This is a genomic window from Vibrio sp. D173a (assembly GCF_030248475.1).
Window position 1 is genome coordinate 1 of sequence record NZ_JAHGAH010000065.1, and the last position, 57,671, is coordinate 57,671.

Genomic DNA, 57,671 nt, shown 5'->3' on the forward strand with positions numbered 1-57,671 from the left:
TGTGATCAAGAGACAGGCTAAGTCGCGGGGCTGGTATTTGGTGATTTGCGTTAGCTCGTAAGGAGTCTTTGCATCTTATCGCGCTGTGCCTCTATGTAAGCGCGTTCTGGGCTTTGTTCTTTACAGTGCTCCAGAATGAACTCAATTGAGCTTAGTACTGTCCTCCAGCGCGGTGTCTTAGGCAAAGTCTCAATACGCATGTATTTATCTAGCGTACGTGTTTGCAATGTACTGCGGTCGAGGTAGACGCGCCATAAACCACTTTGTTCAGCAAAGGCAAACTTGGTTTCTCCAGTCACCGATTCCCAATATTCCAATGCATGAGTCATCGTATCGACTAATACTTCGCGCATCAGCTCTTGTTTGTCCTTCTTGTTACCCAATGCTTTATCAGCAAGGCGAGTAAACTCACCGCCAAGTTCTTTCAGCTTCTGCAGCTGGTCTTTATCACCATCAAATGCGTAACTTGAAAGTACTTCAACTGCCGTCTCTAGGTTATGGATACGAGCTGCATTCGCTCCGCCTCCTACATTGAAGATATACATGACATCTAAACCAGAGCCTTCAGGCAGCTTGAGGATGTCTGCTTCAATGTTTTGACGAATATCTTCGATGTAGATATCAATCTTGCCACAGTAGTGCGGCTGCTTAACCGTAAGGAACTTAGGTGCAATTAGCTCATCAGCGGAAGAACGTTTTAGCTGTTCTAGGCTACGTTTAAATAGCTTACATGCTGCTTCGTTAGCAAAGCGAATACGTTGATCTTCACGAAGGCAAATAATCGCCTCAGGTGCCGATTCTAGCTGTTCTAGCAGTCTACCTTGTGTCTCGAGCAGACTGGCTTCGACTTTAGCACGCTGGCGTAGCTCCGATTCCAGTAACTTGTTCTCGATGTGGCGCATTTCAGCCTGACTTGCCGTCAAGTGGGCCTGAATACGTGCCGCGAGCTCTTGCTTATTAAATGGTTTGGTTAGGTAATCGTTCGCTCCCGCTTCAAAGCCCCTAACGCGGTCTTCGGTTTGGCTTAGCGCTGTGAGCATAATGATTGGCAGCTCTGCATGATCGTAAGTTTCACGCAGTTCACTACAAACCTGATAGCCACTCATGCCTGGCATCATAATATCCAGTAGCAGCAACTCAGGCTTCTCTTGTTCAATTAAAGCGAGTGTCTCAGGGCCGTCTGAAATGGTACGAACTCGGTAGCCTTCAAGTCTTAAGAAGCTTTCAAGAACGCGCAGGTTGACGGGCTCATCATCAGCAACGTACAGCAATGGACCATCTGGGTTTTCAGGTAGAGACAAGTCGTCATTGTTGTCAAAGTTCGCTTCTGGAATTTGGAAATGCCCGCGAGCGGCAAGGCTTTCAGTCGCTTTGATTTCTTCTTCACTAGCGAGTGGCAAGGTGAAGCTGAATGTCGTTCCGACCATAGGTTGGCTGCTGACATACAATGAACCGCCCATCAACTCGATAAGTTGACGGCTGATTGATAGACCTAGACCTGCACCTTGACGGTAGCGACTAGCATCTTGACCTGCTTGGATAAGAGGTTCGAAGATATGCTCTAGGTGTTCAGCTGGAATACCCTGACCAGTATCGACCACTTGTACTCGGACTTGATCGTCTACAACGGTCGCTGAGATAACGATTTTGCCTTCTGAAGTGTACTTAATAGCGTTGCCAATCAAGTTATACAGCACTTGTTCCAAACGCTGAGGATCTGCTGAGACTGCTTTCAGATCCGCTGGCACTTGATTAATGATGCGGATGGTTTTGTTACCCAATAGGTGACCAGAAAGCTCCAGCACCAAGCGTGTTGCACTGGCTAGGCTCACTGCAGACTTTTGGATATCCATGCTGCCGTAGCGCATCTTGTGGTAATCCAATAGATCATCAACGAGGTTTGCTAGGCGCTGACCACTCTTGATGATGATGTCCAATTGGTACTTCTGGCTCGCAGGTATCGCGCCATTTGCACCAGACACCAGTGTCTCTGCAATGCCAACCATACCGTGCAATGGTGTGCGTAACTCGTGAGAGGTTGTCGCTAGGAATTCATCTTTCAGCTTATCTGCCAACTGCAATTCTTCGTTTTGCTTTTGGATCAGTTTGATGTTGCTCTCTAGCTCTTCGTTTTGTTGCTTGATGGTTTGGATCTTTTCACGAATTGAACGCTGCATACGCTCAAAGCTGATTGCGAGTCGACCGATTTCATCTTTACGCTCGGTATTAAAAGTGGTTTCGTCCAGATCGCCGGCAGATACTTTCTCTGCTGCCCAAGTCAGCTTAAGCAGCGGAGATGTGATGAAATTAGATAAGTAATGTGAAGCAATCACAACCAAGATGATCGCTATTAGCATCGCAATGACAAACAGTTTCTCGAGCTGATGGACACGTGTAAAGGCCTCTTTCTCAGGAAGCTGTACAACGAGAGCCCAAGTGAGACCGCGAGTCTCAATAGGTGCAAATGCCGCAATCATCTCTTCGCCTAAACGGTTGCTGTAAGTGCCCACTTCCGTTTCGCCAGCTAAAGCTTTGTCGACGATCTCTAAACTGTTTTGGATGTCCTCTTGCTTGGTGTTGATGGTACGAGGTTTGTGGTCACTGCCAACTAATAAAGTATCAATTGAAGAGTCACGATTGATTTCTGCAATCAGCTTTGTGATGCCATTGTTCGGCAGGCGGAACATTGCATAGCTGTGCAGATAGCCTTGCTGAACAATAGGCGCACCTAACCAAGCGACTTGCTTACCGTTTTCAATGTCAAAGTCGGATACCACGACAGGCGTGTAATCTTCATTGACTTTTCGGCGCGCGCTTACATCCTCGGAAAGGCGTTTAAATGTTTTTCCCAAAGCGGTGTCTTTGTAACGGCCGCTGAGAAGGTTGGTGCCGAAGTTATCATCTTTATTGATCGAATAAGTAACGTTACCGTCGATATCAACTAATAAAATATCGTTGAAATCAGAGCGCTTTAATAGCTCTAGGTAAGCCCAGTGATAACGTTTATGCAGAAGACGATAACGCTCACTGCCAACGTAGTTGGAAGATTCCGGTAAAATCGACGTTTTGATTTGATCGCCGCTGCCTTTGATATAGCGTTGCTGTGCATTCTCTCTTGCTTCGTCGATGTCGTGGCCTAATCGGCTAAAGGCATTGACCAAACCGTAGAAGCGTCCGCCACTGGCATAAGCCAATTCTGAGCGAACAAAGCCCATAACTTCGGTTTCTTGAGCTGCAAAGTAGTCGATGATCTGTTGTTGTTTGGTATCACGGACTGAGAGCAAGTGGGATGTGCTCTGTTCTTCCAAATCTTTACTGTGGGATTGGAGGAAGAAAATAGCAGTGATCGTCAGTGGCGTAATACTAAGAACCAAAAACGCGGTCATTAGCGTGCTTTGCAGGCGCTTAAATTTCTGCTTTTTGTAGAATTTAAACATGGATAAGATTACAACTCATTAAAGGGCAGCGACCAATTTACTGGGGCTTACCGAGGTTCTCGTTAAAACGGACAAGAAGTTAAATGCGATAGAATTAACAAAATTAACGAGTTTTTTTTCTTTGACAAGAAAGTTGATTGCAAAGCGTGGGGAGCGACGCAGTTTTTCGTTGAGTTGGGCGGTTTTTGGCAAAGAGTTGCACAGGATTTCACCTGCGCAACCAAGGGTTAGGATTTTTTCGCGTAGTAGATAGAGAATTTGTTGGTCTTATTTAACGTCTCGCAATTATTGAAGGCTTTTTCAATAATTGGCGGATACTGCAAGAAACTGTTCGCTACAATGATCATTTCACCGTTGGCCGTCATGTACTTTGGTGCTTGACCTAACAGAGTTTCTGCTGCGTTGTAGTTGGTGTCTAAGCCACTGTGGAATGGTGGGTTACTGACAATAAAACGGTAATCTTTAGCCGTGTCTGAGTAGATATCTGAGGCAAAAACACGACCTGATAACCCATTCGCCTCGAGTGTTGCTTGGCTAGAGGTAATGGCATAAGCGTTAATATCACACATCTCAATCGCGATCTCTGGGTTTGCTTTAGCCATAAATGCACCCAGCACACCAGCACCACAGCCAAAGTCGAGTACCTTGCCTGAAAGCTTAGGTAAGGTTTCAAGCAGAAGACGACTGCCTAGGTCAAACTCACCATGGCTAAATACACCAGGTAGACTCTTAACGGTAAGAGATTGTTCACCGAGTGTAATTTCGTAAGATTTAAACCAGTCGGCTTGATTGAACGGTTTTGGTTGGTTAAGGCAAGTGCCCCAGTAAAATGAACAGCGACGAGCAGAGTCGTATTTTTTAACCGGGCCGTATTCTTTGAACATCTTCTCAATGCTCTTGATGCCTGAGCGGTTCTCACCAACGACGACGATTTCTGTATTGATGCCTAACTTAGCCATCAACATTGCCAGTAAGTATTCTGCTTCCGCCTTGGCTTTTGGCCAGTATAAAAGCACCATGTCTGCTTGAGTCTCAATATCAAACTCTGAACCAAAGTGACTCTTCACTTTGTCCGATGTGCGAATTTGACGGTAGTAGCTGTAGTTAGAAGTAAATACTTCAACAGACTCACAATGAGCTACTAACTCAAGAGGGAACAGGTCTTCAACTTCTCCAGCAACTAAAACGTGTTTGCCGTTGAAGTATTCAAGTTGGCGCTGAGCTATTTGGCTAGGAGCGATATAAGCAGACATAAATTTGGTTCATCAGAAATAATTAGGGCCAGATTTTCGCATAATCTGGCCCAAGCTTGAAGTGAATAAGCGGTCGTTAGCTATTGTCTTGTTGATTGAGGAAGTCTTTAAACTCCTCTTCGTAGATATTGAATAGCACCATTGTCACGGCAAAGATCAGTGGGCCGTAAATAAGACCAATCAAACCAAATAGATGCAGACCACCTAACAGCGAGAAGAAGATCATGAGCGTATTCATGCCTGCACTACCTTGCATCAGCAATGGGCGCAGCAGGTTATCGATTGAGCCAACTACGAGAACACTCCACACTGTTAGGAATATAGCCCAAGTTGTGTCGCCAGTTAGGAACAAGTAAGCGGCAGCTGGAATCCAAATTAGCGCCGTGCCAACTACAGGGATAAATGACGCAAAGCCCATCATAGTGCCCCAGAACAAGCCAGGGAAACCTGCAAGCCACATACCGATACCACCAGCAAAGCCTTGAGCAATCGCGGTTAAGAATGACCCCATTACAGCTGATTTCGAGACCTGTTCAATCTCGGTCAGGATCTTATCTTCTTGGCTGCGAGAGAGCGGCAGAATATGGCGCATCGCTGAGATGATCTTGTCGTGGTCACGCAATAGGAAGAACAACACGAACAACATCAGGAAGAAGTCCATCAGGAAGTTGGTTGCATCCCCTAGGATTTTGGCACTGATAGCAACAAGGTTTGAGCCAAATGATGTGGCGAATTGGCCAATTTTCTCAGCGATGGCTTGTGGTTCGATTTTGTCGAAAGGTAAGTACTCATTAACCAGTGCTAACCCTTTGACAACCCAAGGGTGTTGGAAGATATCTTGGATACCACCATTGCTTACCCACTTGTAGGTGTTTTGCGAAAATACCGACCCTTGCTGCACGATAGCAGCAAATACAAACAATAATGGAATCACAATAATAAAGGTGAGAACCACACAAGAGAGCAGTGAAACCAAGTTTTTGTGGTTTGGCAGTTTTCGTTCAAACCACTCATGTATTGGGAACATGAGTAGAGAAATAATAAACGCCATTACGATCGAGTTGATGTAAGGCTCGACCAATAAATAGCAGGCAAAAGCAGCGGCGAGCAGCGCAACAACTAGCACTCGATGACTCGACGTGATTTTTACATTATTCGGCATGTGATTAATCCAACTTACGGATGATTTATGTTTTACGCCTTATACCACAGCGCAAAATCTTTATTACTTTGCACCTACGATTCTTTCAAGCTTATGACATAGCTGAATTGGGAAGGGGCAATTGACCTTGTTATAATGACCACAAATCAGACGGTTATCAATCAAGAGATAGAAAAATGGGTTGTTGTAGCGGCGATAAGAAGTGCAAAAGTGAAAAGAAAGCCAAACGTATACCGTGGTTTGGTATTGTTCTTGGCGTGTTAGCTATCCTCGTGATTGTGAATTGGCAAGCCTAATCCAGATAATAAAAAAGGACCTTGAAGGTCCTTTTTTGAGATTGCTGTTCTGGTAGAGAGCGCTTATTTTGCTTCTTCAGCCAGAATTGCGAAACAGCGATCAGCAGCTTCTAGTGTTGCATCGATTTCTTTTGAACCGTGAGCAAGAGAGGTAAAGCTTGCTTCGAATGCTGATGGTGCAAGGTATACACCGTGTTTTAGCATTAGGTGGAAGAAACGCTTGAAGCGCTCGACATCGCACTTCGTCACGTCTTCGTAGCACGTTACGGTTTCTTGGTCAGTGAAGAAGAAACCAAACATGCCGCCCACTTGGTTTACTACCATTGGGATACCGTGCTTTTCTGCCAGTACTTTGAAGCCTTCAGCAAGTTGTTTGGTTTTTGCTGCAAGACGTTTCTCGTTGCCTTCTTCTTTTAGTAGGTTCAAACATGCAAAGCCCGCAGCCATTGCTACTGGGTTACCTGAAAGTGTGCCAGCTTGGTAAACTGGACCTGTTGGCGCAACGTATTGCATGACTTCTTTACGACCACCGAAAGCACCTACTGGCATACCGCCACCGATTACTTTACCTAGCGTCGTTAGATCAGGCTTGATGTTGTAGTGTGCTTGTGCGCCGCCTAGTGCTACGCGGAAGCCTGTCATTACTTCATCAAAAATCAGTAGTGCACCTTCTTGGTCACAGATTTCACGTAGACCTTCGTGGAAACCTTCTACTGGTGGGATACAGTTCATGTTGCCCGCTACTGGTTCAACGATGATACATGCGATCTCGCCTTTGTTTGCTGCGAACAACTCACGTACTGAATCTAGATCGTTGAATGTTGCGGTTAGTGTGTGCTTAGCAAAGTCAGCAGGAACGCCAGGAGAGCTTGGTTGGCCAAGAGTTAGTGCACCAGAGCCAGCTTTTACTAGCAAGCTGTCTGCGTGACCGTGGTAACAGCCTTCAAACTTCATGATTTTGTCACGGCCAGTAAAGCCACGAGCAAGACGGATAGCACTCATGGTCGCTTCTGTACCAGAGCTCACCATGCGGATTTGTTCCATTGATGGCACTAGCTCAGACACTAGCTCAGCCATGGCAATTTCCATTTCAGTTGGCGCACCAAAACTCAGGCCACGTTGTGCAGCATCGATAACAGCTTCACGGATAACCGCGTGGTTATGACCTAGAATCATTGGACCCCAAGAGCCAACGTAATCAATGTACGCTTTACCATCGGCATCAAAAATCAGTGCACCGTCTGCTCGTTCGATAAATAGCGGAGAACCGCCAACGCCGTTGAATGCACGAACTGGTGAGTTCACACCGCCAGGAATGGTTTGCTGAGCCTTTTGATATAGCTCTGATGATTTGGTCATGGGGTTATCCTCTTTTGATTGCTCGGACCAAGTGGAGCGCATTGTACCTAGCTAATCTCAAGTTAGAAACGTTTTGGGTAATTTATGTGGGCACGGGCGATGTAAACTTACATATCAGCATCTGTTCTAAAGAATCAGCGGTGAATACTTGAACGAGTTTGTCAGGTATTGGATAATCGCTCTAATTAGCAAAAATTTGACGTCTCGCTTCAGGCTTGACGCATTACACGAGTGAGAGAGGTCTTCGTGAGCGAAGTAAACGTACCATTGTCTTTTTCTGATGCAGCAGCATCACGCGTTAAGGCGCTGATTGCAGAAGAAGAAAATCCAGCATTGAAATTGCGCGTATACATTACTGGTGGTGGCTGTAGTGGTTTCCAATACGGCTTTACATTTGATGAGAGCGTAAATGAAGGCGACACAACCATCGTAAACAGTGGCGTAACACTGGTTGTAGACCCAATGAGCCTGCAATACCTAATCGGTGGCGTGGTTGATTACACGGAAGGTTTAGAAGGAGCACGCTTCTTCGTTAATAACCCAAATGCGACGACAACTTGTGGTTGTGGTGCATCATTCAGTGTTTAATTAACACGACAACAGGCAGCCAATTGGCTGCCTGAGTTTTACGTAGCAGGGAGTCACGTAAACGCACTCCAGTTCCACAGAGGGCTGTGAGCTAAAAATAAAAAGGACTTTGTATGTCTGAAGTTTCTCTCGGACGACGCCTTGTCGAACGTCCATGGCTAGTTTCTTTAACACTGATTCTCGTACTTGCTGCATGGCTTGCAATAGGCCAACTTAAGGCGCAAGACGAAGCGAGCTTATCATCCTCCCCTCAATCTGATGACACGCCTGTTGCTAAGGTGATGTTCAACTCTTTTACCGCCCAGCCAACCAGTAAAACCATAGAGTTATATGGACGAACTGCGTCAAATAGACAAGCTCGTTTAGGGGCAGAAGTTGCGGGTAAGATCATTCGCTTGGACGTTCAGAAAGGGCAACGTGTTAAACAAGGGCAGGTGATTGCCAACATCGACGAGCGCGATCTCGATATTCAACTTAAGCGCGCTAAAGCGATGTTGCGTGTCAAAGAGAAAGAATTTAAAGCGGCAGAATCTTTGAAAAACCGAGGTTTGCAAGGTGAAGTTGCCTTTGCCACTGCACAAGCTGCATTGGTTGATGCTCGCGCAAACCTGAGTAATGTTGAAACCGCACTTAAAAACACCAAAGTCAGAGCGCCTTTTGACGGCATTCTTGACCATCGATTCGTTGAAGTGGGGGATTTTGTTGGTGTTGGCGATCCTATTGCGACCGTTATTGACTTAGAGAAGTTAGTCATTGAAGCGGATGTGAGTGAGCGTCATATCCAATATTTAAAACAAGGCCAGCAAGCTGATGTCAGAACCATTGATAACACCCACCATCAAGGTGTTATCCGTTATATCGGGCGCGTATCTTCTACTTCGACCAACACTTTCCCGATTGAGATTGAAATCAGTAACGATGAAAGTGCAATGCCTGCGGGTGTTAGCGCTGAGGTGGTATTGTCGCTAAGTGAAGTGATGGCAGTGAAAGTAACCGCTGCAATGCTCGCGCTCGATGAAGAAGGCAACCTTGGCATCAAAACACTGCGTGATCAGCATGTCCACTTTGTTCCTATTCAACTTGTGAAAGCCGAAAAAGATGGCGTTTGGCTCTCAGGACTGGGCGACCAAGTGGACATCATCGTACTCGGGCAGGGCTTTGCTCGTGATGGTGATTTAGTGATGGCGACCAAAGTGGATGACGCCATTGAAGCTGCGAACCAGCAATAAGGAGGCAATATGTTTGCTTTGATTGATGCTGCGTTATCGCGTGCACGTACGATGCTCACCTTGTTGGTGATGATTTTGATTGCTGGTGTGATCACCTACATTACGATTCCTAAAGAATCGAGTCCAGACATCACCATCCCTATTATCTATGTTTCGGTAGGTCACCAAGGCATTTCGCCAACTGATGCGGAGCGCTTATTAGTTCGCCCAATAGAGCAAGAGCTGCGTTCGATTGAAGGCGTAAAAGAAATGACCGCGGTTGCTTCAGAAGGCCATGCCTCGGTTACGCTTGAATTTAGTGTCGGTGTTGATCTGGCGGAAGCGATGGCGGATGTGCGTGACGCCGTCGATCTAGCCAAACCTAAATTGCCTGAAGACAGTGATGAGCCAACAGTTAATGAGGTGACGTTCGCATCAGAAGAGCCTGTCCTTACTTTGGTTCTGTATGGCACCGTCCCTGAGCGCACAACAGTACAAATTGCTCGTGCACTGCGTGACAAGCTAGAAAGCTACCGTCAGGTGCTTGAAGTTGATATTGCCGGTGATCGTGAAGACATTGTTGAGATCATCGTCGATCCGCTGTTGATGGAAAGCTATGGTCTGGATCAAGCAGACATCTACAACTTGATTGCTCTCAATAACCGAGTTGTGGCAGCGGGTTTCGTGGATACTGGCTATGGCCGTTTTTCAGTCAAAGTTCCTTCCGTATTTGATTCTCTCAAAGATGTATTAGAGTTACCGATTAAGGTGAACGGCAAAGAAGTGATTACTTTTGGCGATGTGGCGACCGTGCGCCGGGCCTTCCGTGATCCTGAAAGTTTTGCTCGTTTGGATGGTGACCCTGCTGTCGTATTGAATGTGAAAAAGCGTGCTGGCGAGAACATTATTGAAACGGTGGAACTCGTTAAACAGGTTCTGACTGAAGCGCAAAAGCGAGCGGATTGGCCAAACAACTTGCAGGTCAAATATACGTGGGATCAGTCTGATGACGTCAAACTGATGCTCAACGATCTGCAAAACAACATTCTCTCTGCCATCATTCTTGTCGTCATTGTTATCATCGCGATACTTGGTGTGCGAACCGCTCTCTTGGTGGGGATCTCTATTCCTGGCTCATTCCTTACCGGCTTATTAGTGCTTTCGGTGTTTGGCTTAACAGTCAACATTGTGGTGCTATTCGCGCTGATCATGGCCGTAGGTATGCTGGTGGATGGCGCTATCGTGGTGACCGAATTTGCTGATAGGCGGATGCAAGAGGGTACGCCACGTAAAGAAGCATATCGGGACGCGGCAAAACGAATGGCGTGGCCTATCACCGCTTCGACGGCAACGACCCTTGCTGCGTTTGCTCCGCTATTGTTCTGGCCGGATATTACCGGCGAGTTCATGAAGTATCTGCCGCTAACATTGATCGCAACGCTTACCGCTTCGTTGATGATGGCGCTGCTTTTTGTTCCGGTTATTGGTGGGATTATTGGTAAGCCACAAGTGGTTAATCCTAAAAGCCAGCAAGAGATGATTGATCTTCATAATGGCGAGTTTGATAAGGCTACTGGTATTACCAAGCTCTACTATCAAACGCTCTCGGTCGCTATCAAGCATCCACTTAAAGTTCTGTTCAGTGCCATACTACTCGCTGGTGGTGTCGGCTTTACTTATAACAAAGCAGGACTAGGGGCAGAGTTCTTCCCAGAGGTGGACCCCGCTTTCTTTACCGTCAAGGTGCGTTCTTACGGCGATTTATCCATCAACGAAAAAGATGTCGTGATGAAAGAGATTGAAAAAGTCATGTTAGGGCATGATGAATTTGAGAGTGTCTATACGCGCACCGGAACGGATTCAAATGATGGTGATGAGATTGGTCAGATTCAAATAACGCCCGTCGATTGGCAATATCGTCGCAAAGTGAAAGACATCATTGAAGAACTCAAACAAACCACTAACCAATTCTCGGGTGTTGAGCTGGAGTACAAGTTTCCCGATGCAGGGCCACCGGTTGAACACGATCTTGTGATTGAAATGTCGGCGCAAAACTCAAGCATTGACCAGTTAGACAGTGCAGCCAAAATGGTTCGTTACTGGGCTGATCGTAATCCTGCTTTAACTAACCTAAGTGATACAACCAATAAAGAAGGGATTGATTGGCAGATTGATATCCGCAGAGACGATGCCTCTCGCTTTGCTGCTGATGCAACTCTGGTTGGTAATACTGTCCAGTTCGTGACTAACGGTTTGAAGATAGGTGATTATCTACCCGATGATGCTGATGAAGAAGTCGATATCTTAGTGCGCTACCCACAAGATAAGCGGGATATCGGACGTTTTGACCAGTTACGTGTAAAAACGGCGGCAGGTTTAGTGCCGATCACAAACTTTGCGCAGATTAAACCAGATCATAAGCAAGATACGATTCGCCGTGTTGATGGTCGTCGTGTAGTGAACATAAAAGCCGATATGGTTGAGGGTTATAACCTTGCCCTTGAATTGCCCAAGATAACTGCAGAAGTTGAGCAGTTGGGCTTGCCTGTTGGTATTGAGTTTAAAATTCGCGGGCAAAACGAGGAGCAAGAAAACTCTTCTGCGTTTTTACAAAGTGCTTTCATGGTTGCACTTGGCGTGATGGCTTTGATCCTGATTACTCAATTCAACAGCTTCTACCAAGCATTTTTGATTTTAAGCGCAGTGCTGTTTTCTACCGTTGGCGTGTTTGCTGGCTTGCTTATTTTCCAGAAGCCTTTCGGTATTATTATGTCGGGTATTGGGGTGATCGCATTAGCTGGTATTGTGGTGAACAACAATATCGTATTAATTGATACCTATAACCAAATGCGCAAGCGTGGGTTAGAAAAATCAGACGCAATTCTACGTACGGGCGTACAGCGCCTGCGTCCAGTGTTACTGACCACTGTCACGACTATCCTTGGCTTACTGCCAATGGTGCTAGAGATGAACATCGACTTAGTTAACCAGAAGATTGAATTTGGTGCGCCAAGCACGCAGTGGTGGTCTCAATTGGCTACGGCCGTCGCGGGTGGTTTAGCTTTTGCGACGGTGCTGACCTTGGTGCTGACACCGTGCCTGTTGATGCTTGGCCGTGAACACAATATTGATGAACCAGACCCCGAAACAAAAGAGGCAGCTTAGGCTGCCTCTTTGTCATTGTTCAATTTAAATCGTTTTAGCTACTTCATCGCGAGTAATTTACTGTAGCGATCCAGCTTAGCCATACTGATCTTTGCGTTTGCCAAGAAGGTTTGTTTTGCTTTACCGGTCAGAGATTTCGACTGCGGTAAGTTTACCGTTCTTGGGTTTTTATGAACGCCGTTAACCAAGAATTCGTAGTGCAAGTGTGGACCAGTTACACGGCCAGTACCACCCAGCGTACCGATGGTTTGACCTTGCTTAACGCGTTGCCCCGTTTTTACTGTTCGCTTAGTTAAGTGTAAGTATTTAGTAATGTAGGTATTGCTGTGTTTAATAAACACGTAGTTACCATTGAATTTGTTGTACGCTGATTTTTGCACAACACCATTACCCGCAGCCCAAATTGGTGTGCCTACAGGCGCGGCATAATCGGTACCTCTGTGAGGGCGAACTCTCCCGGTAACTGGGTGTAAGCGACGAGGATTAAAGTTAGAGGTAACACGACGGAAATCCAAAGGTGCTCGTAAGAAGGCTTTCTTCATCGCTCGGCCATTTTCATCGTAGTACTTACCGCTCTTCTCATCTAAGATTGCGGTAAAGGTGTCACCTTGGTTGTTAAAGATTGCAGCAATGATTTTTCCGCGTCCAATCACTTCGCCTTCAACCACTTCCTCTTGGTAAAGCACGCGGAAGGTATCGTTTTTACGAATGTCCAAAGCAAAGTCGATATCCCAACCAAAAATTCCCGCCAGTTCCATAATTTGGTTTGCATTCAAACCGGATGAAATCCCCGCATTCCAGAAGTTGGATTTGATTGTTGCTTCAGAGTAGTTGTATTGGTAATCGACTTCTTTTTTGTCCACCTCAGAAACGTATTTGCCACCTTGCAGTTTAATGCGGAACGTTTCGAATGCATTGAGTGTGCGTTTTAGTTGAATAAAGTCGTTATTTTCATCAAAGCCAAATTGCAGCCTGTTACCAGGACGCAGTCGAGTGAGTTGCTCTTTGATTTCTTTATCTGAAGTAATCAGTTCATGCAGAAGGCGAGGAGATAAACCGACGCGGTTAAAAAGTACAGCGGCACTTTCACCATTTTTGACTTTGTATGTTTCCCAGCGCAAAACAGAAGGAAGAGTAGAAGAAGTGCTGCGCTCGGGGGATTCCACAGAAATCGGTACCGAATAATGCTCACCGACTTTGAGTCGGCTTTGCTGCGGATCGAGGTCTTGCGGATCGGGTAAGAAAAACAGCGCGACGATGATCAGCGCACTAAAAAAACCGATCAGTACTTTGTGCAAGAGCGGTAGTCGGACAAAAATCGAATGCATGAGGTACTTGATTACTAAATTAAACGTAAAAATTGACAACTACCTAGTCTAACGTGTTTCAAAATGCATCGCTATTCAAGTAAGATGTTCAGCTATTATATTTTTGCCAAATCTGTGGGAGTGAACAAGAATGGCGAGCATTGAAGCTGCATTAGCCGAGATTAAGCGCGGTGTTGAAGAGCTGATTCCAGAAGAAGAGCTGATCGCAAAACTAAAAGAAGGTCGTCCTCTACGTATTAAATTGGGCGCCGACCCAACAGCACCTGACATTCACCTAGGCCATACGGTTATTTTCAATAAGCTTCGCTTGTTCCAAGAACTAGGTCATGAAGTGACGTTCCTAATCGGTGACTTCACTGCAATGGTTGGTGACCCAACAGGTAAGAACTCAACTCGTCCACCGCTAAGCCGTGAAGATGTTCTGCGTAACGCAGAAACGTACAAAGAGCAGGTGTTCAAAATCCTAGATCCAGCTAAGACAAAAATTCAGTTCAACTCTGAGTGGCTATCTGAGCTTGGCGCAGAAGGTATGATTCGCCTTGCAGCGAACCAAACCGTTGCTCGTATGCTAGAACGTGATGACTTTAAAAAGCGTTACGCTGGTGGCCAGCCAATCGCTATTCATGAGTTCATGTACCCACTACTTCAAGGTTGGGACTCAGTAGCAATGGAAACGGACGTTGAGCTTGGTGGTACTGACCAGAAGTTCAACCTACTAATGGGTCGTGAACTGCAAAAATCTCACGGTCAAAAACCTCAAGTTGTACTGATGATGCCGCTTCTAGTAGGTCTAGATGGTGAGAAGAAGATGTCTAAGTCTTCTGGTAACTACATTGGTATCAGCGAAGCACCAAGCGAAATGTTTGGTAAGATCATGTCTATTTCTGACGTTCTAATGTGGAGCTACTACGAGCTACTGTCTTTCCGTCCATTGGAAGAAATTGCACAGTTTAAAGCTGACGTAGAAGCGGGTAAGAACCCTCGCGATATTAAAGTTCTGCTAGCGAAAGAAATCATTGCTCGTTTCCACAGTGAAGCGGATGCAGATGCAGCAGAGCAAGAGTTCGTGAACCGTTTTGCTAAGAACCAAATCCCTGACGAAATGCCAGAGTTTGATTTTGAGGCTGGCACGCCAGTAGCAAACCTACTGAAAGAAGCGGGTCTATGTGCTTCAACTTCTGAAGCAATGCGCATGGTTAAGCAAGGTGCTGCTAAGATTGAAGGCGAGAAAGTTGCTGATGCGAAGTTTGCTCCTGAAGTAGGCACTTACGTATTCCAAGTAGGTAAACGTAAATTCGCACGTATTACTATCAAGTAATCCATAACTGCTCAAAATGAAAGCGCCCACTGGGCGCTTTTTTTGTATGAAAATTTGGTGAATCCACAAGAGATTGACTGTAAAAGTGACGCATTTTTGCTACTATACGCGCGCTGCTAGGTGAGCAGCTTTATCGGAGATTTACATGAACAATACCGACCATCCTCCCAGTTGTTGGGTGAGTAAGATTAAGGGAGCGAAATAACCCGCTTCGGTATTGGCGATCTCCGCCTTACCTGAGTGGTGAGGCATCTTTTCTAATTTTTCCTTCTTGTTATTTCCTTTCATAAATTCTGAATAGACAGTGCTTTGGCATTGATGTTTTCGCACATCCAGTGTTTCTAATACATGTATGGACTGTGCTGAAGGCTTTTTGCGTGCGTTGTCGATGGTCGTTACCAATGCCAATCGGGAGATTCGCCATGACGGTAATGAACAACACTTTTATTGAAACAACACCAAACTTTTCTGAAGTAGAAATTGGTGCCGCTCGTAATGCGTTTTTGCGATACGAGCAAGAGCAGCAACTGCATTTACTCACCATTATGCCTATCGATGAGGCGGTTGGTATTTTGCAGCACTGTTCAGTTGGCTATGTAAATAGCTTGATTGCTCAACTTGAACAAGCTGGGCATGACAAACGTGCTCGTCATTATGCTCACCAGTTAGGTCTGCATATGTCTGAGGTTGATACACCAGACGGTTATCTTTCTACGAGCGTGCTAGGGCATGTGAAGCAGCGTATTGGCTGGATCATTGCACTTGCATTGCTTGGGATTGTGTCTGGCTTAATCATCGCTCAATATGAAGACACCTTGAGCCAACTTGTTTTGCTGGCGGTTTACATGCCGGTTATCGCGGCGGCTGGTGGCAACACGGGAACTCAAGCTGCAACTTTGGTGATTCGTGCTCTTGCAACAGGAGAGCTTAAGAAGCGCCAATGGTTGGAGGTTTTGTGGAAAGAAAGCCGCGTAGCTCTGTTTATCGCGTTAGCGATTGCTATCGTGATGGTCGGCCGCATCATGTTATTCAGTGGGGGGCAATCGACAGGAGGCTTTGCGATTGAGGATATCGCGTTGGCGATTGCCGTCGCGTTGTTTATTCAGGTGACCATTTCAACCACGCTAGGCGGATTACTTCCTATTATTGCTCGAGCTTGTAAACTGGACCCAGCCGTTTTGGTGAGCCCAGTCTTAGCATCGATTGTCGATATTTCAGGGATGTGGATCTACTTTACCGTGGTGAACTACTTCTTAGGCATTGCCTGACTGAAACTCACAATGTCTTGGTAGAACAACTTCTCAAACTGCGTAATAGGGGGGATGACAGGCTTGTTATCGTCCCTCTTTTCTGGAAAGTAGTCCGATACAAACTGAACAAATAAAGTATTTGGTTTTCCGTTCTTATCTAATCCATAGCCTGCCATGTTATAGGTTCCGTACAGCGAACCGCTCTTCGCTATCAACTGACCTTTGATCGGCGCTTTGCGCATACTTTTACGGTATTGCAAAGTGCCCGACTCACCAGACTTAGGCATGATTGCGATCAGGTTAAGCTCCTTCTCATGCTGCCAAATGTAACGCAAAATAGCCGCCATAGAAGTGGCTGAAATTCGGTTGTTGCGTGATAAGCCAGAGCCGTCCTCTAATCTTGCATTACGAATATCGACACCTGTATTGGCAAAGATGATCTGTTTGATAGCTTCTGTGCCATTAGTAAAGCTTCCCGGTTGAACAAAAAACTTCGCGCCAAGTGTTTTAGTCAGCGTGTCAGCAATCAAGTTGTCAGAGCGTTTGAGCATTTGGTCTAAAAGTTGTGGCAACGGTTTAGACTTATGTACTGCAAGCAACCTACGCTGCTTTTCTGGTGCTTTACCAATTCGAATATTGCCTTTTAATGAGATACCAACTTGCTTGAGTAACCTTTGTACTTTTTGGCTGGTGTAGCGTTCAGGATCTTGCACGGCGAATTTAAGAGGAAGGGGCTTGTCGCCACGATCGACCAGACAGCCGGTTAGTTCATATTTGTTATCTGGGTTAGCAATAAGGTCTAAATCACAGTGACGGCTCTTCTGAACGCTTCTAGAGACGGTTTGAACACTGGTTTTTACGTTTATTGGTTGATGTTCTGGGACGTAGACGCGAGTAGAACCATTTTTCTGTGTGTAGATAGAAGCTTGGACACAGTTATCATTCAACGTAATAGCAGAAGCTGGAGCACTGTAGCAAACCCCCAGAATATCCCATGGCCAACCTACAGCACGGTTATAACCAGTAAAAGCGCTGTTATCTAGCCAAAGGTCGCCTTTGATTTGATTCAAACCATTTTTCTTGGCTCGTGTCAGCATGGTTTTTAGATCTTGAGTCAGTAACGTTGGATCTCCAGAAAAAGTAATTACCGCGTCTGAGTTTGAGCTCTCTAAGGTGGTGCGAAACGCAAAGCCGTTTCCCAGTTCAAGTTTTGCCGCTAATGCAGTGACGACTTTTAGCGTGCTGGCTGGTGGGAAATACTGATCGGTTGGATGAATACCTGTTAGCTCACTTTGGTCATTGAGTTTTTCAGCAATCAAGCTGACACGAGAGCCTTCTGGCAAAACCTCTTGATGAGGATAGGCCATTGATGTGAGTGGAACGAGACTAGAAAAAAGTAATAAAGACCAACGTAAGCGCATAATGACAGTTCGTGAGGTTAGTTATGCAATTGAGTATATACCGAAAAATTGCAGAATTCTGGATATAAAAAATGCCCGCGTTGTGCGGGCATTTTATCTTCAAGTCGTAAGACTGAATTAGAAGTCGTAACGTAGACCTAGAGCTAGCTCGTCTTCTGCTTGAGCTTTAGTTGCTTTATCGTTGCCAGCACCTACAGAACCGAAAGTATCACCTTCAGAAATTAGGTTGAAGTTGTACGATACGTAGCCACGGAAGTTAGGCTTGAAGTAGTAAGACGCGTCAACAGCGAAGTTGTTTGCAGACGTTTCGCCGTCAGTTTCTGCGTTGTTGTATGTAGTTGTGAATACAGTTTGACCTAGAGTGTAAGCACCTGCTAGTTCGTAACCAGTGTAGTCACCGTTTTTAGCTGCTTTTTCACCATCAGTGAATACACCAGCGAAGTATAGATCGCCCATAGTGTAAGAAGCAGCAAGCATGTATTCGTTAGCGTCAGCTTGATCTGCGTAACCAGCACCTAGGTCAAGACCAGTGTCGCCTAGCGTGTAGATTGCAGATAGAGAGTAACCATCTTCGCCGTTGTCTGTGTAGTGGTCTACAACACCGTCAGAATTTTTAACTTCTTCACGGTCAGCAAAACGGTAGCTAGCTTTAACAGCTAGGTTTTCGAATTGGCCTTTGTAAGAGAACATGTTGTCAGAACGGTCAGCTGCAGCTAGTTTGTCAGCAGCAGAGTTACCGTGGTAAGCCATGATATCTGTGAAGTCAGTAATAACGCCTAGTGCACCGTCGTTTTTACCGTAAGTCATTTCACCGAAAGCACCGCCAAGACCAGCGTATGCGTAACGAGTATCTAGATTGCTGTTGCCGTCTACGCCGCCGTTTTCAGCTGTAGTGAACTCACCTTCCCAGAAACCAACACCGTATAGGTTGTCGTTGATTGCTTGAGTACCAAGGAAGTTTAGACGGATACGAGAGTTGTCCGCTACATCGCCATCTTTCATAGATAGACGTGCTTCAGCACGGCCGCCAATTTCTAGAGAAGTACCGTCTTGGTTGTAAAGCTCAGCTGCGTTAACGCCAGTTGCCATAGCTGCTGCAGATACAGAAAGAGCAATTAGAGTCTTTTTCATTTTATTTGTCCTAGTTAGCTGTCCATAATCATTGTTTTATGGGGGAGAGGTTATCTCTCACAAGTTATCGTTATGCGTATGGTTTTATTCGTGAGAATCGCCCACATTCGAAAAACCGATGACGTAACAACTTGCCGGACATGTTTTACTGCTAAAGTTTCCTTATGAGTTAGTAAAATGATATAAATCCAACTAATGAACAGTGTTCAATTGTTTGCTTTTGTTTTGTAAGTTGTTGTTAAACAATGGCTTGTGTCGCGATGATATTGGTCTGACATTGATTTGTTTTTATCTTTTTTGATGTTTTTAGTGTAATGAACAGTGTTGTTTTTCAATAAACTGCGATGATGGTTAAATCTAAAAGCCATTGATGACAAGGTATTAAGCACGCAACTGGATGGCAAAATCGAATTAGGGTGATTTCATATCCCAGTTTGTTTAAACTAATCAAAACAGAATCTTTGAACGTACTACCCAATCATCATGATTGGGTAGGCTTTTTTTGTCCAAAGACACCTTTGGCCTTGAGGTTATATAATGGAAAAAGTTCCAATGACACTACGTGGCGAACAATTGCTACGTACCGAGCTTGATCGTCTACTAAAGCTTCGCCCGCAAATTTCAGAAGCAATCGCAGAAGCGCGTGAACTAGGCGACTTGAAAGAAAACGCTGAATACCACGCAGCTCGTGAAGAGCAGGGTATCTGTGAAGCACAAATTCGTGACATTGAATACAAACTGTCTGTTGCTCAAGTAATTGACGTAACATCGATGGACAACACTGGTAAGGTGATTTTTGGCTCAACCGTAACTCTGATTGATTGTGATACGGAAGAAGAGAAAACCTACCAAATCGTGGGTGACGACGAAGCAGATATTAAAGCAGGTCGTATCTCAATCAGTTCTCCAATTGCTCGTGGCCTGATCGGTAAGATGGAAGGTGACGAAGTGGTTATTCAAACCCCTGGTGGTGCGAAAGACTTCGAAATTGACAGCGTTGAGTACATCTAATTAGGCGATGCTGTCTATTCGCTGATGTAAACAGTAGATGCAAAAAAGGTCGCGCATGGCGACCTTTTCTTCTTCCGCTGCGTAAGTAGGGATTACTTACGTGGGATTTCGATTTTACGCTCTTCAGACTGGCGGTATAGCACAAGTACTTTACCAATTGTCTGCACTTTTTCAGCGCCCGTTTCACGTACGATAGCGTCGATGATCAGCTGTTTTGTCTCACGGTCTTCTGATGCAACTTTAATTTTGATCAGTTCGTGGTGGTCAAGAGCGATTTCAATTTCTGCTAGCACGGCTTCTGTAAGTCCATTTGCGCCCATTAGCACAACAGGTTTTAAACTGTGAGCTAGGCCTTTAAGGTGCTGCTTTTGTTTGGTGCTTAGGTTCATTACGCGGCCAATTTTCTTTAAAATAAGGGTTGAAAAAAGCTATTTTAACGCCATCTATTGCTGAAGACTATAATTTATTGAGTAATAGGTTGAGCCTATTAAAACAATAGCTCCTAATTACGCCTTGTTGGGATTAAAATGAGTAAACAAAAACATTCGGCTAGTTCTGGTCGTTGGTTGAAAGAACACTTTTATGATAAATACGCAAACGAAGCTCGTAAAAAAGGCTTCCGTTCTCGTGCTTATTTCAAAATTGAAGAGATCCAAACGAAAGATAAATTGTTGAAATCTGGGATGACTGTCGTCGATTTAGGCGCCGCTCCAGGTGGATGGTCTCAATATGCTGCTAAGATAATAGGTGAAGAAGGTCAAATCATTGCATGTGACTTATTGCCTATGGATCCAATCGCTGGCGTAAGCTTCCTACAAGGTGACTTTCGTGACGAGGCAGTATTAGATGCTCTGTTAGAAAGAATCCAACCTTCAATGGTGGACGTAGTAATGTCTGACATGGCGCCTAACATTGCTGGTAATAATTCTGTAGATCAGCCACGAGCTATGTATTTAGTTGAATTGGCTTTAGATATGTGTCGACAAGTTCTAGCACCTAATGGTAGCTTTGTCGTAAAGGTTTTCCAGGGTGAAGGCTTCGATCAATTTGTGAAAGAAGTCCGAGACATGTTTAAAGTCGTAAAAATCAGAAAACCAGACTCATCGCGAGCTCGCTCACGAGAAGTCTTTGTTGTAGCCACTGGTTACAAAGGTTAACTATTTCGCTCGTTTAGAGCATGGTTAACACTATAGCTACAGGTAATGAACTGTAGTACCCTACCTTTAATTACAATTAGTTATCGAGAGGCTGACACCTTGAGTGACATGGCAAAAAATTTAATTCTGTGGCTTGTTATCGCTGTCGTATTGATGTCGGTATTCCAGAGCTTTGGCCCTGGAGAAAGCAATGGCAGAACCGTGGATTACACCACGTTTGTACAGGAAGTTGGCCAAGGCCAGATTCAAGAAGCAACTTTTAAAGACGGTGAGATTAGCTTTGTTCGTCGCGGCGGCGGTGCCAAAATGGTTACTTACATGCCGGTGTATGATCAAAAGCTTCTGGATGACCTAATTAATCAAAACGTGAAAGTGCAAGGTACGCCTCCTGAAGAGCAAAGCCTACTTGGCACAATTTTCATCTCTTGGTTCCCTATGATCTTACTGATTGGTGTATGGATTTTCTTCATGCGTCAAATGCAAGGCGGCGGCGGTAAAGGCGCTATGTCTTTCGGTAAGAGCAAAGCTCGCATGATGAGCGAAGAGCAAATCAAGACTACTTTTGCCGACGTTGCTGGTTGTGACGAAGCAAAAGAAGACGTAAAAGAACTTGTTGATTACCTGCGTGACCCAAGCCGCTTCCAGAAGTTGGGCGGTAAGATTCCAACGGGTGTTCTAATGGTTGGTCCTCCTGGTACTGGTAAAACGCTTCTAGCGAAGGCCATTGCCGGTGAAGCAAAAGTACCGTTCTTTACTATCTCTGGTTCTGATTTCGTAGAAATGTTCGTAGGTGTTGGTGCATCTCGTGTGCGTGACATGTTTGAGCAAGCGAAGAAAGCAGCACCTTGTATCATCTTTATCGATGAGATCGATGCGGTAGGTCGTCAGCGTGGTGCTGGTGTTGGTGGTGGTCACGATGAACGTGAACAAACCCTAAACCAAATGCTGGTTGAGATGGATGGTTTCGAAGGTAACGAAGGTATCATCGTTATCGCAGCAACTAACCGTCCTGACGTATTGGACCCTGCGCTATTGCGTCCTGGCCGTTTTGACCGTCAAGTGGTTGTTGGTCTTCCAGACGTACGTGGTCGTGAGCAGATCCTTAAAGTACACATGCGTAAAGTGCCTCTAGCGGGTGACGTAGAGCCTTCTCTAATCGCGCGAGGTACTCCAGGTTTCTCTGGTGCTGACCTAGCAAACTTAGTAAACGAAGCTGCATTGTTTGCTGCGCGTGGTAACAAGCGCAACGTTTCAATGGTTGAGTTTGAACTGGCGAAAGACAAAATCATGATGGGTGCAGAGCGCCGTTCGATGGTGATGTCTGAAGAAGTAAAAGAGTCAACAGCTTACCACGAAGCAGGTCACGCGATTGTTGGTCGCCTAGTTCCGGAACACGATCCAGTGTACAAAGTGTCTATCATTCCACGTGGTCGTGCATTGGGTGTGACTATGTACCTACCTGAGCAAGACCGTGTGAGTATGTCTCGCCAACACCTAGAATCAATGGTTTCTAGCTTGTACGGTGGTCGTCTAGCGGAAGAGCTGATCTACGGTGCTGACAAAGTATCGACAGGTGCATCGAACGATATCGAACGTGCAACAGACATCGCTCGTAAGATGGTGACGCAGTGGGGCTTCTCTGAGAAACTTGGTCCGCTTCTGTACGCGGAAGAAGAAGGTGAAGTGTTCCTTGGTCGTAGTGTGACACAGACTAAACACATGTCTGATGACACAGCGAAGCTGATCGACGACGAAGTTCGTAAGATCATCGACCGCAACTATGACCGTGCGAAGAAAATCTTGGAAGATAACATGGACATCATGCATGCGATGAAAGATGCGCTAATGAAGTATGAGACCATTGATGCTGGCCAGATTGATGACCTAATGGAGCGTAAAGCTGAGCTCCGTGAACCTGCTGGTTGGGGCGACAAGCCAAACAAACCAGAAGATAACGATAAGCCTCAAGCGAAGCCTGAAGTAAAAGCAGAAGAGAAGCCAGTTGAGCCTACAAAACCTGTAGAGCAATCAACGTCTCAAGAAGCGACTTCAAGCGAAGCGCCAGAAAAGAAAGACTCTGAATAAAGAGTAGTCTTTGATAACAAACCCCGAGTTAAGCTCGGGGTTTTTGTATCTGTTGTGATTATTAACGCTATGATTATTAAAGCAAACAACAAATCTCTCGATCTTTCTCGCCCTCATGTTATGGCAATCCTCAATGTCACGCCTGACTCATTTTCTGATGGTGGTAAATTTAACTCACTTGAATTAGCGCTTGCTCAAGTTGAGAAAATGATCGCCGCTGGTGTGAGCATCATCGATATCGGTGGTGAATCAACACGACCAGGTGCCCCTGATGTTGAATTAGAAGAAGAACTGCAACGTGTGATTCCTGTTATCCAAGCGATACGTGATAAGCACGATGTTTGGATTTCTGTTGATACCAGTAAAGCTGAAGTGATGCGTCAAGCGGTTGCTGCTGGTGCAGACCTTATTAACGATGTTCGTGCGCTTCAAGAGCCAGGAGCATTAGAGGTAGCAGCAGAAGCTAAGTTGCCAATTTGCCTGATGCACATGAAAGGCCAGCCACGTACGATGCAAGCCAATCCTCAATACGATGATCTGATGGGGGATGTCTCTGCATTCCTTCAAGAACGAATTGCTGCTTGTGAGGCTGTGGGTATCGATAAGTCTCAACTTATCCTTGACCCAGGTTTTGGTTTTGGCAAAACCATAGAACACAATTATCATATGCTCGCTCATCTCGATAAGTTCCATGAATTTGGCTTGCCAATCCTTGCTGGTATGTCGCGTAAATCCATGATTTTCAAGCTGTTGGATAAGCCAGCGGCTGACTGCACCAATGCGAGTGTCGTCTGTGCGACTATCGCGGCGATGAAAGGCGCGCAAATTATTCGAGTTCATGACTTTGAAGAAACCATTGAAGCAATGAAAGTGGTTGAGATGACGAACAAAAATATCTAAAAGAATTAAGGAAAGTTTCATGTCTGATAAAAGACGTTATTTCGGTACTGATGGCGTACGCGGTAAAGTTGGACAATACCCAATTACTCCAGATTTTGTACTGCAGCTTGGCTGGGCAGCTGGTCGTGTACTAGCGAAACAAGGCACAAAAAAAGTTATCATCGGTAAAGATACGCGTATCTCTGGTTACATGCTTGAATCTGCTCTTGAAGCCGGTCTTGCCGCTGCTGGCCTGAAAGCAACCTTTACTGGTCCAATGCCAACCCCAGCGGTTGCTTACCTAACGCAAACCTTCCGAGCTGAAGCGGGCATCGTTATTTCAGCTTCTCACAACCCATACTATGATAACGGCATCAAGTTCTTCTCATCTGAGGGTACTAAGCTTCCGGATGATATCGAGCTTGCTATTGAAGCTGAGCTAGATAAAGACATTGAATGTGTGGAGTCTGCTGAGCTTGGTAAAGCAACCCGCCTGAACGACGCGGCTGGTCGTTACATCGAGTTTTGTAAGAGTACCTTCCCATCAGATCTTAGCCTAGCGAACGTGAAGATTGTGGTTGATTGTGCCCATGGTGCTACTTACCACATCGCTCCTAACGTATTTAAAGAGCTAGGTGCTGACGTTGTTGCAATGGGCGTTGAGCCAAACGGTACTAACATCAATGCTGAAGTTGGTGCGACAGACGTTCGTGCGCTACAAAAACGTGTTGTAGAAGAGCAAGCTCACCTAGGCCTTGCGTTCGATGGTGACGGCGACCGTATTATCATGGTTGACCACTTGGGCAACAAGATCGATGGCGACCAAATTGCTTACATCATCGCTCGTGATGCACTGCGTCGCGGCGAACTAAAAGGCGGTGTCGTTGGTACGCTAATGACTAACCTAGGTATGGAAAATGGCCTGAAGCAATTGGGTATTCCGTTCGTACGTGCTGCGGTTGGCGACCGTTACGTGATGGAGCAACTACTTGCTAAAGGTTGGAAGATCGGTGCTGAAAACTCAGGCCACGTTATCTTGCTAGATAAAGTGACTACTGGTGACGCTATCGTAGCAGCGTTGCAAGTGCTTGCTTCTGTTGTCGGTAGCGAAATGACATTGCACGACCTGTCTCAAGGTATGACGCTTTACCCACAAGTACTAGAGAACGTACGTTTTGCTGGTGAAAGCAACCCACTTGAAGCGCAAGCAGTGCTAGACTCAGTTGCAGAAGTAGAAGCAGAGTTGGGCGACAAAGGCCGAGTATTACTACGTAAATCAGGCACTGAACCACTTATTCGTGTAATGGTGGAAGGTGAAGATGCGGAACTTGTTCAAAGCTCTGCGCTTAAGATTGCAGAAGCTGTAAAAGCAAGTTGTTAATCATTGCTTTAACCCATTTTGCGAGAGGAAAGGGCAACTTTTGCCCTTTTTTTGAGCGCTTAATGCGTTGGTGGTGACTTTTTACTAATTTTCCCTTGTCAGCGTTACTGGCTTTCGCTAGTATTGCTCCACCTCCCGTTAGGAGGTCGCTAGCCTTGTTCATAAATAAACACGATTGTTTTTGAACGGCGCTGGCTCAACAATTTGGAACATAGGTGGAAAAAAATGTTTTCAGTTCTACTTGTGATTTACCTGTTGGCGGCGCTTGGTGTGATTGGCCTTGTGTTGATTCAACAAGGTAAAGGCGCAGATATGGGAGCCTCGTTCGGTGCAGGTGCTTCAAACACAGTGTTTGGTGCAAGCGGCTCAGGTAATTTCTTAACCCGAACAACTGCTATTTTAGCAACCGTATTTTTTATCGTTAGCTTGCTACTTGGTCGTATGTCTACGCACAAGACTGAGTCACAATGGGTAGACCCAACACTAGGTCAACCAGTTGTAGAACAAGTTAAAGATGCAGCAAGTGAAGTTCCAGCACCTACAGGTGATGAGATTCCACAATAAGCTGTAAAGGTTTATGTAGCCGAGATGGTGAAATTGGTAGACACGCTAGCATGAGGTGCTAGTGCCTTAGGTGTGAGGGTTCGAGTCCCTCTCTCGGCACCATGAATTTACAAACTTGTAAATCACTTAGTTGAGCGTATAATGCTCAGCAAGGCGGACGCGGGGTGGAGCAGCTTGGTAGCTCGTCGGGCTCATAACCCGAAGGTCGTCGGTTCAAATCCGGCCCCCGCAACCAATCTCTTCTTTTATATGGAAAGAATGATTCGATTGGCAAGTTTGCACAGTGCTAACCACACTGTGAGTTAAGAAAAGCAGTTTTTGGCTATTCTTAACGTATCAGGGTCCAGCAGCATAAAACCCCGACTTTCGGGGTTTTTTGTTATCTGAGTTTTTGTAATTTAACTCAGATCACTGCTTGGTTTTTTGATTGGGCTCTGAGCCCTTTTTTTGTTTCTGGAGTGGTTCAAATGACTGGTTTAGAAAGACAACTTACTGAAATGCTTGAAGCTCCTGTAGAAGCAACAGGCTACGAGTTGGTTGGATTAGAATTTATTCGTGCGGGTGCGCACTCAACGTTGCGTATCTACATCGACCATGAAAATGGTATCAACGTAGATGCCTGTGCAGAAGTTAGCCATCAGGTAAGCGCAGTATTAGACGTTGAAGATCCAATTTCTGTTGCTTACAGCCTAGAAGTTTCTTCTCCAGGCTTAGAAAGACCACTTTTCAAAGCAGCACATTACGAGCAATTTATTGGTCACGAGGTCAGCATCGTATTGAAAATGGCTGTTGCAAACCGTCGTAAGTGGAAAGGTATTATCCACAGCGTTGATGGTGAGACAATTGCAGTTACTTGTGAAGGGCAACAAGAAGAGTTTGCTCTAAGTAACATTTCAAAAGCTAACCTGATCCCTAAATTTTAGTTCCCTAAAAAATTTGAAGCTTAGAGGCTAAATACAATGAGTAAAGAAATTTTAGCGGTAGCAGAAGCGGTATCGAACGAAAAAGCGGTACCTCGTGAGCGTATCTTTGAGGCTCTTGAGATTGCTCTAGCAACTTCTACAAAGAAAAAGTACGAAATCGAAATCGATGTACGCGTAGCTATCGACCGTAAAACGGGTGAGTTTGAAACATTCCGCCGTTGGTTGGTTGTAGAAGATGTTGAAAACCCAACAAAAGAAATCTCTCTAGAAGCTGCACAATACGAAGATGCAGACATTCAACTAGGTGATTTCGTAGAAGACGATATCCCATCGGTTACATTCGACCGTATTACGACGCAAACTGCTAAGCAAGTTATCGTACAAAAAGTACGTGAAGCTGAGCGTGCGCAAATCGTAGAACAGTTCATCGACAACGAAGGTGATTTGATCACTGGTGTTGTTAAGAAAGTAAACCGCGAGACGGTTGTACTTGATCTTGGTAACAACGCAGAAGCGGTAATCCTACGTGATGACCAACTTCCTCGTGAAAACTTCCGTCCAGGTGACCGTGTTCGTGGTCTTCTGTACAAAGTTGCTCCTGAAGCGCGTGGTTTCCAACTGTTCATCACTCGTTCTAAGCCAGAAATGCTGGCTGAACTGTTCCGTGTAGAAGTGCCAGAGATCGCTGAAGAAATCATCGAACTTAAAGGCGCTGCACGTGATCCAGGTTCTCGCGCTAAGATCGCTGTTAAAACAAACGACAAGCGTATCGACCCTGTAGGTGCGTGTGTTGGTATGCGTGGTGCACGTGTACAAGCAGTATCTGGTGAGCTTGGTGGTGAGCGTATCGATATCGTTCTTTGGGACGATAACCCAGCTCAATTCGTTATCAACGCAATGGCACCAGCTGATGTTGCTTCTATCATCGTTGATGAAGATGCACACTCAATGGACATCGCTGTTGAAGCTGACAACCTAGCGCAAGCTATCGGTCGTAACGGTCAAAACGTACGTCTAGCATCTCAACTAACTGGTTGGGAACTGAACGTAATGACTGTGGCAGATCTTCAGAAGAAACACGCTGAAGAGTCTCAAGCGTCTATCGAAAACTTCATGAAGTACCTAGACATTGAAGAAGACTTCGCTCAACTGCTTGTTGAAGAAGGTTTCTCAACGCTAGAAGAAATCGCATACGTTCCAGTTAATGAACTGCTAGACGTAGACGGCCTAAACGAAGAGCTTGTAGAAGAACTTCGTAGCCGTGCGAAAGACGCACTAACGACAATTGCTCTAGCGCAAGAAGAGTCTTTTGAAGGTCTAGAGCCTGCTGAAGACCTACTAGGCCTTGAAGGTCTAGAGCGTGAGATGGCATTCAAGTTGGCAGCAAAAGGTGTAGCAACACTAGAAGATCTAGCCGACCAAGGTATCGACGATTTAGAAGGTATTGAAGGCCTGACAGAAGAACGCGCAGGTGAGCTTATCATGGCTGCACGTAACATCTGTTGGTTCGGCGAAGAAGCATAATATCAGCAAGGAGGAAGCGGCATGACACAATTAACAGTTAAAGCTCTGAGTGAAGAGATTGGTACTCCAGTCGACCGCTTAATGGAACAACTTGCTGACGCTGGCATGAACAAAGCGAGTTCTGACCATGTATCGGATGAAGAGAAGCAAAAGCTTCTCTCTCACCTGAAGAAAGAGCACGGCGATAAGTCGGGCGAATCTGAACCTACTAGACTGACGCTTCAACGTAAGACTCGTAGCACGCTAAGTGTTGCAGCAGGTGGCGGCAAAAGTAAGGATGTTCAAGTAGAAGTGCGTAAGAAGCGCACATATGTGAAGCGCAGCACTATCGAAGACGACGCAAAACGTGAGGCTGAGGAAGCAGCAAAACGTGAAGCTGAAGAGCTTGCGAAGCGTGAGGCTGAAGAACAAGCCAAACGTGAAGCTGCAGAGAAAGCACAGCGCGAAGCCGATGAGAAAGCGAAACGTGAAGCGGATGCAAAACGTGAAGCTGAAGAAAAGGCAAAACGCGCACAAGCTGATAAGGCTAAGAAAGAAATGAATGCAAAAAACGCGGATGCTAATACGCAAGCGAAGAAAGAAGCTGACGAGCTAAAGCGTCGTCAGGAAGAAGAAGCCCAACGTAAAGCTGAGCAAGAAGCGGCTAAGCTAGTTGAAGAAGCTCGTAAACTTGCAGAAGAGAACGAAGCTCGTTGGTCTGAAGAAGAGACTAAAAAGAAAGAGCTTGAAAACTCTGACTACCACGTAACTACTTCTCGTTACGCTCGTGAAGCTGAAGATGCAGCTGACCGTAAAGAAGAAGGTGGTGCTCGTCGTAAGAAGAAGAAACCAGCAAAAGAAGAGCAATCACGCGGTGGTCGTAACCAACGTGGTGGCAAAGGCCGTAACAAAGGCAAACTTGCTAAGCCAACTTCAATGCAACACGGTTTCGATAAGTCTGCGACTGTAGCAAAACAAGACGTAGTAATCGGTGAGACAATCGTTCTTTCTGAACTTGCTAACAAGATGTCGGTTAAAGCGACAGAAGTTATCAAAGTAATGATGAAGATGGGCGCTATGGCGACTATCAACCAAGTGATCGACCAAGAAACAGCACAACTTGTTGCTGAAGAAATGGGTCACAAGGTAGTTCTTCGTAAAGAGAACGAACTGGAAGAAGCAGTACTATCTGATCGTGATACAAACGCAGAAGCAGTACCACGCGCTCCAGTAGTAACAATCATGGGTCACGTTGACCACGGTAAAACGTCAACACTTGACTACATCCGTCGTACTCACGTTGCTTCAGGCGAAGCGGGTGGTATCACACAGCACATCGGTGCTTACCACGTTGAAACTGACAACGGCATGATCACGTTCCTTGATACTCCTGGACACGCGGCGTTTACTGCTATGCGTGCTCGTGGTGCTCAAGCGACAGATATCGTTGTTCTTGTAGTTGCAGCAGACGATGGCGTAATGCCACAAACAGTTGAAGCGATCCAGCACGCGAAAGCGGCAGGCGTTCCTCTGATTGTTGCTGTGAACAAGATCGATAAAGAAGACGCGAACCCAGACAACGTTAAGAATGAGCTAGCTCAATACGACGTAATCCCTGAGGAATGGGGCGGTGAGAACATGTTCGTTCACATCTCTGCTAAACAGGGTACAAACATCGACGGTCTTCTAGAAGCAATCCTTCTTCAATCTGAAGTTCTAGAGCTTACAGCTGTAGCAGAAGGCATGGCATCTGGTGTTGTTGTTGAATCTCGTCTAGACAAAGGTCGTGGTCCAGTAGCAACAGTACTTGTTCAATCAGGTACGCTAAACAAAGGCGATATCGTTCTTTGTGGTCAAGAATACGGCCGTGTTCGTGCAATGCGTGACGAACTAGGTAAAGAAATCACAGAAGCTGGTCCATCTATCCCTGTAGAGATCCTAGGTCTTTCAGGTGTACCATCTTCAGGTGATGAAGCAACAGTAGTACGTGACGAGCGTAAAGCGCGTGAAGTAGCGAACTACCGTGCTGGTAAGTTCCGTGAAGTGAAACTTGCTCGTCAGCAGAAATCTAAACTAGAGAACATGTTCTCTAACATGACTGCTGGTGAAGTTGCTGAACTAAACGTAGTACTGAAAGCTGACGTACAAGGCTCTGTAGAAGCAATCGCAGACTCTCTACTGAAACTGTCTACTGACGAAGTTAAAGTGAACATCGTTGGTTCTGGCGTTGGTGGTATTACTGAGACTGACGCAGTTCTTGCAGAAGCTTCAAACGCAATCATCCTTGGCTTTAACGTACGTGCGGATGCATCTGCTCGTCGTGCGATTGAAGCAGCAAGCGTTGACCTACGTTACTACTCAATCATTTACCAATTGATTGACGAAGTTAAACAAGCAATGGGCGGTATGCTTGCTCCAGAATTCAAGCAAGAAATCATTGGTCTTGCTGAAGTACGTGACGTATTTAAGTCACCGAAACTGGGCGCAATCGCTGGTTGTATGGTTACTGAAGGTCTAATTAAGCGTAACAACCCAATCCGCGTTCTACGCGACAACGTTGTTATCTACGAAGGCGAGCTAGAATCACTTCGTCGCTTTAAAGATGACGTTCAAGAAGTTAAGAATGGCTACGAGTGTGGTATCGGCGTTAAGAACTACAACGATGTTCGCGTTGGCGACCAGATCGAAGTATTCGAAATCGTTGAAATCAAACGTACTCTAGACTAATTGACTAAAATTACTAACCGTCTGAAAGACAAACAGTAATTGGTTGTTGAATACACCATGGGGGGCTGGCTTGACCATCCCCCCATTCTTTCTATTTAAGAGAATGAATATGTCAAAAGAATTTAGCCGCACGCAGCGCGTATCACAGCAGCTGCAAAAAGAACTTGCGATGATCCTTCAACGTGAAGTTCGTGACTCTCGCTTAGGCATGGTTACGATTTCAGACGTAGAAGTGTCACGCGATCTTGCTTACGCAAAAGTATTCGTTACTTTCCTATGTGTGGGTGAGCAAACGCCAGAATCATGCCTAGCAGCACTACGTGAGCACGAAGTGCACATCCGTATGATGCTTGGTAAGCGTATTCGCCTACGTCTAACGCCTGAAATCCGTTTCTACTACGACAACACACTAGTAGAAGGTATGCGTATGTCGAACCTAGTTTCTGAAGTTGTTAACGAAGATAAACGTAAACAACAAGATTCAGGTCGTGAAGAAGATCAGGCAGGGGAAGAGTAATGGCTCGTCGTCGTAAAGGTCGTCCAATTAATGGCGTTATCTTGTTGGACAAACCAACAGGTATTTCTTCCAATGATGCACTGCAAAAAGTAAAACGTATTTTCTTTGCTGAAAAAGCAGGTCATACGGGTGCATTGGACCCACTAGCGACGGGCATGTTGCCAATCTGCTTAGGCGAAGCAACTAAGTTCTCTCAGTTCTTGTTGGATTCAGACAAACGCTATCGCGTAATCGCAAAGTTGGGTGAGCGTACTGATACGTCTGACTCTGATGGCGAAGTGGTAGAGACGCGTCCAGTTGACGTGAACCTTGAGAAGTTAGAAGCGTGCATCGACACGTTCCGTGGTGAATCAGACCAAGTACCTTCAATGTTCTCTGCATTGAAATACCAAGGTAAGCCATTGTACGAGTACGCTCGTAAAGGCATTGAAGTGCCACGTGAATCTCGCAAGATCACCGTATACGAAATCATACTTCACCGCTTTGAAGGTGACGAAGTTGAGATGGAAGTACACTGCTCGAAAGGCACTTACATCCGTACTATCGTTGATGACCTAGGTGAAATGCTTGGTTGTGGTGCACACGTGACCATGCTTCGTCGTACGGGTGTTGCTAAGTACCCATACGAAAAAATGGTGACGCTAGAACAACTTAATGAGTTACTTGAGCAAGCACATCGCGATGAAGTAGCACCGAAAGAGTTGCTTGATCCACTGCTGTTGCCAATGGACACTGCCGTTGAAGATTTGCCTGAGGTAAACCTAAACGCTGAGCTAACCAACTTAGTACAACACGGTATGCCAGTGCAGGTACTGGGTGCGCCAGAGGGTACGCCAATTCGTATGACTTCTGGTGAAGATAAGCTGTTTATTGGCGTTGCTGAAGTGAACGACGATGGAAAAGTGGCACCAAAACGTTTGGTGGTTTTCCGCGACGAAGAGTAACTTCACTAAGCTCTAGAAAATACCGGCGATAATGCCGGTATTTTTATATTGCGCGGGTGAGGAAACTTCCCTATAATTCGCGCTTCGCGTAGCGGCTGAATCAGAGATTGGCTGCTACAACTTTAAACCTACTCTTATTAGGAGAGAATTATGTCTCTGAATGCAGAAACTAAAGCAGCAATCGTTGCAGAATACGCACAAGGCGAAGGCGACACTGGTTCACCAGAAGTTCAAGTAGCTCTACTTACAGCTTCTATCAACCACCTACAAGGTCACTTCAAAGCACACAAAGGCGATCACCACAGCCGTCGTGGTCTTCTACGTATGGTTTCTCGTCGTCGTAAGCTTCTAGATTACCTAAAAGGTAAAAATCTAGCTCGCTACCAAGACCTAATCAAGCGTCTAGGCCTACGTCGCTAATCAGCGACTGCATAGCAGTTTGTCTAAAAGGGGCTTTATGCCCCTTTTTTGTTGCCCGTTACTTATTTTCACTGCTATGGCTTAGCCAAATCAAACTTATGCCGTTATACTACACGCGGCTAAATCTCGTTTTGAGATTTTCACAAAGACTCATTGCATTACAGTCAACCACGTCGACCAAAAGGTCGCGACTATTAAAAGCGAATTGCGCGCTATGTCAGTTTGTTTTCACTAGTCGCGATTCGTAATGCCTTGGGTATCAATCAATACTCTCTAAGCAAATCAATCGATGCGCTTGGAAACAAGGAATAACAATGTTCGAAAAACCAGTTGTTAAAACGTTCCAGTACGGTAACCACACAGTTACTCTAGAAACTGGCGTTATCGCACGTCAAGCTACGGCTGCAGTAATGGTTACTATGGACGATACAGCAGTATTCGTTTCTGTAGTCGGTAAAAAAGAAGCGGTTGAAGGTCAAGACTTCTTCCCTCTAACAGTTAACTACCAAGAGCGTACTTACGCAGCAGGTAAAATCCCTGGTGGTTTCTTCAAGCGTGAAGGTCGTCCTTCTGAAGGTGAAACGCTAACGGCTCGTCTAATCGACCGTCCAATCCGTCCACTATTCCCAGATGCATTCAAAAACGAAGTACAAGTTATTGCAACAGTAGTATCTGTGAACCCAGACGTTCAACCAGACATCCCAACAATGATTGGTACGTCTGCTGCGCTAGCTATCTCTGGTATTCCGTTCAACGGTCCTATCGGTGCTGCGCGTGTTGGTCACATCGACGGTCAACTAGTACTTAACCCAAGCAACACTGAACTAGAAGCATCTAAGCTAGACCTAGTTGTTGCGGGTACTGAATCTGCAGTACTAATGGTTGAATCAGAAGCTGACAACCTAACTGAAGAAGAAATGCTATCTGCTGTTGTATTCGGTCACGATCAACAACAAGCTGTGATCAAAGCAATCAACGAATTCAAAGCTGAAGTTGCTACTCCTGCTTGGGATTGGGTTGCTCCAGCAGAGAACACTGCGCTTGTAACTAAGATTGCTGAACTTGCTGAAGCAAAACTGGTTGAAGCTTACCAAATCACAGAGAAGATGGCTCGTTACGACCGCATCCACGAGATCGCTGGTGAAGTTAACGAAGTGCTGCTTGCTGAAGATCCAGAAGCAAACACAAAAGAAATCCACACTATCTTCCACGATCTAGAGAAGACAGTGGTACGTCGCAGCATCATCGCTGGTAACCCACGTATCGACGGTCGTGAAAAAGACATGGTTCGTGCGCTTGACGTACGTACTGGTGTTCTTCCTCGTACTCACGGTTCTTCACTATTTACTCGTGGTGAAACTCAGGCGCTAGTAACTGCGACTCTAGGTACGCAGCGTGACGCTCAAATCATTGATGAGCTAACAGGTGAGCGTAAAGATCACTTCCTACTGCACTACAACTTCCCTCCATACTGTGTTGGTGAAACTGGTTTTGTAGGTTCTCCTAAGCGTCGTGAAATCGGTCACGGTAAACTGGCTAAACGCGGTATCGCAGCAGTAATGCCTTCTGTTGATGAGTTCCCATACACAGTACGTGTTGTATCGGAAATCACTGAATCTAACGGTTCTTCTTCAATGGCTTCTGTATGTGGTACTTCTCTTGCTCTTATGGACGCAGGTGTGCCAATCAAGTCTTCTGTTGCGGGTATCGCAATGGGTCTTGTTAAAGAAGGCGACGACTTCGTTGTTCTTTCTGACATCCTTGGTGACGAAGACCACCTAGGTGACATGGACTTTAAAGTAGCAGGTACTAACACTGGTATCACTGCACTTCAAATGGACATCAAGATCGAAGGTATCACTAAAGAGATCATGCAAATTGCGCTTAACCAAGCTCAAGGTGCACGTAAGCACATCCTATCTGTAATGGATGAAGCTATCTCTGGTGCTCGTGAAGACATCTCTGAATTCGCTCCTCGCATTCACACAATGAAGATCAGCGCAGAGAAGATCAAAGACGTTATCGGTAAAGGTGGTGCAGTTATCCGTGCTCTAACTGAAGAGACTGGTACAACTATCGAAATCGAAGACGACGGTACTATCAAGATTGCAGCAACTGAAGGTGCAGCAGCGAAAGAAGCTATCCGCCGTATCGAAGAGATCACTGCTGAAGTTGAAGTAGGTCGTATCTACACTGGTAAAGTTGCACGTCTAGCTGACTTTGGTGCATTCGTAACGGTTCTTCCAGGTAAAGATGGTCTAGTACACATCTCTCAAATCGCTGAAAAACGCGTTGAGAAAGTGTCTGACTACCTAACTGAAGGTCAAGAAGTTCAAGTTAAAGTTCTTGAAATTGATCGTCAAGGCCGTGTACGTCTAAGTATGAAAGAAGCAGTAGAGAAGCCAGCAGAAGAAGCAAACGACGCTTCTGAAGCAAAAGGCGAGTAATCTAAGTTTCGACTTTTGGTCTTTTATTAGCTTAAGAGCCTGAAAGCATGCTATAAAAGGGGAGCATTTTCGCTCCCCTTTTTTTTTGGCCTGTTTCACCAATTATTGCTTCAAGCGAAGTTAACTAGCCTATAGTGCATAAAGAGAAACAGACCCTGAGCGGTCCAAACAGGAGTACCAATTAGTGAAATGGTTTCAAACCGCAAGTTTATGTGTTGCTATCGCGCTGACCGGTTGTGCTAATACCTCTCAACAATCGGCACAACAGTGGATTTACCCTCCGATGGCGGTACCGCTACAACCAAGCGTGCAACAAGAAGTTCAGATTGCGCGCCTTTCCCAGCTTTTACAGCGTCCAGACCTGAGTGATGAAGTTCGCGCTAAGATGCATTACGAGCGTGGTAACTACTACGACAGTGTTGGCCTGCGTGATCTTGCTCGTTTGGACTTCAATCAGTCTCTACAACTGAATCCAGCTCAACCAGATATCTTTAACCTACTAGGCGTGTATTTCACTCAAGTTGGCGAGTTTGATGCGGCTTACGAAGCGTTCGATTCGACATTAGAGCTCGCGCCACAGAATTCATACGCAGAGCGTAACCGTGCAATTGCCCTGTATTACGGCGGTCGTATCGACCTAGCTCTGGAAGACATGACTAAGCATTATGAAGAAATGCCGAGTGACCCGTTCCGTGCACTATGGCTTTACATCATCGAAGCAGAGCAAAACCCTGAGCAAGCGAAAGCGAACCTAGAGAAGCGTTACCAGCGCGACCGAAGTGAAGAGTGGGGCTGGGTTTTAGTTGCGATCATGCTGCGTGACGTGTCTGATGATGCCGCACTAAAAGCTATCATGGATGGCACGCGTGAGAATTACCGCCTTGCTGAGCGTTTAACAGAAACTTACTTCTACCTTGGTAAGCGTTACCAACTCGAGGGTGATATTGCTGACGCGATCTCGTTGTACAAGCTGGCGATCTCTTTCAACGTTTATGAATACGTAGAGCACCGTTACTCTTTCTTGGAGTTGGCGCAAATCTACGATCAGTTGCAACAAGAACAACTTGCTAAGCTCAAAGCCGAGCAAGAGCAACAAGAAGAAAAATAACCATAAGCCGCTCGACTAGAGCGGCTTTTTTGTGCTTGAAGAATTTGGATGGCTTCACTAAAATAGTTAGTCTTGCTAACTAAATGGGCAAAGCATAATGGCATTAGAAAAAAGCCTGATTGATTTAGAACGCTTTTGTGCCAAAGCGTGGCGTGTTTATGCCAAAGAAGATCCACTTTCGCACCTGAGTTTTAATGAGTTTGATTACTTGCGAGTGATTCAACTGCACCCAGAAGGTGTGCGTATTACCGACTTAGCGGAGGAGCTTCAAGTCACCAAACCTTCGGCTTCTAATATGGTGGTTCGTTTGGAGAAAAAGGGCTTGGTAAGGCGCATTGCTTGTAACGAAGATGCTCGCTCTAAACGCGTGCTATTAACGGAAGAAGTGATAGCTGAAATGTCTTTGGAACAAGTGGTATACAAGGATATTTCTGAACAACTCGTACGTAAACTTGATAAGCAAGAAGCACAGCAACTGAAAGCGCTACTGGATAAAGCGCTCGGAAACTAAACCTATTTTTTATTCTTTTATCTATTTAGTTAGCTTTGCTAACTATTGGTGGTAGTCATGCAAAACTCTATATACAAACAGTTTTGGAAATACACAATTCCGACCGTCGCAGCCATGCTGGTTAACGGTCTGTATCAAGTGGTGGATGGTATCTTTATCGGTCGGTATGTCGGTGCTGACGGATTAGCGGGGATCAACGTTGCTTGGCCAATTATCGGCTCGATACTCGGTATCGGTATGATGGTGGGTGTAGGTACGGGCGCACTCGCCTCTATCAAACAAGGTGAAAAAGACAGTGAGGGCGCGAAACGCATTCTCTCAACTGGTCTATTGCTTTTAGTCGCTCTGATGCCAATAGTGGCGGCAACCTTGTTGTTCTTCGCCGATGACTTTATTCGCTGGCAGGGCGCTGAAGGCCGTGTTTACGAGCTCGGTTTGCAGTACCTGCATATCCTGAGTGTCGCGTGTGTGTTCTCGCTGGGTTCGATTGCATTACCGTTTTTGCTGCGTAATGATGATAGCCCTAACTTAGCCACCATCTTGATGGTGATCGGCGCGGTAATCAATATCGTGCTCGACTATATGTTTATCGCTTGGCTGGGCTGGGAGCTTACCGGTGCTGCTATTGCGACCGCTCTGGCGCAGATGGTTGTGACGATTTTGGGTGTGGGGTACTTCTTTACTTCCAGAGCCAACATGCGCTTGTCTTTCAGCGATTTGAAGATGCAGTTTGATGTCATTCCTAAGATTGTCATGATAGGCACGTCTAGCTTCTTTATGTACGCTTATGGCTCAATGATGGTCGCACTGCATAACGCGCTGTTTGCCCAGTACGGTAGTGCGTTGTTAATTGGTGCTTACGCCATCTTGGGTTATATCGTGACGGTCTATTACTTGATCGCGGAAGGCATCGCCAATGGTATGCAGCCCTTAGTGAGCTACAACCATGGTGCTCGCAACCAAAGTAACATTCGTAAACTGTTGAAGGTCGCAATGGGCACGTCAGTTCTCGGTGGTGTCGCGTTTGTTATTCTGATGAACATCTTCCCTTACGAATTTGTGTCGGTGTTCAACAACGCAGACCAACATCTGATTGATGCGACAGTGGTCGGTATCCGTCTACACATGTTTGCGCTGTTCTTAGATGGCTTCTTGGTGGTTGCGGCGGCGTACTACCAATCGGTAAACAAAGGCAGCAAAGCGATGTTTGTGACCATTGGTAATATGGTGATTCAATTGCCTTTCTTGTTCATCATGCCGAAGTTATTGGGAGTGACGGGTATTTGGATTGCGTTCCCATTGTCTAACATCGCCTTGAGTCTGGTGGTGATGACAATGTTGTGGCGTGATATTAAGAAGTTAATGAATGAGAGCTCTCCAGAGCCAAGTGTTCAAGTCTCTTAACCGAATATTAATACGAAAAAGCGAGGTCAGTACCTCGCTTTTTTATTGGCTTGAAACCCTGAGTAGGGCTTAGATGTTTTTCACCTCTAAGCCAGCAAGTTGATGCCAGTAACCGTTACATTGGCGGTCTTGGATCTTGCCTGGGTTGGTGCCTTTCTCATTGGAACGGAACTGGTCTAGCTCAGAGAAGGTGCTAAGGCCAAGTGGGCTTAGACGAACCACATCAACCAAACCTTCCATACTTGGCAGATCGTTGATCAGGTTGTAGCAGTAACCAGACTGAGTTTGGATTCCGTTGAGGTTAAACACTTCCTGACCTTCTTGGCTGCTTACTTGGATACCTGTTGGGTACTTGATACAGCAAGTTTCGCAGTCGTCTTTAGCTTTGTTTTCTGCACGAGCGGTAAAGCAGCGCGCCGAGTAAGCCAGTGGTAGGTAGCCGTGGCTAAATACTTCCACTTCAAACTTATTGCGAATACCAAGTTCATCACATTGAACCAATGTATTGCTTAGCCATTCGCGAGACAGCTCTACAGGCATACACCAGCGGATCATGCCCTGTTTTAGGAACAAGTTAAGCGTGTGCGCGTTGTAAGTGTTAACCGCTGGGCCAACGACGAAAGGCACTTTGTGCTCAGAAGCCAGTTGCACCGCAGACACATCGTTGGCTTCAATCGCGAAGTCACCGTTGTCGATGTACTTCTTCATGATGTTCACTTCACTTGGCGCTTCTAATAACGCCATCGTGGAAAGCACGACTTGTTTGCCAGATGCAGACAGTTCTTTCGCGATATCAAACCAATGTGTAGGTTTCATTTCACGACGTTTTGAACACACGGTTTCACCTAGGTAGATGATGTCCGCAGAGCTTGATTTCGCTTGTTCGTAAAACGCTTCAACGTCTTGCTTTGGCCAGAAGTACAACAACGGACCAAGTGCGTATTTCATTGAGTTATCCATCTTAACCTCTACTGCCATTTACGGTGGTAAGCACCAAGTGTGGTTTGCGTGCCTTCCGATACGTTTGCCAATGCTGCATTCCAAGCCGCTTCTACTTGGTAAGCTTCTGGATTTGCTTGGTAACGATCAATCGCAGCACGCCACGTGCGCGTTACTTGCTCTACGTAAGCAGGACTACGTTGGCGACCTTCAATTTTTACGGAAGCGACATTGGCAGCAAACAGCTCAGGCAACATAGAAAGGGTGTTCAAACTGGTTGGCTCTTCCAGTGCGTGGTAGCGTTTTTTCTCGCCTTCAATTTCAGCTTCAAAATGACCTTTACATAAGGTTGGGTAGCCCGCGTTTTCACCAGCGCTGTAGCGATCGATCAGGATGTCGTTAAGACGAGATTCCAGACCACTTTCTGTTTCTTGCCAGCGAACGTATTTCGCCGGAGAGCACGCACCAACCGTGTTTGGTGATTCTCCTGTCATGTACGAAGACAGGTAGCAACGACCTTCTGACATGATGCACAGGCTACCAAAAGCAAAGACTTCTAGCTCGACATCGCTGGTGATGTTGCGAGAAAGCTGTTTTACCTGATGGATAGACAGTACACGAGGCAGTACAACACGTTTGACGTTGAAGTTTTGCTTGTAGAAATCTACCGCAGCAACGTTGGTCGCTGATGCCTGTACAGAAAGGTGCAGTTCTAGCTCTGGGTATTTGCGAGCAGCGTACTCAAGTACCGCAATGTCAGCCACGATCAGTGCATCGACACCCAGTGCCGCTGCGTTGTCGACAGCGTTTGTCCAACGTTCAAAACCATTCGGGTGGGCAAAAGTGTTAAGTGCAACGTGGATCTTTTTGTTGCGGTCATGAACGTATTGCACCGCTTTTTCTAGCTTCTTGCCGTTGAAGTTCAGACCAGCAAAGTGACGAGCGTTGGTGTCGTCTTTAAAGCCGATGTATACGGCGTCTGCACCGCAATCAATCGCGGTTTTTAGCGCAGGCAAGTTACCCGCAGGACACAAGAGTTCCATATGCTCACAATCATAGAGAATAAAAAGGTGCCCGCATTTTATGAAGAATTATGAATAGCGAAATTGACCTAAGTTAGGTTTAGCGCAATAAAGTTGAGATTTACCCCTTGAGAGTAAGGGGTAACACTCAGATTTTGTTGCAGTTGAGATCAGTTCTTATGACGGCGGTTTTGCGCAAACAACTCTTCAACCTCGTGTTTAGGTTGAGGACGGTAAAAATGGAAGCCTTGAATCGAGTTACATTGCAGGTTCGATAGCAGTGTCGCTTGTTGGTGGGTTTCCACACCTTCGGCGACCACGGTCAAATCCAATGATTTACCAAGGTTGATGATGTTCTCAATCACTGTTACCTGTTTCGGGAGCGTATCGATATCGTTGATAAACGCGCGGTCGATTTTTAGCTCATCGATAGGGAAGCGTGCTAAGTAGGAAAGGGAAGAGTAACCAGTACCGAAGTCATCGATAGACAATGCGAAACCAAGCTTCTTGATCGCATTGAGCATTTGCAGCGTGTGTTCGCTGTCGCTCATTACCGCACTTTCTGTTAGCTCGAAGGTAATGCAGCTTGGGTCAAGTTCGGTGGTGCGCAGTAGCTTCTCCATGTAGTCGATCAGCTGTGGGTTGCCAAACTGTTCTGGAGAGAGGTTGATCGCTACGCGTCCCGGTAGAATGCCTTGCAGTTTCCAGCGTTTTACTGTGTTAAACACATCACGCATTACCACGCGACCAAGGTGTTCAATCAAGCCTGCACGCTCAGCTACAGGGATAAATGCCCCCGGGCTAATGTAACCTTCGACCGGGTGCTTCCAACGTACTAGCGCTTCGGCTCCGTTAATGCTGAAGTCGCGGGCGTTAACTTTTGGTTGGTACCATACTTCCAAGCCGTTTTGCTGCAACGCTTTTTGTAGCTCGATCTCTAACCACAAACGCATACGCGCTTCTTTGTTCATCTGATCGTTAAATTTAATCAGGCGGTTCCGACCACGGTCTTTTGCTTCGTACATCGCGGTGTCAGCGTTTTGCAGCAGAATGCGCGCGTCTTGCCCGTCTTCTGGGTAACGCACGCTACCGATAGAACACGCAAGGCGTTTACTGAAATGATGCAGATCGAAAGGTTGGTTAATCAGAGAAATAATGCGCTCAGAGAGGATCTCCGCCATGCGAGTGTTTTCTGGCTCAGGCAGGATAATGCCAAATTCGTCGCCACCCAAGTGACCAATGATGGCTTGATTAGGCAAAGAACGTTTTAGGCGGGCGGAGACTTCTTGAATCACTTTGTCACCGATGTGATGGCCTAGTGAGTCGTTAATGTTCTTAAAGTTATCGATATCGAGGTAGAAAACCAGCAGCGGTGTCTGACTCTTGATGAGTTGTTCTAGTCGCTTGGTAAAGCCAAAGCGGTTATACAGCTTGGTCAGCGAATCGATGTGCGCGTCTTCGTTGGAGTTGGAAGAGAGCAGCTTTGGTGCGTCATCGGCGTCTTGAATCAAAATGATTTGAGACTCACTACCGAGAATCGCCGTGGTATCGGCATGCAACTGTACTTTTCGTTCGAACCCACAACGCGCGCTAGTCAGGCACACAAAAGGTTTTTCAGAAAGCAGAGTACTGATGCGATGGGTGAAGACTTTTTTGCTGTTTTCATCGATAAATAGCCGAGTAAGCTCTTCACCAAGTAGCTCATGTGGTGAATTCAACCCGAGTAAACGTGCGGAGGCTGGGTTGGCAGAAATGATGATGTCATCTTCCACCAATAACAAACCGTCAGGTAGGAGTTGAGTTAACTTGGCGAATTTGCTTTCTGACTCTTCTAACGAGCGAACCAGAATTTGTTTTTCAGACGTATCTATGGCATGGAAAACCACGAAGCGGATTTCGTTTTCTTCATGAACCGGAGAAAGACTGAAGTGAAGGCTGGTTTCAAGGTCGGTCTCGTCTAGCGTGATTTCTGCTTCAACATGATCGCCTTTGAACGCGCGTTTGTAGTAGGGCGTGAGCTTTTTGTAGAACTGCTCTCCCAGTACTTGGCTGTCGTTTAGACCAACGATGTCGTCGTGTCTTAAGCCTGCAATGTCACAATAGCGATCACTCACCATTCGATAATTGTGTTTATTATCAAGAATGGCAAAAAAGAATGGGCTATTTGAGGTAAGCGTTGCAAACCAATGTTGTAATTGCTGGGAAGGCATTAAGGTGTTACCGATCTCCAATGAGCCTGATTATTCGTCCGTGTAATAAAAACGCTATTTTGATAACTATAACTTTGAACATACCGTTATTAAAGCGTTTATCCACGACTTAGCGTCAATAATACACGTAAGGTCAAAAAAACGACGCTTGAGTGAGAAAAACTGCCTACTTCTAAAACAAACAGATTTATTGATACATAACAGGTACTGGTATTACGCTATTGCGTAATATAGGCGACCTTATGACAAAGTAACGGATAATTAGCGTGTTAAACAAGATTCGCAGTCAACTAGTAAAGAACGCAGCATCAATTTTGCGATCTCCAGTCCAGTTATTGCCACAAACTGTTCAGAAAAAAGCCTTGTTAGAAGGTTTGAAAATGGTATTTAAAGAAGCGCTTGAAGATGGCGATTTTGAATTCCTTGAAGATAAGTGGCTGAAAGTTGCGATTAAAGACTTGAACTTAGCATGGTATATCAGCTACCAAGACGAAAAATTAGTCGTAGCAGAGAAACCGGTTCAGGAAGATGTGAGTTTTAGTGGTAACCTTAACGACCTAGTACTTATTGCTGGTCGTAAAGAAGACCCTGATACACTGTTCTTCCAACGTCGTCTTTCTATTGAAGGCGACACTGAGCTAGGCTTAGAAGTGAAAAACCTGATGGACAGTGTCGACTTAGAGCAGTTACCAAAAGCGATGCAAGTAGCACTGAATCAATTGGCTGACTTTGTTCAGAAAGGGGTTCAAGCGCCTGCACAAGAAACCGGAGTAGCGAATGCTTATTCGAACTGAAGCCCCTGCGGACATTCTCACCATTGACCGCTTATTAAAACATGCCTTCCCAACGGAAGCGGAAGCCAACTTAGTGATGCGTTTACGTGAAAACGGTAAGCTCACTTTGTCTTTGGTGGCATGCACCGATGAAGGTGAAGTGGTTGGTCATTCGCTGTTTAGCCCTGTGACGTTGAATGGTGAAGATTTGTCGTGGCAAGGTCTTGCGCCTTTGGCTGTACATGAAGATTACCGTCGTCAAGGCATTGCAGCCGAGTTGATCAAAGAAGGCTTTGATTCACTGCGTGATTTTGGTTACCCAGTGTGTGTGGTGTTGGGTGATCCTGACTACTACGGGCGTCAAGGTTTTAGAGCCAGCGAAGAGATGGGCTTCGATTGTGCGTGGGAAGTACCACAAGGTGCATTTCGCGTAGCAGAATTGGTGGAAGGGCAATGTGACGGACGTTCAGGTCGCATCGATTATTCACCAGAGTTCTCTGAGCTATAATCGCTAAATTGAATGACAAAGCCCGCTGTAAAAGCGGGCTTTGTTTTTGAGCGGGCTACTTTTCAGTTGTCAATAGGAAAGCGGTTTAATCCTGCTCTCTAACGCGCTTCTTACCCCAGATCTCGATTTTTGCTTTTTTGCTCATACCAGCGGCATTCAGTGTCATGTAGCCCCAGCTTTTGTATTACATCTCTAGACGTTTGAACTTCGCGTCTTCAGAACCGGGTAACGTCCAAGCGCGTGTCGACATGCCTTTTGTCAGAGTGCCAACCATAGTTTTGAGCTTTTTCTCACTGCCGTCGGTCATGGTCACTTTCATTTTCTTAATGCTCATGGTGCCTTGAGTACACTTGATTTTGATCTTGCTGAACTGACTATTCTTAAACAGACCGTTTGGTTCTACTGTGTCGGTTTCAGTTTGGAAGTTCACGGTTTTTTCTGCGATCAGCTCCCAACCATCGTTGCTATCCTTAGCGAAAGTGGTAAAGCTGGTGGTTGCGATAAGTAACGTAACAGCGAGTGATTGGAAAAGCTTCATAACACCTCTGACTTTAAATGCGAAATTTTGATAGGATTGCCTCGTTCAAATAGGTGACAAAAGATGTCAATTAACGAGAAACAATATTTACACGAAATGGGGATCAGCACTTGGGAGCTGAGTCACCCAGAAAGACTGGAAGGCTATCAATCGCCATTATTGGATTTGCAAAGTTCTTGTAAACTCCTATTGGTATCGCCAATGTGTCCAGAAAACGAGACAGCTTTAATGTTTGAGCGTGTATTAAAAAGCATTAAGCTCACGCTCGACGACGCTCTGCACCTAGAGCCTGAGCGCTTATCCATGCTGGGTGAGCATCAACTAGAATGGGTGTGGTTCGCAGGCTGTGACGCAGATGCCAGCATTAATGCTAAGCAACTGACGTCACCGCTATTACAAGATATTGATGGCAACAACGAACAACGCCGCGCATTGTGGCAACAAATCTGTTCGTACTCTTAACGGAGCTAACGCGTGACAATTGAAATTACGCCGATGCGTGCTGAGCACCTTGACCAAGTTTGGCAGATCGAGCAGCAAGCGCATTCTCACCCTTGGGCAGAATCTTTGGTACGTGACTTATCCAGTCGCGGCGCTTGCCATCATGTGATGCTGGAAGGTGCTAAAGTGGTTGGTTACTTCTACGGACAGAATATTGTCGGAGAAGTGACGCTATTAAATATTGCCATCGCGCCCTCTCAACAGGGGAAAGGGCTAGGGCAAAAATTGCTGGATGCATTTATCGAACACTGCGAGCACGCGAAAGCAGAGAGCGCCTGGTTGGAAGTGCGCGAAAGTAACCACTCAGCTATCCATATTTATGAGCAAGCAGGCTTCAATGAAGTGGACCGTCGTTACAACTATTACCCAGCCAGAACGGGCAATGGTAAAGAGGACGCCATCATTCTGAGTTACCTATTTGTGATTTAGTTTTAATTCACTACGAATTACCTCATCAACACTTACGCTATAAATGCTTATCTGACTTCGAGGCTTGTGAACATGTAATAATAATTTTTTAATTTTTTACATCTCTTGTGTGGAGCTAGTTTTCGATTGCTGGCGCCAGGGCATGTGAGCCTTTGTGAAAGAGAGAAATGAACTGAGCACATTGAGTTCATATCTTTCCTGTTTGCTAGCATAGCGATAATAAGCGAGAATACGCACAATATCGAATAGTAGATATGCTTGCCCATTTTGTGAGCATGAAAGTAATTTAGAAGATAAACTAATGTCAAATCCCCTTTTTTTAGGCGAAGTTTCTAAGCGCAGAACGTTCGCTATTATTTCTCACCCGGATGCGGGTAAAACCACCATTACTGAAAAAGTACTGTTATTCGGAAACGCGATCCAAAAAGCAGGTACGGTTAAAGGTCGTGGTAACGCACAGCACGCAAAATCAGACTGGATGGAAATGGAAAAGGAACGTGGTATCTCGGTTACTACTTCTGTAATGCAGTTCCCTTACAACGATTGTCTGGTAAACCTACTTGATACTCCTGGACACGAAGACTTCTCGGAAGATACTTACCGTACTCTAACGGCGGTTGACTCATGTCTAATGGTTATCGATGCGGCGAAAGGTGTCGAGGATCGTACTCGTAAGCTGATGGAAGTAACGCGTCTGCGTGACACGCCAATCGTAACCTTCATGAACAAACTTGACCGTGACGTTCGTGATCCAATGGAAATATTGGATGAGGTAGAAAACGAACTTGGCATGATGTGTGCGCCAATTACGTGGCCAATCGGCTGTGGTAAAGAGTTTAAAGGTGTTTACCATATTCACCGTGACGAAACGATTCTGTACGAATCTGGCCACGGTCACGAGATCCAAGAAGTTCGCATCATCAAAGGTCTAGACAACCCTGAACTTGATGAGAAAGTAGGTGAAAGCCTAGCCGCAAGCGTTCGTGAAGAGCTTGAGCTTGTTATGGGCGCTTGCCCTGAGTTTGATCACGAAGCATTCCTTGTTGGTGAACTAACGCCAGTTTACTTCGGTACAGCACTAGGTAACTTTGGTGTTGACCACATGCTAGATGGCTTAACTGAGTGGGCGCCAGCGCCGAAAACTCGTCAAGCGGTAGAGCGTGATGTGGAAGCGACAGAAGACAAGTTCTCAGGCTTCGTATTTAAGATCCAAGCAAACATGGATCCAAAACACCGTGACCGTATCGCCTTCATGCGTATCGTATCGGGTACTTACACACAAGGTATGAAGATGAACCACGTTCGTCTTGGCAAGCAAGTAAGTATCTCAGATGCGGTTACCTTTATGGCGGGTGACCGTTCTCGTGCAGAGCACGCTTACGCGGGTGACATCATTGGTCTACACAACCACGGTACTATCCAAATTGGTGATACATTCACTCAAGGTGAAGCGCTGAAGTTCTCTGGTATTCCAAACTTTGCGCCAGAACTGTTCCGTCGTATTCGTCTAAAAGATCCATTGAAGCAGAAGCAGCTGCTGAAAGGTCTGGTTCAGCTTTCTGAAGAAGGTGCAGTACAGGTATTCCGTCCATTGCAAAACAACGACCTGATCGTAGGTGCGGTTGGTGTGCTTCAGTTTGACGTGGTTGTGGCTCGCTTGAAGTCAGAATACAACGTTGAAGCGATTTACGAAGGCGTAAACGTAGCAACCGCTCGTTGGGTTGAGTGTGGTGATGCGAAGAAACTGGACGAGTTCCAACGTAAGAACCAAACTAACCTAGCATTGGACGGTGGTGATAACCTAACGTACATCGCGCCAACTATGGTTAACCTAAACCTAGCGCAAGAGCGTTTCCCAGATATCGATTTCCGTGCGACTCGTGAGCACTAATCGAATCTAACTCGCTTTATATCGCGTACTAGATCATAAGCCGCCGTTAGCTATACACTTAGCGAACGGCGGTTTTTTTATTGGTGAAACTCGGTTTTTGTTTGTTAAACAGAAGAGGTTGCAATGAACTGGTTTAAGAAAGGACTCAAACGCTATGACGATTGGTGCAAAGAGATGGGACTGACGCCTGATCAAAAGCGCAGTTGTGTACCGTATAAACAAGACCCGGTTCATGAAGACGAGCCTGCTAAAAAAGCAGAGCAAGAGAAAGCAAACAGTGAAACTGTTTGATACCCACTGCCATTTTGACTTCGATGTCTTTCAGGATGACTTTGCACATCAAGTTGAGCTTGCGCGTGACCAAGGAGTAGAGCGTATCTTGATTCCTTCTGTCGGGCCGAGTAACTGGGCTCATATTCAAGCGCTGGCCAACCAATACTCTCACCTTTATTATGCGCTGGGCTTTCATCCATATTTTCTACAACCAGAGTTTGAGCAGTTTGCCCCAGAGCTGGAATCGTTACTTTCCTCGTCCAAGCGACAATGCGTGGCGATAGGGGAGTGCGGTTTAGACTTCGTAATAGATGTGCCTGTCGAGCTTCAAGAGCAGGTACTTGAATTGCAATTCGAACTGGCAAGACGGTTCGATCTGCCCGTTATTTTACACAGCCGAAAAGCACAGAATCGTCTCATCCAACTAGTCAAAGCAGCCAAGCTTCCTAAAGGTGGCGTATTGCACGCGTTCTCTGGCAGTTATCAGCAAGCGATGGAATGGGTTCGATTAGGTTTTCTTATCGGAGTCGGAGGCACAATTACCTATCCAAGAGCCAATAAAACTCGCGACGCGATTCAAAGATTATCACTTGAGAATATCGTTTTAGAAACGGACGCTCCGGATATGCCTATACTTGGCTATCAGGGCGAGCCTAATCACCCTTCAAAACTGATTCATGTATTGAATGAGCTCTCTCTGTTGCATACAGAAAGCAAGCAATCGATTGCCTCTCAGCTATGGGAAAATAGCAATTCTGCCTTCTTTATATGTGAATAGAATCTAAAGATGGTGTTTAAAAGCGAAAACGTTTCCCTTCTTATTGTGAGATAACTCACAAACGGGAGTGAATCAGTGATGAATCTTATAAGAAAGTGTGAGGGTGGCATTACTTTAATTGATTCTGCATGAGTATAATTGCCCCCGCTTTATAGCTCCATTTTGTAACACGCCAATAAATAACTTATAAGGAAGTCATAAACTATGAGCCTGTTTATGAGCCTAGTCGGTATGGTAGTGCTTCTTGCTATTGCATTTGCATTCTCATCTAACCGCAAAGCTATCAACTTTAGAACTGTGGGTGGCGCATTTGCTATCCAATTCATCCTTGGTGCATTTGTTCTTTACGTACCTTGGGGCCGTGATCTACTAAACGGTTTCTCCACTGGTGTTTCTAACGTTATCAACTACGGTAACGATGGTTCATCTTTCCTATTCGGTGGTCTTGTTTCTGACAAGATGTTCGAAGTATTCGGCGGCGGCGGCTTCATCTTCGCATTCCGCGTTCTTCCTACACTGATCTTCTTCTCTGCACTGATTTCAGTTCTTTACTACATTGGCGTAATGCAGTGGGTTATCAAGATTCTTGGTGGTGCACTACAAAAAGCGCTTGGCACTTCTCGTGCGGAATCAATGTCTGCAGCAGCTAACATTTTCGTAGGTCAAACTGAAGCACCTCTAGTTGTTCGCCCATTCGTACCAAAAATGACTCAATCTGAGCTATTCGCGGTAATGTGTGGTGGTCTAGCATCTGTAGCTGGTGGTGTACTAGCAGGTTACGCTTCAATGGGTGTTCCTCTAGAGTACCTAGTAGCAGCATCATTCATGGCAGCACCGGGTGGTCTACTATTCGCTAAGATTCTTCACCCAGAGACTGACCAGCCTCACGAAGACATCGAAGAAGCAATGGACGGTGGCGACGACAAGCCAGCTAACGTAATCGACGCAGCAGCGGGCGGTGCGGCTTCTGGTCTACAACTAGCACTAAACGTTGGTGCAATGCTAATCGCGTTCGTAGGTCTTATTGCTCTTATCAACGGTATGCTAGGTGGCATCGGTGGTTGGTTCGGTATGCCTGAACTAACACTAGAACTTATCCTAGGCTACGCGTTCTCTCCACTAGCATTCCTAATCGGTGTTCCATGGGACGAAGCAGTTGTTGCTGGTTCATTCATCGGTCAGAAACTAGTAATCAACGAATTCGTTGCATACTTGAACTTCACACCTTACCTAGGTGAAGGCGCTCAAGTTGTTGCAGCTACTGGTGAAGTAATGTCTGCTAAGACAACAGCTATCATCTCATTCGCACTATGTGGCTTCGCGAACCTTTCTTCTATCGCGATTCTACTTGGTGGTCTAGGTAGCCTTGCACCAAACCGTCGTTCAGATATCGCTCGCATGGGTATTAAAGCTGTTCTTGCTGGTACGTTGTCTAACCTAATGGCAGCGACTATCGCAGGCTTCTGCCTTAGCCTTGCAGCACTTTAATTAGAATCGGTTCTTAATATATAGACGCCGTTTTGAATCATGCCCTGTAGCAAGAGATTGCTGCGGGGCATTTTTCGTTTTTCAGGCCTGAAAATTTAACCGCTCGTATATTCTGCACGAAAGAGTTACGCAGTTGGTGGAATAGGGGCTGGAAAATTTTGAGATACAAACCGTTTGCGCTCTATTTGGTGCTACAGTTTTGCGGTGAATATCTATAATGTAGTAATCACGATATCGTGGTAATGAATACCACCTAATCACAGAGTGAATATTACATACTCGATGGGCAAATGAATTGCCCTCAATATCAAATCAAACAAGCGTTTTATTGTTTGATGTGATATTAAAGACACCGCAATCATAGATTGTTGTGCCATAGGCCAAACTGGTACTGTGCGGTGACAAGGATAGCAATTGGTATATGATTTTTCGCAGTATATGCCGAGTCTTCAGGGAACCAAGTCCGTTCATAAATAGACTGTTTAGCCAATTTCTCACACTGTCTCGACTTGTTGATTATAGTTAGAGAAGTGATGTGAGGCTGAGTAGTGAATTTTTTGAATATTGATCGGAGATAGAAATGAGCGATTTAAAAGCAGCAGCGCTACGTGCACTGAAACTTATGGACCTTACTACGCTAAATGATGATGACACTGATGCAAAAGTGATCTCACTATGTCATGACGCGAAATCAGCAGTAGGCAACACAGCTGCAATCTGTATTTACCCTCGCTTTATTCCTATTGCTAAGAAGACACTTCGCGGGCAAGGTACGCCTGAAGTTCGTATCGCAACGGTAACGAACTTCCCACACGGTAACGACGACATCGAAATCGCCGTTGCTGAAACAAAAGCGGCGGTTGCTTACGGTGCAGACGAAGTAGACGTAGTTTTCCCATACCGCGCTCTAATGGCGGGTGATGAGAAAGTTGGCTTCGAACTAGTTAAGCAATGTAAAGAAGCTTGTGGTGATATCCTTCTTAAAGTCATCATCGAAACAGGTGAGCTTAAAGAAGAAGCACTCATCAAGAAAGCATCTCAAATCTGTATCGAAGCAGGTGCTGACTTCATTAAAACTTCAACTGGTAAAGTGCCAGTAAACGCAACACCAGAATACGCTCGTATGATGCTTGAAGTTATTCGTGACATGGGTGTTGCAGAAACTGTTGGTTTCAAACCAGCAGGTGGTGTGCGCACTGCTGAAGATGCAGCGGCATACCTAGCAATGGCTGACGAAATCCTTGGTGACAACTGGGTTGATGCTCGTCACTACCGTTTCGGTGCGTCTAGCCTGCTAACAAACCTACTTAATACATTAGAAGTATCGGACGAAGTCGCTGATCCAGCAGCGTACTAATTCCAACAATACGTCTGAACGGTAGCACCAGCTTTGGTGCTACCAATCCTCTTCTATCCTACTTTTTCCATGGCTCATAATGAGCTTGGGGAGGCACTAATGTATTTACCACAAGAAATTATCCGTAAAAAACGTGACGGCGAAGTTCTAACAGCCGACGAAATCAACTTCTTCATTCAAGGCGTAGCAAACAACAGTGTATCTGAAGGTCAGATCGCCGCATTTGCTATGACAATCTTCTTCAATGAAATGACGATGCCAGAGCGTATCGCACTAACGTGTGCAATGCGTGATTCAGGTATGGTTATCGATTGGAGCCACATGAACTTTGGTGGTCCAATTGTCGATAAGCACTCTACTGGTGGTGTGGGTGACGTGACTTCTTTGATGCTTGGCCCAATGGTGGCAGCATGTGGCGGTTTCGTACCTATGATCTCTGGTCGTGGTCTTGGCCACACTGGCGGAACGTTGGATAAGCTTGAGTCTATTCCAGGCTACAACATCACTCCGACAAACGACGTATTTGGTCAAGTAACCAAAGATGCAGGCGTAGCAATCATCGGTCAAACTGGTGACCTAGCGCCAGCGGATAAGCGCGTTTACGCGACTCGCGATATCACAGCAACAGTAGACAACATTTCTCTGATCACGGCGTCGATTTTATCGAAGAAGCTTGCTGCAGGTCTTGAATCTTTAGTGATGGACGTGAAAGTAGGTTCTGGAGCATTCATGCCAACTTACGAAGCGTCTGAAGAGCTAGCAAAATCTATCGTTGCAGTAGCAAACGGTGCTGGTACTAAGACTACGGCAATTCTTACGGACATGAACCAAGTATTGGCGTCTTCGGCGGGTAACGCAGTGGAAGTTCGCGAAGCGGTTCGTTTCTTAACGGATGAATACCGTAACCCTCGCCTACTTGAAGTGACCATGGCTTCATGTGCTGAAATGTTGGTGCTTGGCAAATTGGCTGAGAACACAGAAGACGCACGTGCGAAACTGATGGAAGCGCTAGATAACGGCAAAGCGGCTGAGTGCTTCGGTAAGATGGTAGCTGGTCTAGGTGGTCCTGTGGATTTCGTAGAAAACTACGATAACTACCTAGAAAAAGCAGAAATCATTAAACCAGTATACGCAACAGAAACTGGCGTTGTATCTGCGATGGATACACGTGCTATCGGCATGGCGGTTGTTTCAATGGGCGGCGGTCGTCGCGTTGCGACAGATGAAATCGACTACGCAGTTGGTTTCGATAACTTCATCCGTCTTGGTGAAGTAGCAGATAGCGACAAACCTCTTGCGGTTATCCACGCTCGCACTGAAGAGCAGTGGGAAGAAGCAGCAAAAGCACTTCGCAGTGCAATCACTGTAGGTGGTGAGTACACACCAACTCCAGAGGTTTACCGCCAAATCCGTGCAGAAGATCTTTAATCGAATAAGTAATTACACAAGGCCTACTCAACCATAATAAGAAGTCGAGTGGGCCTAAGGAACGAGCAATGAAAAGAGCATTTATTTTAGTACTAGACTCATTCGGCATCGGCGCAGCTGCAGATGCAGAACAATTCGGTGATGTAGGTTCAGACACGCTAGGTCATATTGCTGACCAGTGTGAGCAAGGCTTAGCAAATAACGACAAGCGTGAAGGCGCGCTTCGTCTTCCAAACCTATCTAAACTAGGTCTGGCAATGGCGCACAAAGAGTCAACCGGTCGTTTCGCACCAGGCCTAGACGCAGACGCTGAAATCATCGGTGCATACGGTCACGCTGCAGAGCTTTCTTCAGGTAAAGACACACCGTCTGGTCACTGGGAAATCGCAGGTGTTCCTGTTCTGTTTGATTGGGGTTACTTCACTGATAAAGCAAACAGCTTCCCGAAAGAGCTGACTGACCGCATTCTTGAGCGTGCTGGTCTGGACGGTTTCCTTGGTAACTGCCACGCTTCTGGTACTCAAGTTCTTGACGATCTTGGTGAAGAGCACATGAAGACTGGTAAGCCAATCTTCTACACATCTGCTGACTCTGTATTCCAAATCGCATGTCACGAAGAGACTTTCGGTCTAGACCGTCTACTAGAGCTTTGCCAAATTGCACGTGAAGAGCTAGAAGATTACAACATCGGTCGTGTTATCGCGCGTCCATTCGTTGGTGCTGGTAAAGGTCAATTCGAGCGTACCGGTAACCGTCGTGACCTTTCTGTTGAGCCACCATCAGCAACTGTGCTTCAGAAGTTAGTTGAAGAGAAGCAAGGTGATGTGGTTTCTATCGGTAAGATTGCGGATATCTACGCAAACTGCGGCATCACTAAGAAAGTGAAAGCGACAGGTATCCCTGTATTGTTCGAAGCAACGCTAGAGCAAATTAAAGAAGCGGGTGACAACACCATCGTATTCACTAACTTTGTAGATTTCGACTCAGCTTACGGTCACCGTCGTGACGTAGCGGGCTACGCAGCAGCACTTGAGTACTTCGATGGTCGCATCAATGAAGTGCTAGAGATTATGGAAGAAGACGATGTACTTATTCTAACGGCAGACCACGGCTGTGACCCAACATGGCCAGGTACTGACCATACTCGTGAGCACATCCCAGTGATTGTTTACGGTAAGAAAGTACCAGCAGGTTCACTAGGCCGTCGCGATAGCTTTGCTGATATCGGTCAAACATTGGCGACTTACTTCGGTACTTCTCCAATGGATTACGGTAAGAACTTCCTATAATTAGTTAGGTTTTGAAAACTAGGAGCTTGATGGCTCCTAGTTTTATGTTGGCAGCATGGAAGTGCTGCTTGTCGGAAATGAGATTATTCTAGCCAAACCGCCAGTAGCAGTGCGGATCGCTAGAGACAGGTTAAGGAAAAGAAACATGGCAACTCCACATATCAACGCAGAAATGGGTGCTTTCGCAGACGTCGTTCTGATGCCGGGTGACCCGCTACGTGCAAAATACATCGCAGAGACTTTCCTTGAAGATGTAGTTCAAGTGTGTGACGTTCGTAATATGTTTGGTTACACAGGCACTTACAAAGGTCGCAAGATCTCGGTAATGGGCCACGGTATGGGTATCCCATCTTGTTCTATCTACGTAACTGAGCTGATCAAAGACTTCGGTGTGAAGAAAGTGATCCGTGTAGGTAGCTGTGGTGCTGTGAACGAAGACATCAAAGTACGTGATGTTGTTATCGGCATGGGCGCTTGTACTGATTCTAAAGTGAACCGTATCCGCTTTAAAGGTCATGACTTTGCGGCTATCGCTGACTACAAAATGGTTCGCGCAGCAGAAGAAGCAGCAAAAGCTCGCGGCGTTGATGTGAAAGTAGGTAACCTATTCTCAGCGGAACTGTTCTACACGCCTGATCCAGAAATGTTCGACGTAATGGACAAGTACGGCATTGTTGGTGTTGAAATGGAAGCGGCTGGTATCTACGGTGTTGCTGCTGAGTACGGCGCAAAAGCGCTAACTATCTGTACTGTTTCTGACCACATAAAAACTGGTGAGCAAACGACATCTGACGAGCGTCAAACTACGTTCAACGACATGATGCTGATCGCTCTAGATTCAGTATTGCTAGGTGATGAAGAATAAGGGCGAACAGCCTTGTATTCTTTTGCTTATCAGCATAAAAAAACAGCCCGCATCATGCGGGCTGTTTTATTTTCTAAATTCGCTTTTTGGATTATTTGGTTAGCAACAGGTTTTCTGCTTTCTTGCGGCGGATTGGCTGTCTGCGCAAGATCATGATGAACAACATGCCACACACAAAGCTCATCAGTACCATCATGTACATGTAGCGATCACTCTTGCGGTAATGGTGATCAGAAATGGCGGTGACTCGACCGGTTTCAAATGTCACTCGCACAAAGCCAATCACGGCACCATCCGATAACACAGGTTCTACGAGCTGTTGTCGGCCAATGGATGCGGTTGCAAGAGGGGTATCTAGCCCCAAAACTTCACGCACCGACAGTGCTTCTTCACTCGATGCTAAGCGCACGCCTTGTGTGTCGTAAATAGTCGCGTCGAATACCAAGCGGTCTTGAGCAAGCTGGTTGGTTAGCTTCAATAGACGCTCTTGGTCTTTATTGATGATCATCTCGCCGGCAGACAATGATGCCTGCGAAATCAAAACTTTGGTCAGGGTTTCAAGCTGCTGTGCTTGTATCTTCTCATTACCCTTACTGATCACGACACTGTTCTTGATGGTGATGAAAAGCATCACACACAACAGGATCAGAGCCAGAATTCGTAGGGCATTCCTTACTGAGAACAAGGATTCACTCATGCTCTTTACTCGTCCATTCAAATCAAAACAAAGACTTGCCTTTTTAGCTTGTTAAGGTAACGTTTTAGCAAAGTCACAAGGGATTATATACATGGACGCGTCAAAAAGCTTGCCTATCAGAAGGCATACGACTCTTTTAAAACGACTACCCGAAACTCGGTTTGCGGCACAACTCGATAAAGCCAAGGCGAATTGGATTGTGTTTGGCGAACATCTTGAGCCTCGTAACTTCGAAGACATCGACTTCTTTACCGGTTTCTACAATCCTATTCTGGATACGTGGAAAGTCGGCCAATATGAAGTGGCATTAATGGCGGGCAATCTTACGCCTGAACATGAAACCATCCTAAAAAGCTTAAAATTGGATTACGCTTCTCTAAATGAGGTGCCGGATCTGTCTGCGCCTGGTTTGGTTGTGTTTGATATGGACTCAACGGCAATTCAAATCGAGTGTATTGATGAAATTGCTAAACTTGCTGGTGTTGGTGAAGAAGTTGCAGAGGTGACTGAGCGTGCCATGCAAGGTGAGTTGGATTTCGAGCAAAGCCTACGTCAACGTGTCGGTAAACTGAAAGGTGCCGATGAAGCGATTCTTGAACAGGTGCGCAGCCAGTTGCCATTCATGCCAGATTTCGAAGCGCTGATTGCAACTTTTAAAGCGCTTGGGTGGAAGACCGTCATTGCTTCCGGTGGTTTTACTTACTTCTCAGACTTCATTAAAGACAAAGTAGGATTAGACTTTGCGCAGTCCAACCAACTGGAAATTGTTGATGGTAAGCTGACCGGTGAAGTGCTAGGCGATGTTGTGTCAGCCCAAACGAAAGCAGATATTTTGGTTGAGCTTGCTGAAGAATACGACATTGAGCAGCACAATACGGTTGCCGTCGGTGATGGCGCGAACGATTTGGTGATGATGGCTGCGGCAGGCCTTGGTGTTGCTTATCACGCCAAACCTAAGGTTGAAGAACAAGCACAAACCGCTGTTCGATTCGCAGGTTTAGGTGGCGTACTGTGTATTCTTTCTGGTGCGTTGGTTAAGCAGCAAAAAATCAGCTTGAAAGCGAAACCTTAGTTGGCGCTTCTTCCAAATAAACATAAAAAAACACCGCCATCTCGGCGGTGTTTTTTTATTCCGTTAGCTCTAAGCGAACAATCACTTCTTCGGTAATATCTTCAAATTCACTGTAGCCAACTAAGGCGGTTAACTCTTTTTCTAACTTACTGGCTTGATGAACCCCAAATTGGGTTAAATCGCTCAGATCTTGACGCAGTAATGATGTCATTGGATCGAAGATCGGTGCCGTGGAGATACGTGTTGCATAGAACTCACCCATCATCCGCGCTTTCTTGATGAATTGAATCCGCTCTTTCACGCTGGTGAAGTCTTGTTGCATTTTCGACTCAATAGCAGTGATCTTATGACCGACTTTATTCACGCTAATATAAATATCTTGGTGACGAGCCTGCGCGCCATCAATACGTTTGATCGGATCGGCAATCAAAGTATTTGAGCGGCCTTTAAACAGTGGCTCGAGCGAATACTGTTGGTTGTGACCGAGACGTGCGTACAACTCGATGTGTTTTGCCAACGGTAAGTTCACTCCGATCACCGGTGTCTTGACCGAAGAAGCGGCGCTTTTGCTGATAAAGATCGGGGTACTTAATGTTCTTGAGAGCAACACGCTGTGCAGCCTTTCCAAGAGAGCATTACTTGGTAGCATCTCTTTTTGTGGGATCAGCTTGTCTTGGTTGTGCTCAATAATGCTGTTGAAAAAAGCAATCACACGCATGGTTTTGCTTTGTTCATCGATAACCAATTGAACACTTCGACCGTCAGGGCTAATACGGATCACTCGGTATGGCACATCCGAGAGTGGCAGCTTTTTATCGTAAAGCTGCAATTCACGGAAGTTAATCTGTACTTCTTGCCCTGAACGCAGCGCAGTGGGCTCGTCCAATTTCAGCCCTAGGCCTCGCTTGGAAATGTCCATAGTGAAGCCAGTTGCTTTGGTGTTACCAATGTCTAGCTCCAAAGGCGTTTTGAAGCGATAACGAGGCTCTTTACGGCGCGATTGCGCATCAAAGTAAATTCCTTTTGGACTACCAAGGATTTTTCTCGGATGGCGGAATTCATTCAAGGTATTTGCTGGTACTCTTGGTTTTTCAGTCAGCAAATAATCTTGGCCAG

The 57,671-nt window shown here is 45.8% G+C and carries 48 protein-coding genes, 2 tRNA genes and 1 pseudogene (1 of these 51 running past the window's edge); 36 read left to right on the forward strand and 15 right to left on the reverse strand.

The features are described 5' to 3' along the window. Positions 1–50: 50 nt before the first annotated feature. The 4 genes from KIV40_RS07435 to hemL all read right to left on the reverse strand — a co-directional run bounded on the left by KIV40_RS07435 (position 51) and on the right by hemL (position 7,507). Positions 51–3,437, reverse strand: coding sequence for a response regulator (locus KIV40_RS07435; protein ID WP_285348536.1), 3,387 nt, complete (start codon positions 3,435–3,437; stop codon positions 51–53). A 227-nt stretch (positions 3,438–3,664) separates the two neighbouring features. Next, positions 3,665–4,690 (reverse strand): 16S rRNA (guanine(1207)-N(2))-methyltransferase RsmC, encoded by a 1,026-nt coding sequence (gene rsmC, locus KIV40_RS07440; RefSeq protein ID WP_045369770.1) that lies wholly within the window; start codon positions 4,688–4,690, stop codon positions 3,665–3,667. Between the two features lie 76 nt (positions 4,691–4,766). Beyond that, positions 4,767–5,852: an AI-2E family transporter gene (locus tag KIV40_RS07445; protein ID WP_005425277.1), complete on the reverse strand. Its 1,086-nt coding sequence runs from the start codon at positions 5,850–5,852 to the stop codon at positions 4,767–4,769. Between the two features lie 359 nt (positions 5,853–6,211). After that, a complete protein-coding gene (gene hemL, locus KIV40_RS07450) occupies positions 6,212–7,507 on the reverse strand; it encodes a glutamate-1-semialdehyde 2,1-aminomutase (protein ID WP_005425271.1) in 1,296 nt (431 codons plus the stop codon). A gap of 246 nt (positions 7,508–7,753) precedes the next feature. Between hemL and erpA the strand changes: the two genes are divergently transcribed. The 3 genes from erpA (at position 7,754) to KIV40_RS07465 (ending at position 12,468) form a co-directional block, all read left to right on the forward strand. Further along, positions 7,754–8,095, forward strand: a complete 342-nt coding sequence (erpA, locus tag KIV40_RS07455) for an iron-sulfur cluster insertion protein ErpA (protein WP_005425270.1) — start codon at positions 7,754–7,756, stop codon at positions 8,093–8,095. Positions 8,096–8,208: 113 nt separating this feature from the next. Continuing rightward, the gene (locus KIV40_RS07460; RefSeq protein WP_285348538.1) at positions 8,209–9,324 is read left to right on the forward strand and encodes an efflux RND transporter periplasmic adaptor subunit; all 1,116 of its coding nucleotides are present in this window, start codon (positions 8,209–8,211) and stop codon (positions 9,322–9,324) included. 9 nt (positions 9,325–9,333) lie between these two features. Further along, on the forward strand, positions 9,334–12,468 hold the full coding sequence (locus KIV40_RS07465) for an efflux RND transporter permease subunit (RefSeq protein ID WP_285348539.1): 3,135 nt from the start codon (positions 9,334–9,336) through the stop codon (positions 12,466–12,468). 38 nt (positions 12,469–12,506) lie between these two features. Here the strand turns inward: KIV40_RS07465 and KIV40_RS07470 are convergent, their stop codons facing one another. Beyond that, positions 12,507–13,796: a peptidoglycan DD-metalloendopeptidase family protein gene (locus KIV40_RS07470; RefSeq protein ID WP_285348541.1), complete on the reverse strand. Its 1,290-nt coding sequence runs from the start codon at positions 13,794–13,796 to the stop codon at positions 12,507–12,509. Positions 13,797–13,926: 130 nt separating this feature from the next. Here KIV40_RS07470 and tyrS point away from each other — a divergent pair, with 130 nt between their 5' ends. Then, a complete protein-coding gene (gene tyrS / locus KIV40_RS07475; RefSeq protein ID WP_012128832.1) occupies positions 13,927–15,114 on the forward strand; it encodes a tyrosine--tRNA ligase in 1,188 nt (395 codons plus the stop codon). A 141-nt stretch (positions 15,115–15,255) separates the two neighbouring features. On the opposite strand, the gene KIV40_RS07480 is transcribed toward tyrS, so the two are convergent. After that, complete coding sequence (locus KIV40_RS07480) at positions 15,256–15,522, reverse strand: hypothetical protein (protein WP_041853283.1); 267 nt, start codon at positions 15,520–15,522, stop codon at positions 15,256–15,258. A gap of 14 nt (positions 15,523–15,536) precedes the next feature. On the opposite strand from KIV40_RS07480, the gene KIV40_RS07485 reads away from it, so the two are divergent. Further along, positions 15,537–16,382: a magnesium transporter gene (locus tag KIV40_RS07485; protein WP_005425264.1), complete on the forward strand. Its 846-nt coding sequence runs from the start codon at positions 15,537–15,539 to the stop codon at positions 16,380–16,382. Here KIV40_RS07485 and dacB read toward each other — a convergent pair. Continuing rightward, positions 16,361–17,785, reverse strand: a complete 1,425-nt coding sequence (gene dacB / locus KIV40_RS07490) for a serine-type D-Ala-D-Ala carboxypeptidase (RefSeq protein WP_285348543.1) — start codon at positions 17,783–17,785, stop codon at positions 16,361–16,363. The genes KIV40_RS07485 and dacB overlap by 22 nt on opposite strands. A 117-nt stretch (positions 17,786–17,902) precedes the next feature. Further along, positions 17,903–18,916 (reverse strand): porin, encoded by a 1,014-nt coding sequence (locus KIV40_RS07495; RefSeq protein WP_285348544.1) that lies wholly within the window; start codon positions 18,914–18,916, stop codon positions 17,903–17,905. Positions 18,917–19,453: 537 nt separating this feature from the next. Here KIV40_RS07495 and greA point away from each other — a divergent pair. Next, positions 19,454–19,927 (forward strand): transcription elongation factor GreA, encoded by a 474-nt coding sequence (gene greA, locus KIV40_RS07500; protein WP_005530343.1) that lies wholly within the window; start codon positions 19,454–19,456, stop codon positions 19,925–19,927. A gap of 92 nt (positions 19,928–20,019) precedes the next feature. Here greA and yhbY read toward each other — a convergent pair whose 3' ends face one another. Further along, complete coding sequence (gene yhbY / locus KIV40_RS07505) at positions 20,020–20,316, reverse strand: ribosome assembly RNA-binding protein YhbY (protein WP_005425257.1); 297 nt, start codon at positions 20,314–20,316, stop codon at positions 20,020–20,022. Positions 20,317–20,454: 138 nt separating this feature from the next. On the opposite strand from yhbY, the gene rlmE reads away from it, so the two are divergent. The 17 genes from rlmE to vmrA all read left to right on the forward strand — a co-directional run bounded on the left by rlmE (position 20,455) and on the right by vmrA (position 38,497). Next, complete coding sequence (gene rlmE, locus KIV40_RS07510; protein WP_285348546.1) at positions 20,455–21,084, forward strand: 23S rRNA (uridine(2552)-2'-O)-methyltransferase RlmE; 630 nt, start codon at positions 20,455–20,457, stop codon at positions 21,082–21,084. A gap of 108 nt (positions 21,085–21,192) precedes the next feature. Then, entirely contained in the window at positions 21,193–23,169 is a 1,977-nt protein-coding gene (gene ftsH, locus KIV40_RS07515; RefSeq protein ID WP_285348548.1) for an ATP-dependent zinc metalloprotease FtsH, read from the forward strand. Between the two features lie 69 nt (positions 23,170–23,238). After that, positions 23,239–24,069, forward strand: a complete 831-nt coding sequence (folP, locus tag KIV40_RS07520) for a dihydropteroate synthase (protein ID WP_228174576.1) — start codon at positions 23,239–23,241, stop codon at positions 24,067–24,069. 19 nt (positions 24,070–24,088) lie between these two features. After that, positions 24,089–25,429, forward strand: a complete 1,341-nt coding sequence (gene glmM, locus KIV40_RS07525) for a phosphoglucosamine mutase (protein WP_285348549.1) — start codon at positions 24,089–24,091, stop codon at positions 25,427–25,429. Between the two features lie 225 nt (positions 25,430–25,654). Further along, positions 25,655–25,993, forward strand: a complete 339-nt coding sequence (secG, locus tag KIV40_RS07530; protein WP_005530332.1) for a preprotein translocase subunit SecG — start codon at positions 25,655–25,657, stop codon at positions 25,991–25,993. Positions 25,994–26,011: 18 nt separating this feature from the next. Further along, positions 26,012–26,095, forward strand: a tRNA-Leu gene (locus KIV40_RS07535). Between the two features lie 56 nt (positions 26,096–26,151). Further along, a tRNA-Met gene (locus tag KIV40_RS07540) sits at positions 26,152–26,228 on the forward strand. A gap of 232 nt (positions 26,229–26,460) precedes the next feature. Continuing rightward, positions 26,461–26,916: a ribosome maturation factor RimP gene (rimP, locus tag KIV40_RS07545; protein WP_005530330.1), complete on the forward strand. Its 456-nt coding sequence runs from the start codon at positions 26,461–26,463 to the stop codon at positions 26,914–26,916. 36 nt (positions 26,917–26,952) lie between these two features. Then, positions 26,953–28,440 (forward strand): transcription termination factor NusA, encoded by a 1,488-nt coding sequence (gene nusA / locus KIV40_RS07550; RefSeq protein WP_005530328.1) that lies wholly within the window; start codon positions 26,953–26,955, stop codon positions 28,438–28,440. A gap of 21 nt (positions 28,441–28,461) precedes the next feature. After that, entirely contained in the window at positions 28,462–31,146 is a 2,685-nt protein-coding gene (infB, locus tag KIV40_RS07555) for a translation initiation factor IF-2 (protein ID WP_005530326.1), read from the forward strand. Between the two features lie 109 nt (positions 31,147–31,255). After that, on the forward strand, positions 31,256–31,663 hold the full coding sequence (gene rbfA, locus KIV40_RS07560) for a 30S ribosome-binding factor RbfA (protein ID WP_005431935.1): 408 nt from the start codon (positions 31,256–31,258) through the stop codon (positions 31,661–31,663). Further along, complete coding sequence (gene truB, locus KIV40_RS07565; protein WP_285348550.1) at positions 31,663–32,607, forward strand: tRNA pseudouridine(55) synthase TruB; 945 nt, start codon at positions 31,663–31,665, stop codon at positions 32,605–32,607. Before rbfA ends, truB begins: the two co-directional genes overlap by 1 nt. Positions 32,608–32,757: 150 nt before the next feature. Next, positions 32,758–33,027: a 30S ribosomal protein S15 gene (gene rpsO / locus KIV40_RS07570; protein ID WP_005380094.1), complete on the forward strand. Its 270-nt coding sequence runs from the start codon at positions 32,758–32,760 to the stop codon at positions 33,025–33,027. A gap of 314 nt (positions 33,028–33,341) precedes the next feature. Beyond that, positions 33,342–35,474 (forward strand): polyribonucleotide nucleotidyltransferase, encoded by a 2,133-nt coding sequence (gene pnp, locus KIV40_RS07575; protein WP_012128820.1) that lies wholly within the window; start codon positions 33,342–33,344, stop codon positions 35,472–35,474. Positions 35,475–35,658: 184 nt separating this feature from the next. Continuing rightward, positions 35,659–36,582: a lipoprotein NlpI gene (gene nlpI, locus KIV40_RS07580; protein WP_012128819.1), complete on the forward strand. Its 924-nt coding sequence runs from the start codon at positions 35,659–35,661 to the stop codon at positions 36,580–36,582. A 97-nt stretch (positions 36,583–36,679) separates the two neighbouring features. Then, the gene (locus tag KIV40_RS07585) at positions 36,680–37,093 is read left to right on the forward strand and encodes a MarR family winged helix-turn-helix transcriptional regulator (RefSeq protein ID WP_012128818.1); all 414 of its coding nucleotides are present in this window, start codon (positions 36,680–36,682) and stop codon (positions 37,091–37,093) included. Between the two features lie 57 nt (positions 37,094–37,150). Then, on the forward strand, positions 37,151–38,497 hold the full coding sequence (vmrA, locus tag KIV40_RS07590) for a sodium-coupled multidrug efflux MATE transporter VmrA (RefSeq protein ID WP_012128817.1): 1,347 nt from the start codon (positions 37,151–37,153) through the stop codon (positions 38,495–38,497). Positions 38,498–38,566: 69 nt separating this feature from the next. Here vmrA and KIV40_RS07595 read toward each other — a convergent pair whose 3' ends face one another. The 3 genes from KIV40_RS07595 to KIV40_RS07605 form a co-directional block, all read right to left on the reverse strand. Then, positions 38,567–39,445 (reverse strand): U32 family peptidase, encoded by an 879-nt coding sequence (locus KIV40_RS07595; protein WP_041853463.1) that lies wholly within the window; start codon positions 39,443–39,445, stop codon positions 38,567–38,569. Between the two features lie 20 nt (positions 39,446–39,465). Further along, positions 39,466–40,479, reverse strand: coding sequence for a peptidase U32 family protein (locus KIV40_RS07600; protein WP_285348553.1), 1,014 nt, complete (start codon positions 40,477–40,479; stop codon positions 39,466–39,468). A gap of 149 nt (positions 40,480–40,628) precedes the next feature. Beyond that, a complete protein-coding gene (locus tag KIV40_RS07605; protein WP_012128814.1) occupies positions 40,629–42,668 on the reverse strand; it encodes a bifunctional diguanylate cyclase/phosphodiesterase in 2,040 nt (679 codons plus the stop codon). Positions 42,669–42,934: 266 nt separating this feature from the next. Between KIV40_RS07605 and KIV40_RS07610 the strand changes: the two genes are divergently transcribed. Both KIV40_RS07610 and KIV40_RS07615 read left to right on the forward strand, forming a co-directional pair. After that, entirely contained in the window at positions 42,935–43,462 is a 528-nt protein-coding gene (locus tag KIV40_RS07610; protein WP_005431915.1) for an SCP2 domain-containing protein, read from the forward strand. Continuing rightward, a complete protein-coding gene (locus KIV40_RS07615) occupies positions 43,446–43,949 on the forward strand; it encodes an N-acetyltransferase (RefSeq protein WP_285348556.1) in 504 nt (167 codons plus the stop codon). Before KIV40_RS07610 ends, KIV40_RS07615 begins: the two co-directional genes overlap by 17 nt. 85 nt (positions 43,950–44,034) lie before the next feature. Here the strand turns inward: KIV40_RS07615 and KIV40_RS07620 are convergent. Next, positions 44,035–44,487 (reverse strand): annotated as a pseudogene (locus tag KIV40_RS07620) (hypothetical protein). Between the two features lie 63 nt (positions 44,488–44,550). On the opposite strand from KIV40_RS07620, the gene KIV40_RS07625 reads away from it, so the two are divergent. The 10 genes from KIV40_RS07625 (at position 44,551) to deoD (ending at position 54,786) form a co-directional block, all read left to right on the forward strand. Next, positions 44,551–44,949: a DNA polymerase III subunit psi gene (locus tag KIV40_RS07625; protein ID WP_012128810.1), complete on the forward strand. Its 399-nt coding sequence runs from the start codon at positions 44,551–44,553 to the stop codon at positions 44,947–44,949. 12 nt (positions 44,950–44,961) lie between these two features. After that, the gene (gene rimI / locus KIV40_RS07630) at positions 44,962–45,417 is read left to right on the forward strand and encodes a ribosomal protein S18-alanine N-acetyltransferase (RefSeq protein WP_021017991.1); all 456 of its coding nucleotides are present in this window, start codon (positions 44,962–44,964) and stop codon (positions 45,415–45,417) included. A 301-nt stretch (positions 45,418–45,718) separates the two neighbouring features. After that, positions 45,719–47,308, forward strand: a complete 1,590-nt coding sequence (gene prfC, locus KIV40_RS07635) for a peptide chain release factor 3 (protein ID WP_285348557.1) — start codon at positions 45,719–45,721, stop codon at positions 47,306–47,308. 123 nt (positions 47,309–47,431) lie between these two features. After that, positions 47,432–47,599, forward strand: coding sequence for a DUF5363 family protein (locus KIV40_RS07640; RefSeq protein ID WP_285348558.1), 168 nt, complete (start codon positions 47,432–47,434; stop codon positions 47,597–47,599). Continuing rightward, entirely contained in the window at positions 47,586–48,359 is a 774-nt protein-coding gene (locus tag KIV40_RS07645; RefSeq protein ID WP_285348559.1) for a TatD family hydrolase, read from the forward strand. The genes KIV40_RS07640 and KIV40_RS07645 overlap by 14 nt, the downstream gene beginning before the upstream one ends. Before the next feature lie 204 nt (positions 48,360–48,563). Then, positions 48,564–49,847, forward strand: a complete 1,284-nt coding sequence (locus KIV40_RS07650) for a NupC/NupG family nucleoside CNT transporter (protein ID WP_012128806.1) — start codon at positions 48,564–48,566, stop codon at positions 49,845–49,847. 580 nt (positions 49,848–50,427) lie between these two features. Continuing rightward, positions 50,428–51,204 carry a deoxyribose-phosphate aldolase gene (deoC, locus tag KIV40_RS07655; protein WP_285348560.1) on the forward strand — a complete coding sequence of 259 codons (777 nt, stop codon included), beginning with the start codon at positions 50,428–50,430 and terminating at the stop codon, positions 51,202–51,204. Positions 51,205–51,303: 99 nt separating this feature from the next. Continuing rightward, positions 51,304–52,632 carry a thymidine phosphorylase gene (deoA, locus tag KIV40_RS07660; protein ID WP_285348561.1) on the forward strand — a complete coding sequence of 443 codons (1,329 nt, stop codon included), beginning with the start codon at positions 51,304–51,306 and terminating at the stop codon, positions 52,630–52,632. A 68-nt stretch (positions 52,633–52,700) separates the two neighbouring features. Beyond that, positions 52,701–53,921, forward strand: coding sequence for a phosphopentomutase (locus tag KIV40_RS07665; protein ID WP_285348563.1), 1,221 nt, complete (start codon positions 52,701–52,703; stop codon positions 53,919–53,921). 145 nt (positions 53,922–54,066) lie between these two features. After that, positions 54,067–54,786, forward strand: coding sequence for a purine-nucleoside phosphorylase (gene deoD / locus KIV40_RS07670; protein ID WP_005449118.1), 720 nt, complete (start codon positions 54,067–54,069; stop codon positions 54,784–54,786). 91 nt (positions 54,787–54,877) lie between these two features. Here the strand turns inward: deoD and KIV40_RS07675 are convergent, their stop codons facing one another. Continuing rightward, positions 54,878–55,483 carry a YtjB family periplasmic protein gene (locus tag KIV40_RS07675; protein WP_285348564.1) on the reverse strand — a complete coding sequence of 202 codons (606 nt, stop codon included), beginning with the start codon at positions 55,481–55,483 and terminating at the stop codon, positions 54,878–54,880. A 91-nt stretch (positions 55,484–55,574) separates the two neighbouring features. Between KIV40_RS07675 and serB the strand changes: the two genes are divergently transcribed. Beyond that, positions 55,575–56,555 (forward strand): phosphoserine phosphatase, encoded by a 981-nt coding sequence (serB, locus tag KIV40_RS07680; RefSeq protein WP_285348565.1) that lies wholly within the window; start codon positions 55,575–55,577, stop codon positions 56,553–56,555. A gap of 55 nt (positions 56,556–56,610) precedes the next feature. Here the strand turns inward: serB and KIV40_RS07685 are convergent, their stop codons facing one another. Next, on the reverse strand, positions 56,611–57,671 hold the end of the coding sequence (locus tag KIV40_RS07685) for a PilZ domain-containing protein (protein ID WP_285348566.1). Its footprint extends 1,288 nt past the window's final position; the window shows 1,061 of its 2,349 coding nt (coding positions 1,289–2,349); the start codon falls outside the window, past its right edge; it ends in the stop codon at positions 56,611–56,613.

Bases quoted from the DNA above. Each gene is read 5' to 3' on its own strand.
- KIV40_RS07465 (WP_285348539.1), top strand. From the start codon at position 9,334: ATGTTTGCTTTGATTGATGCTGCGTTATCGCGTGCACGTACGATGCTC.
- KIV40_RS07640 (WP_285348558.1), top strand. From the start codon at position 47,432: ATGAACTGGTTTAAGAAAGGACTCAAACGCTATGACGATTGGTGCAAA.
- infB (WP_005530326.1), top strand. From the start codon at position 28,462: ATGACACAATTAACAGTTAAAGCTCTGAGTGAAGAGATTGGTACTCCA.
- vmrA (WP_012128817.1), top strand. From the start codon at position 37,151: ATGCAAAACTCTATATACAAACAGTTTTGGAAATACACAATTCCGACC.
- KIV40_RS07445 (WP_005425277.1), bottom strand. From the start codon at position 5,852: ATGCCGAATAATGTAAAAATCACGTCGAGTCATCGAGTGCTAGTTGTT.
- rsmC (WP_045369770.1), bottom strand. From the start codon at position 4,690: ATGTCTGCTTATATCGCTCCTAGCCAAATAGCTCAGCGCCAACTTGAA.
- KIV40_RS07495 (WP_285348544.1), bottom strand. From the start codon at position 18,916: ATGAAAAAGACTCTAATTGCTCTTTCTGTATCTGCAGCAGCTATGGCA.
- secG (WP_005530332.1), top strand. From the start codon at position 25,655: ATGTTTTCAGTTCTACTTGTGATTTACCTGTTGGCGGCGCTTGGTGTG.
- serB (WP_285348565.1), top strand. From the start codon at position 55,575: ATGGACGCGTCAAAAAGCTTGCCTATCAGAAGGCATACGACTCTTTTA.
- folP (WP_228174576.1), top strand. From the start codon at position 23,239: ATGATTATTAAAGCAAACAACAAATCTCTCGATCTTTCTCGCCCTCAT.
- truB (WP_285348550.1), top strand. From the start codon at position 31,663: ATGGCTCGTCGTCGTAAAGGTCGTCCAATTAATGGCGTTATCTTGTTG.
- tyrS (WP_012128832.1), top strand. From the start codon at position 13,927: ATGGCGAGCATTGAAGCTGCATTAGCCGAGATTAAGCGCGGTGTTGAA.
- greA (WP_005530343.1), top strand. From the start codon at position 19,454: ATGGAAAAAGTTCCAATGACACTACGTGGCGAACAATTGCTACGTACC.
- prfC (WP_285348557.1), top strand. From the start codon at position 45,719: ATGTCAAATCCCCTTTTTTTAGGCGAAGTTTCTAAGCGCAGAACGTTC.
- rlmE (WP_285348546.1), top strand. From the start codon at position 20,455: ATGAGTAAACAAAAACATTCGGCTAGTTCTGGTCGTTGGTTGAAAGAA.
- KIV40_RS07485 (WP_005425264.1), top strand. From the start codon at position 15,537: ATGACGGTAATGAACAACACTTTTATTGAAACAACACCAAACTTTTCT.
- yhbY (WP_005425257.1), bottom strand. From the start codon at position 20,316: ATGAACCTAAGCACCAAACAAAAGCAGCACCTTAAAGGCCTAGCTCAC.
- deoD (WP_005449118.1), top strand. From the start codon at position 54,067: ATGGCAACTCCACATATCAACGCAGAAATGGGTGCTTTCGCAGACGTC.
- glmM (WP_285348549.1), top strand. From the start codon at position 24,089: ATGTCTGATAAAAGACGTTATTTCGGTACTGATGGCGTACGCGGTAAA.
- deoC (WP_285348560.1), top strand. From the start codon at position 50,428: ATGAGCGATTTAAAAGCAGCAGCGCTACGTGCACTGAAACTTATGGAC.
- dacB (WP_285348543.1), bottom strand. From the start codon at position 17,785: ATGCGCTTACGTTGGTCTTTATTACTTTTTTCTAGTCTCGTTCCACTC.
- KIV40_RS07605 (WP_012128814.1), bottom strand. From the start codon at position 42,668: ATGCCTTCCCAGCAATTACAACATTGGTTTGCAACGCTTACCTCAAAT.
- KIV40_RS07460 (WP_285348538.1), top strand. From the start codon at position 8,209: ATGTCTGAAGTTTCTCTCGGACGACGCCTTGTCGAACGTCCATGGCTA.
- pnp (WP_012128820.1), top strand. From the start codon at position 33,342: ATGTTCGAAAAACCAGTTGTTAAAACGTTCCAGTACGGTAACCACACA.
- KIV40_RS07615 (WP_285348556.1), top strand. From the start codon at position 43,446: ATGCTTATTCGAACTGAAGCCCCTGCGGACATTCTCACCATTGACCGC.
- ftsH (WP_285348548.1), top strand. From the start codon at position 21,193: ATGGCAAAAAATTTAATTCTGTGGCTTGTTATCGCTGTCGTATTGATG.
- KIV40_RS07435 (WP_285348536.1), bottom strand. From the start codon at position 3,437: ATGTTTAAATTCTACAAAAAGCAGAAATTTAAGCGCCTGCAAAGCACG.
- rimP (WP_005530330.1), top strand. From the start codon at position 26,461: ATGACTGGTTTAGAAAGACAACTTACTGAAATGCTTGAAGCTCCTGTA.
- KIV40_RS07595 (WP_041853463.1), bottom strand. From the start codon at position 39,445: ATGAAATACGCACTTGGTCCGTTGTTGTACTTCTGGCCAAAGCAAGAC.
- rbfA (WP_005431935.1), top strand. From the start codon at position 31,256: ATGTCAAAAGAATTTAGCCGCACGCAGCGCGTATCACAGCAGCTGCAA.
- KIV40_RS07600 (WP_285348553.1), bottom strand. From the start codon at position 40,479: ATGGAACTCTTGTGTCCTGCGGGTAACTTGCCTGCGCTAAAAACCGCG.
- KIV40_RS07650 (WP_012128806.1), top strand. From the start codon at position 48,564: ATGAGCCTGTTTATGAGCCTAGTCGGTATGGTAGTGCTTCTTGCTATT.
- nusA (WP_005530328.1), top strand. From the start codon at position 26,953: ATGAGTAAAGAAATTTTAGCGGTAGCAGAAGCGGTATCGAACGAAAAA.
- KIV40_RS07585 (WP_012128818.1), top strand. From the start codon at position 36,680: ATGGCATTAGAAAAAAGCCTGATTGATTTAGAACGCTTTTGTGCCAAA.
- KIV40_RS07470 (WP_285348541.1), bottom strand. From the start codon at position 13,796: ATGCATTCGATTTTTGTCCGACTACCGCTCTTGCACAAAGTACTGATC.
- deoA (WP_285348561.1), top strand. From the start codon at position 51,304: ATGTATTTACCACAAGAAATTATCCGTAAAAAACGTGACGGCGAAGTT.
- KIV40_RS07675 (WP_285348564.1), bottom strand. From the start codon at position 55,483: ATGAGTGAATCCTTGTTCTCAGTAAGGAATGCCCTACGAATTCTGGCT.
- KIV40_RS07665 (WP_285348563.1), top strand. From the start codon at position 52,701: ATGAAAAGAGCATTTATTTTAGTACTAGACTCATTCGGCATCGGCGCA.
- hemL (WP_005425271.1), bottom strand. From the start codon at position 7,507: ATGACCAAATCATCAGAGCTATATCAAAAGGCTCAGCAAACCATTCCT.
- rpsO (WP_005380094.1), top strand. From the start codon at position 32,758: ATGTCTCTGAATGCAGAAACTAAAGCAGCAATCGTTGCAGAATACGCA.
- KIV40_RS07625 (WP_012128810.1), top strand. From the start codon at position 44,551: ATGTCAATTAACGAGAAACAATATTTACACGAAATGGGGATCAGCACT.